Source organism: Micromonospora sp. AMSO12t (genome assembly GCF_008806585.1).
Classification (GTDB): domain Bacteria; phylum Actinomycetota; class Actinomycetes; order Mycobacteriales; family Micromonosporaceae; genus Micromonospora; species Micromonospora reichwaldensis.
In genome coordinates this window covers 1-44761 of record NZ_WAAS01000026.1, presented here as the reverse complement: position 1 = coordinate 44761, position 44761 = coordinate 1, and the positions used below count along the sequence as shown (strand labels likewise).

Sequence of the window (44761 nt, the reverse complement as noted above, 5' to 3'; positions counted from 1 at the left end):
CGCGGAGGTACCCGTGCCCAAACGCCTCACCACCCTGCTCGCCTCGGCCGCGCTCACGATGCTCTTCGTCTTCGGGGTCTCCTCCCCCGCCGCCGCCGTCACGACCTCGCAGAAGCTGTCCGTCCTCTCCAGTTGGACGCAGACGAGCGCCTCCAGCTACAACTCCTGGAACTCCGGCCGGCTCAACCAGGGCGCCTGGGCGGCGTACGGATTCAACTGGTCGACCGACTACTGCTCGTCGAGCCCGGACAACCCGCTCGGCTTCACGTTCAACCTCTCCTGCTACCGGCACGACTTCGGCTACCGCAACTACAAGGCGATGGGCCGGTTCTCCGCGAACAAGGCCCGCCTCGACGACGCCTTCTACGCCGACCTGAAGCGGGTCTGCGCCACGTACAACGCCGCCGTCCGGCCCGCCTGCACCAGCCTCGCCTGGACGTACTACCAGGCCGTCAAGGCCTTCGGCTCGCTCGCCGCCGTGCAGCAGGCCGACATCGACCGCGCCGCCCGGATGAAGGCCGACGCCGAGAGCCGCGCCGCCCTGCGCTGACCGCGCCCGTACGCCCAGGGGTTCGCGTCCCCGGCCAGCCCGATGACGCGGACCCCGACCGGCGGGTCCCACCCGCCGTCAGGCGTGGCCGGTGTGGTGGCGGCGACGGTCCGGGGCGACGGACTGCCGGGGAGCCACACGGGCGTGACCGGCGCCGAACCTCGCCGAGCCGACCGCCAGGTCCGGATGCTCGACGGCGAGGGCCAACGCCGCCGCCTCCTCCAGCCCCAGCTCGGTCCCCTCGCCGTACGCGCCGTCGAAGGTCGCGTCGCCCAACTCCCGGCGCAGCTCCCCCTGCCGCTGCGCCCAGTACCCGCCGTAGATGCCCGGGGCGCAGCGCATGCTCGCCCGGGTCGCCCCCGCCGCACCGAACAGGCGGGCCGCCGTCAGCCCGTCACCGCCTGCCGCGCAGCGCACGGCCATCGCGTTCAGCGTGTCGCAGGCCCGACCGTGGAAGCCGTGGCTCATCCGCGAGCGCAGCGCCACCTGGAGATGCTCGTGCGCGGCGACCAGGTCCCCGCGCGCCAGGGCGACCATCCCGAGCAGCATGTCGACCGAGCGCCGCCCCCGCTCTACCGGGCGGGCCGCCTCCACCGGGCGGGCCGCGCCCAGCAGCTCGGCCGCCTCGTCCAGGGCGCCCCGCCGCCAGAGCAGCTCGGCCAGGCTGAACACCCCGAAGAGCGCGTCGCCGAGCACCTCCTGGCCGGACGCCCAGTCGATCACCTCGCGGCAGATCCGCTCCGCCTCCGCGAACTGTCCCATGTCGACCAACGGGGCCGCCCGCCCGGCGAGCACCCGGGCGAGCAGGCCGGCGTCGCCCGCCTGCCGGGCCGCCGCCTCCGCCCGCTGGGAGTAGCGCAGCTCCTCGGCGAACTCGCCGTCCGCGCCGGCGTGCAGCGAGTGCATGTGGTACGCCGCCGCCAGCTCGGCGTCCGGGATCCGCTCCCCCGTCTCGGCGATCCGCCCGTACAGCCGGAACAGCCAGAGCCGCCCCTCCCGGGCCAGGCCCCGCTCCCGCCACCACTGGTCGAGGCCCCCGGCCAGCCGCAGGCCGGCCCGGGCACTGCCGCCGGTGGCGCACCAGCGCAGCGCGGCGCGCAGCTCGCCGGCGAGCGGGTCGAGGACGTAGAGCGACAGGGTCACCGGCCGCCCGTCCGGGCCCAGGTGGGCGCGCTCCAGCGCGTGCGTCGACCACGCCACGTGCCGGTTGCGGGCCGACCTCTCCTCCCCCGCCTCCGCCAGCCGCCGCGCCGCGTACGCCCGGATCGGGTCGAGCATCCGGTAGGTGCTGCCCGAGGCATGCGGCTCCGCCAGCACCATCGACTTGTCGACCAGCACCGAGAGCGGATCGAGCGGGTCGTCGCCGAGCAGCCACTCCACCGTCGCCAGGTCGACCGGGCCGGCGAAGACCGCCAGCCAGCGCAGCAACCGGGCGGCGCGCGGCCCCAGCGTGCGGTACGACCAGGTGACCGTGGCCTGCATCGTCAGGTGCCGCTCGGTGGCGGAACGCTGCACCGCCCGGACGGCCGGGCTGGGCGGCACCATCCCCACGGCCGCCGCCACCAGGTCCACCGTGTCCGGCCGACCGCCCGGCCGGTCCGGCTCCACCGGCGGGTCAGGGTCCTCCCGGCCCGCGTCGAGGGTGCCCAGCACGTCGTCGAGGCGCTCGGCGAGCTGCCCGACGGAGAGCACCCGCAGCCGGGCGGCGGCCAGCTCAATGGCGAGCGGCAGCCCGTCCAACCGACGCACCACCCGCCGCAGGTCGGCCGACTCGCCCGGATCCGGCGGCCGGCCGCCCCGGGCCGCCGCCGTCCGGTCCAGCAGCAGCGCGACCGCGTCGCTCTCCGCCCTGTCCACCGGCGGGTCGACCGACAGCGACGGGATCCGCCAGACCACCTCGCCCGGCAGGCCGAACGACTCCCGGCTGGTGGCGAGCACCCGGACGCCCACCCCGCCGGCGAGCAGCCGGGAGATCACGTCGGCCGAGGCGGCCGGCTGGGCGTCGCAGGTGTCCAGCAGGACGAGCATCCGGCGCGCGGCCGCGTACTCCACGAGCGTGTCGACCATCGGGCGGCCCGGCTCGGGACGCAGACCGAGCACGGCGGCGACCTCGAACGCCACCAGACCCGGGTCGGTGACCGCGGCGATGTCGACGAACCAGACACCGTCCGGATGGGACTCCACCAGGTCGACGGCGAGCTCCACGGCCAACCGCGTCTTGCCCGCACCCCCCGCGCCGAGGACGGTGACCAGCCGGTGCGCCTCCACCAGCTGCTTCAGCTCGGTCCGCTCGGCGTGCCGGCCGACGAACGAGGTGACCGGGGTCGGCAGGTTGTGCGCGGACGCGTCGGCGGTGCGGGGCCGCGGGAACTGCCGCTCCAGGCCGGGCGCGACCAGTTGGAAGAGCCGCTCCCGGTCGTCGAAGCCGCGCAGCCGGTGCAGGCCCAGGTCGTGCAGGGACACGTCGGGCGGCAGCGGCTCCGCGTGCCGCGCCGTCGACGCCGAACAGAGCACCTGGCCGCCGTGGGCGGCCGCGGCGATCCGGGCCGCGCGGTGCACCTCCGGGCTGACGTACTCGCCGTCGCGCGGCTCCGCCCAGCCGGTGTGCAGCCCCATCCGGACCCGGGGCATGGCCTCGGCGGTGGGCCACTCGTGGCTGGCCAGCGCCCGCTGCGCGGTCAGGCAGGCGGTCAGCGCGGCCGTCGCGTCGGGGAAGGCGAGGAAGAACGAGTCCCCCTCGGTCAGCAGCTCCGCGCCCTCGGTCGCGGCGATCGTGCGGCGCAGCAGGCGGCGGTGCTCCCGCAGCACCGGGCGGTAGTCCGGGCCGAGCAGCTGGGCCAGCCGGGTGGAGCCCTCGATGTCGGTGAAGACGAAGGTCACCAACCCGCTCGGAAGGTGGATCCGTGGCGACATGGTGGAACCTCCGCCCGTGACGTCGGACTCATGCTGCCTGATACCGGACCATCACGCATCGTGAGAACGGTCGGCCGGAGCCGACTGCGGGCCCGCAGGTCAGCAGCCGCAGCCACCGCCGCAACAACCCCCACCGGCCGGCGCCGGCGCGCCACCGGCCGCGCCGCCGCCCCGGCCGGTGACCGCGACGGTGGAGAGGAGCTTGACCGTGTCGGTGTGCCCCTGCGGGCAGGACGCTGGCTCAGCGGCCTGCGACATCGGGCGGTTGACCTCGTAGGTGTCGCCGCAGGCGCGGCAACGGAACTCGTACCGGGGCATGGCACCAGGGTACGACCGGTCCTGACGTACGGGGGGACATGGGTGATACTCAACTTGTGGTGGACGGCGAGGACAGGACGACCCTTCGGCCCCTGCGGCCGGCGGCACCGATCGACGGGCCGCTCGCCGGTTCCGGCGCCGCGCCCGAACCCGCGACGCGGTTGCCGCGTCCCCGCCGCCCCTGGCTGAGATCCACCGCCGCCGGCGACACGAAGCCGGCCACGGAAACCAGGCCGGCGACCGAGCCCACCGCCGAGACGAAGCCCGCGACCGAGGCCAAGCCGGCGACCGAGGCCACCGCCGAGAAGGCGAAGCCGGTCGACGAGGCGAAGCCGGCCACCGGCACCAGGCCGGTCACCGAGCCCACCGCCGAAGCGAAGGCGGCGGAAGAGGCGAGGCCGGCGGAAGAGGCGCAGTCGGCGGAAGAGGCGAAGTCGGGCGACGGGCCGGCCGCCGACGCGAAGCCGGCCACGACCGGGAAGCCGGACGACAGCGCCGGCACGACCGGGAAGCCGGGCGACAGCGCCGCCACGGCCGCGAAGCCGGACGACGGAACCGCAGCCGGCCCTGACACGAAGGCCGGCGGCGCGGCCGGGGCCTCCACGACCGGGCCCGGGGCGAAGACCGGTGACGACGCCGGCGCCGCGTCGGCCACGGGCGCGGGCGACCTCGCGAAGACGAAGGTCGACGTGCCCGCCACGAAACCGGCCACCGGGCCCCGGCGCCGCCGGGTGCAGTTCGCGCACGCCGTACGCCGGCCGCCGCACCGCGTCGCGATGGGCGCCGCCCGCGCGACCCGGGACTGGTCGCGGCGGCCCAGCGGGCGACTCACCCTGCCCGGGGTGTTCCTGCTCGCCCTGGTCGCGGCGACGGCTGCGGCGGGTGCGCTGCTGGTGCCCGCGACGGCCCGGGGACCCCGTCCGGTCGCGGTCGACGCCACCTCCACCGCGCCGACCACCGTTCCGCAGGCGCCGCTGCCCGGCGGGACCCCACTGCCTGGCGGCACGGTGCTGCCCGGTCAGACGCCACTGCCCGGCGGCACGGTGCTGCCCGGCGGGACGGTGCCGCCCGGTCCACTCCCCGGCGGGGTCACCGGCCGGCCGTCGGACGCGCTGGCCGGCTGGGCCGCCCAGGTCGGGCCGAAGGTCGGCATCTCGCCGGTGGCCGTGCAGGCGTACGGCTACGCGGAGGTGGTGCTCGCCCAGACCAACCGCAGCTGCGGGCTGAGCTGGACCACCCTGGCGGCCATCGGGTTCGTCGAGTCGGGGCACGGCCAGGCCAACAACGCGACGCTCCGCCAGGACGGCAAGGCGCTACCCGAGATCATCGGTCTGCCGCTCGACGGGCAGGGCGGCCGGATGCGGATCCCCGACACGGACCGCGGCGTGATGGACAAGGACCCGATCCTCGACCGGGCGGTCGGGCCGATGCAGTTCATCCCGACGACCTGGCAGGAGATCGGCGCCGACGCCGACAACGACGGCGTCAAGGACCCGCACGACCTGGACGACGCCGCCCTCGCCGCCGGCAACTACCTCTGCAAGGGCGGCCGGAACCTGACCATCCCCGCCGACTGGTGGAACGCGATCCTGTCCTACAACGACGTCCGCCGGTACGCCCAGGATGTCTACGACACCGCCAACCGGTACGGACAGGCGAGCCGCACGTGAAGTGATCGTCTGCATACATTGGAGAACTGGACACTTCCCCCGGGCAGCGGTTAGCGGCAAGCTAGACGGGTGATGGTGCGCGAGTGGGACCCCAGGACCGCGTCGTCCGTCGAGATCGCGTCGCTGCTGGACACGCTGAACGCGGTCCTGGCGGCCGATCTGCCGCAGGACCCGCCGTGGCGGGAGAGTTCCATGCGGGAATACCTCGCCGAGGTGATGCCCGGTGAGCGGCGGATCTCCTGGGTCGCCCAGGCGGAGCCGGCGGCCGACGGCAGCCCGGGGGCGATCCTGGGCCACGTGCACGTGCTGCTGCTCGGTGACATCGGGGTGCTGGAGGTGCTGGTGCACCCGGCGGAGCGGCGCACGGGCCTCGGGCGGGACCTCGTCCTGACCGCCGCCCGGCGGGTCTACCAGGAGGGCTTCCAGTCGATCGGGGTCGAGGTGGTCGGCGACACGCCGGCCGTCGCCTTCTACGAGTCGCTCGGCTTCTCGAAGGAGTACGTCGAGACCCGCAGCGTGCTGGACTTGTCCGGGGTGGACTGGGCCGAGCTGTCCGAGATGGCCACCGGCATCGGCGCGGGCTACCACCTGGAGTTCCACCCCGGCGGCCCGCCGGACGAGCTGATCGAGACGTACGCGCGGGCCAAGGCGGAGGTGCGCGACGTCGAGGACGGCGAGCTGCGCCCCAGCTCCTACGACCCGCAGCGGCTGCGCGACAGCCTGGACTGCCTGCACCGGCGGGGCATGAAGCCCTACATCGTGCTCGCTCTGCACGAGCAGACCGGTGAGGTCGCGGGGCTGACCGAGGTGGTCGTGCCGGTCCAGCATCCCACCCGCGCCGACCAGTACGACACCATCGTCGTGCAGGACCACCGGGGCTACGGCATCGACCGGGCGATCAAGGCGCGGATGCTGATGGAGCTGCGCTCGGCGGAGGCGGAGCTGACCGAGGTGCAGACGTGGAACGCGCAGGCCAACGAGGCCATGCTCAAGGTCAACGCCGAGTTGGGCTACCGCCCGGACCGCGAGTGGTGCGAATACAGCATCGACGTGGCCGAGCTGGTGCACCGCCTCGACGCCGGACGCTGACCGGAACGTTCACGAAACTGTCCGGTGGGGGATGGACGGCGGTCAGCACCGACCCTTAACGTGCGTTAGTTCCCCGCCCACCCATCGTGGAGGCCTCATGCGCCCGCGCCGCACTCTTGCCGCGCTCGCGACCGCCACCGCCGCCGTGACCGTCGCGGCTGTCGGCGTCGCACCCACCGCGGCCAGCGCCGCGCCCACCGACCTCTTCATCTCCGAGTACGTCGAAGGCTCGTCGAACAACAAGGCGATCGAGCTGTTCAACGGCACCGGCGCCGCCGTCGACCTGGCCGCCGGCGGCTACCAGCTCCAGTTGCACTTCAACGGCTCCACCACGCCGACGAACCTGGCCCTCACCGGCACCGTCGCGGCCGGCGACGCCTTCGTCCTCGCCGCCGCCTCGGCCGCGCCGGGCATCCTGGACCGGGCCGACCAGACCACCAGTGCCAGCCTGTTCAACGGCGACGACGCGATCGTGCTGCGTCGGGGCGGCACCGTGCTCGACTCGATCGGCCAGGTCGGCGTCGACCCGGGCACCGAGTGGGGCACCGGCGTCACCAGCACCGCCGACAACACGCTGCGCCGGTCGGCCGCCGTGACCTCGGGCGACACCGACCCTTCCGACGCGTTCGACCCGGCCGCGCAGTGGGCCGGCTTCCCCGTGGACACGTTCGACGGCCTCGGCGCGCACGTCGTCGACGGCGGCGGACCGGTCGACGCGCCCGCCACGCTCACCTGCGGCCCGGCGCTGGTGACCTCGGTCGGCACGGCGGCCACCCGGGAGGTCACCGCCACCGACCCAGACGACCGCATCGTCGACCTGGCGGTCACCTCCGTCGACCCGACCCCGGCCGCCGGCTCCGTCAGCCGCTCGGCGGTCACCCCGGCCGACGCGGTCGGCGGCACCGCCCGCGCCACGGTCGCCACGAGCCCCGACCTGGCCGCCGGGGCGTACACCGTGGTGCTGACCGCCACCGACGCGGACGGCGGCACCGCCACCTGCACCCTGGCCGTGCAGGTGACCCGGGAGCTGACCGTCGGCGAGGTGCAGGGCCCGACCAACGACGCAGAGTCCGGCCCCGCCGACCGGTCGCCGCTCGCGCCGGGGACCGGCAACGGGACCAGCAGCACGCTGTACGACGTACGTGGCGTGATCACCCAGCGGACCCTCGCGCGCGACTCGTCAGGCCGCGACCAGCACGGGTTCTTCCTGCAGAGCCGTAGGGACGCCACCGACGGCGACCCGACCAGCTCGGACGGCATCTTCGTCTTCATGGGCTCGTTCACCTCTTTGATCGGCGGCTACGTGCCGGCGGTCGGCGACGAGGTGGTGCTGCGCGCCCGGGTCTCCGAGTACTTCAACTTCACCCAGCTCTCCGGCGCGTCGCTGGTGCGCCGGATCGCCTCCGGCGTGGACGTGAACGCCGAGGTCCAGGTGACCGACGCGGTGCCGCCGGTCGAGGTGGCGGCGGCGCAGCGCTTCTTCGAGCGGCACGAGGGCGCCCGGCTGCGCGTACGGGCCGGCAGCGGCGCGGTGAGCGGGCGCAACGTCTTCGCCTCCACCGCCGACGCCGAGATCTTCGTGATCGACCGGGACGACCCGCTGCTCGACCGCGCCGACCCGTACGCCCGCCGGGTGTTCCGGGACGCGCACCCGCTCGACAACGACCCGGGCCGCCGCTTCGACGACGGCAACGGGCAGCGCGTCCTGCTCGGCAGCATGGGCGTGAAGGGCACCACGGGCGACAGCGCCACGCTGCTCCCGCCCGCGCGCACCTTCGACACGCTGACCGTCGACGCGGTCGGCGGGCTGTACTACTCGTTCGAAAAGTACGGCGTGCAGGTCGAGGCGGCGGCGTTCACGGGCGGGGCCGACCCGTCGACGAACAACCCGCCGAAGCCGGCCAACCGGTCGGAGGAGGTCGCGGTCGCGACCTACAACGTCGAGAACCTGTACGACTACCGTGACGACCCGTTCGACGGCTGCGACTTCGCCGGCAACGCCGGCTGCACCGGGGTGCGTCCGCCGTTCGACTACGTCCCGGGCAGCGAGCAGGAGTACCGCGAGCAGCTCGCCGCGCTGGCCGACCAGATCACCACCGACCTGCACTCCCCGGACCTGATCCTGGTGCAGGAGGCCGAGGACCAGGACATCTGCTCGGTCTCCGGCACCGAGCTGGTCTGCGGCAGCACGGACAACGCCGACGGCGCGCCGGACAGCCTCCAGGACCTGGCGCTGGCCATCACGGCCGCCGGTGGCCCGGCCTACCAGGCCGCGTACGACCGCACCGGCGCGGACGCCCGGGGCATCACCGCGGCGTTCCTGTTCCGCACCGACCGGGTCTCGCTGGCGGCGCCCACCGCCGGCGACCCGCTGCTGGGCTCGGCGCCGACCGTCGAGTACCGGGGGGCGGCGCTGCCGGGCAACGCGGACGTGCAGAACCCGAAGGCGCTCAACGCGGTGCTTCCGGACGACGTGGACACGTCCACCGGCAAGGACGGGAACAACGTCTTCACCCGCGCGCCGCAGCTCGGCAAGTTCACGGTCGCCGCCGCGCCCGGCTCCGCCGAGCGGTACACGCTCTGGGCCGCGAGCAACCACTACTCGTCCGGGCCGGACAGCCGGGTCGGGCAGCGCCGGGAGCAGGCCGCGTACGGGGCCGCGATCGTCACCGCGATCGAGGCGTCGGACCCGCACGCGCGGGTGGTCTACGGCGGGGATCTGAACGTCTTCCCCCGCCCCGACGATCCCATCGCGACGGCGGCGGATCCCACCCCGTCGGACCAGCTCGGGCCGCTGTACGAGGCGGGCATGCGCAACCTGTGGGACGACCTGCTCGCCGACGCGCCGTCGTCCGCCTACTCGTACAGCTTCGAGGGGCAGGCGCAGACGCTGGACCACCTGTTCGTGAACGGCGCGCTGCACCGGGACCTGGTGCAGATGCGGGCCGCGCACGTCAACGCCGACTGGCCGGCCGACCACGCGGCCGACGGCAGCCGGGGTTCCAGCGACCACGACCCGCAGGTGGCCCGCTTCCGCTCCCGCGCGTCGCTGAGCGTCGGCGACGCGTCGGTGGTCGAGGGCGACCGGGGCACCCGGCCGCTGACCTACACGGTCACGGTGTCGCGCCCGCTGTCCCAGCCGGTGCTGCTCTGCGCCGCTACCTACGGCACCACGGCCCAGGCCGGCGCCGACTACGACCCGTACGTCGGCTGCAAGGTCCTGGCCGCCGGGCAGACGTCGCTGGCCTTCCCGGTGACCGTACGCGGCGACCGGAAGCGGGAGGCCGACGAGAAGGTGAACCTGGTCGTGGCCGGGGTGCCCGGCCTGCGGCTGGCCGACCCGCTCGCCGTGGGCACCATCACCGACGACGACTGACGTCACACCGGAGCCCGCCCCGACGGCCCGCCGCCCAGGAACGTCCTGGCCGGCGGGCCGTCCGCTCACCACGGGAAGCCCGGGCCGGGCAGCCGCGACGGCGGGGGCACGCGCGGTGGTGGAGGCACCCGCGGCGGCGGGGGCACGCTGCGGTACTTCGCCACCCGCACCTCCCACTGGCTGCGCCGCCGCATGGCGTCGCGGACCCGGCGGTCGCGGTAGAACGTCTCCGGCGGGCGGGCCAGCCCGTAGATGTCCGCCCACCACTCGCCCGGCTCGGGGTCGAGAATGGTGTCCAGGTGCGAGGGGTAGCGACGCCCCGCCCCGTCGCGGGTGTCCTGCCAGTCCCGCATCGGCTTCAACACCCGCCCGAACTCGTCGACGACGGCCAGCCGGAACCCGGCGACCCCGATGATGCGGCGCAGAAGCAGGATGCTCGGCACCATCCGGCCGGCCTCGATCCGCCCGACGGTGGAATGGTTCACCCCGGCCCACCGGGCCAGCTCCCGCTGGCTGAGGCTGGCATGCCGCCGGACCGCCCGGACGATGCCCGCAGCCGGCCACGGGGTGTCGAACGGCTCGGTCAGCAGCACGGGCGGCTCGCGCGATCCCGCCCCCTGATCGGTACCCACCGCCTGATCGCCGCCCGACGCCCCGACGGCACCCGACGGCCCAGCGCCGCCCGACGGCCCGACGGCACCCGACGGCCCCGCGGCACCGGACAACTGGTCGGAACCAGCCGGTCGGTCGGGATCCCGGTCAGTTTCCGGTTGGGCGGGAAGCTCGGTCATCCCGTCACGCTCCCGGCTGCGATGCCTCTCCCGCAATCCCGCCCGCTGCGCCTGTGGATAACTCAGCCACCTGTGGAAAACCGACGACCGGTCCTTCCCCCACACCCCTGGGCGCATTCAGCTAGGCAGTAACGCGCTGTAACAGGAGCGGTCTTTCCGCAGCTGCCTACGCTAAGTGATGGAGAATCCGGCCCTGAACGACCCTCGATCACATCGCTGACGGCCACAACGCCATGACCAGCGACTTCCGTGTGGGCCCTCCTCAGGAGCGACGAACCTCTGCACGCCCTTTGCTCTGCATCCCCATACGCAACAGGCACTATGGGTTACTGGCGCATATGGGAATGCAGAGCAAAGCGTCCGGAGGGCGGTGGGATCCGGGGCGCAGGTCGAGTACTCAGCGTTACTGTCAGGAATTCTGACATGCGGAGCAGGCGTCTACTCGAAGCCGGCCCGCTCCGCTGCCCCGACCGGGTCGGAGACCGAAGGGGTCGGACCGGATCAGGGCGCGCCCGAACGGGCCGCGCCGGGCAGGACCAGCCCGCGCCGGGTCGCGCCGCACTGGGCCAAGCCGCGCCGCGCCGGGGCGGGTCGCGCTGGGGCGGGTTGGGTCAGTAGCGCTGGCGGAGGAGTCCGGCGGCCTCGACCGCCCAGTAGGTGAGGATGATCTGCGCGCCGGCCCGGCGGATCGAGGTGAGCGTCTCCAGCATCACCCGCTCCCGGTCGATCCAGCCGTTGGCGGCAGCCGCCTCGACCATCGCGTACTCGCCGGAGACCTGGTAGGCGGCGACCGGGACGTCCACCGCCGCACGGACCGCCGACACCACGTCGAGGTACGGCAGGGCCGGCTTGACCATCACCATGTCGGCGCCCTCGGCGACGTCCAGCTCGACCTCGCGCAGCGACTCCCGCAGGTTGGCGGGGTCCTGCTGGTAGGTGCGGCGGTCGCCCTCCAGGGCCGACTCCACCGCGTCCCGGAACGGGCCGTAGAAGGCCGAGGCGTACTTGGCGGCGTACGCCAGCACGGCGACGTCCTGGTGGCCCGCGGCGTCGAGCGCTCGGCGTACCACGGCGATCTGGCCGTCCATCATGCCGGACGGCCCGACCACACCGACCCCGGCGGCGGCCTGGGCGACCGCCATCTCGGCGTACGCCTCCAGCGTCGCGTCGTTGTCGACGCCACCGTCGGGGGTGAGCAGGCCGCAGTGCCCGTGCGAGGTGAACTCGTCCAGGCAGAGGTCGCTCATCACCACCGTGGCGTCGCCCACCTCGGCGACGACGTCGCGGATCGCGACGTTGAGGATGCCGTCCGGGTCGATCCCGCCGGAGCCGGTGGCGTCCCGCCGCTCCGGCACGCCGAAGAGCATGATGCCGCCGACGCCCGCCTGGACCGCCTCGGCCGCGGCCTTGCGGAGCGAGTCCCGGGAGTGCTGGAGCACCCCCGGGAGCGACGCGATCGCCCGCGGTTCCGTCAACCCCTCCCTGACGAACATCGGCACGACCAGCTCGGCCGGGTCGACGCGGGTCTCGGAGACCAGTCGCCGGATGGCCGCGTTGCGGCGCAGCCGGCGGGGCCGGATCTCGGGGTACGGCATCACGGACCTCCTGCTACGACTACCGGAACCTCAGGGCGGTCGGCCCCTGCACCTTCGAGCCACGGCGCTGCTTCGCCGGCATGGCGGCGAGCTTCTCGCGCAGCTCGACGGCGTAGGCGGCGAGCGCCTCCACCAGATCGGGGACCGAGGCGTGCGGCGGCTGGACGTCGACCCGCAGGCCGAACTCCGTCGCGGTCTCCGCCGTCTTGGGCCCGATCACTGCAACGACGGTACGGGCGTGCGGCTTCCCCGCGATACCCACCAGATTGCGCACCGTCGAGCTGGACGTGAAGAGCACCGCGTCGAAGCCACCCGACTTGATCGCGTCCCGGATCTCGGCGGGCGGCGGGGCGGCCCGTACCGTCCGGTAGGCGGTCACGTCGTCGACCTCCCAGCCGCGCTCGGTGAGCCCGGCGGCGAGGGTCTCGGTGGCGATGTCGGCGCGCGGCAGCAGCACCCGACCGACCGGGTCGAGGATCTCGTCGTGCGGCGAGAACTCGGCGAGCAGCCCCTCGGAGGACTGCTCCCCCGACGGGATCAGCTCGGGCTGGATGCCGAACGCGCGGACGGCGTCGGCGGTCGCCTCACCGATACAGGCGATCTTGACGCCGCCGAAGTGCCGGGCGTCGAGGCCGTGCTCGGCGAACTTCTCCCAGACCGCGCGGACCGCGTTCACCGAGGTGAAGATCACCCAGGCGTACCGGCCGTCGACCAGGCCCTTGACCGCCCGCTCCATCTGGGCCGGGGTGCGCGGCGGCTCGACCGCGATCGTCGGCACCTCGCAGGGGATGGCCCCGTACGCGCGCAGCCGGGCGCTCATCACGCCGGCCTGCTCCTTGGTGCGGGGCACGAGGACCTTCCAGCCGTACAGCGGCCGGTTCTCCCACCAGCTCAGCTTGTCCCGCTGGCCCACGCCCTCGCCGACGGTGAGGACCACCCGGCCGGTGAAGCCGAGCGCCGCCGCGACGAACGAGTCGACGGTCGACGTGGTGGTGTACTGCGTCTCGCCGGTGCCGTCGCCGGTCACCCCGACGCCGGTGGTGCCCTCCACCCCGGCCGCGAGCAGCCCGTCGCGGATCGCGGCGAGGTCGCCGGCGTCCACGGCCAGGGCCAGCGAGCCCCGGCCGACGGCTGCGGCCAGCGCGTCGAAGTCCAGCGTGCTGACGTCCTCGACGTCGGCCGCCGTCCGTACGCCCGGCAGCGGCACGCCCGCGTAGGTCGCCACCCCCTCGGCCTGGCCGACCCCGGGAACCACCTCGAAGTGTGCGGCGGTCCGCGCGACCGCCTGCACCTCCTTGACGACCGAATCGTGGCCGAACGGGTCGCCGGCGACCAGGTGCACCGCGTTCAGCCCGGAACGGGCCGCCGAGATCAGCACCTTCGCCACGTCACCCGGCGCGCCCTCCGCCGGAGTGAACTGGGCGTCTTCCCTGGCCTGGGCGCGGACGGCGTCGAGCAGCGACTCGGGGACTCCCCGGTCGTACACCACCTGGTCGGCGTCGACCAGAGCGTCGTGCGCCCGGCGGGTCAGCAGGCCCGGGTCGCCGGGACCGGCCCCGACGAAGGCGATGCGGCCTACGGGCTTACGGGTGCGGGTCATTCTGTGCTCCCAAATTGCTGGGTCCCCGGGCCGGCGTGTCCATCGTGGCCGAGGATCGAGTCGGCGCCGAGGTCGAGGAGTTCGGCGGCGAGTGCCTTGCCGATCTCCGCCGCGTCGGCGAGCGTTCCGGTGCGGGACAGCCGGAGGTCTCTCGTACCGTCCGGACTGATCACCGCCCCGCGCAGATAGATCTCCTGGACGAAGTCACCCTCGACGCCCGAGCCGGTTGGCTCGCCTTCGGCGACGACGGCGTAGGCGGCGACCGGGGCGGAGCATCCGGCCTCCAGGGTGGCCAGCAGCGCCCGTTCCGCGGTGACCGCGGCGTGGGACGGTGCGTGGTCGAGCACGGTGAGCAGCTCGACCAGGTCCGTGTCGTCGGCCCGGCACTCCACCGCCAGCGCGCCCTGGGCGGGCGCGGGCAGCATCAGCATCGGGTCGAGCGTCTCGGTGATCACGTCGGTACGCCCGAGCCGGGCCAGCCCGGCCCGGGCCAGGACGACCGCGTCGAGGTCGGCCTCCGGGCCGAGCACCCGCGCGAGGCGGCTGTCGACGTTGCCGCGGATCGGGGTGACCTCCAGCGGCATCCCGAGAGCGTGCAGCTGGGCGATGCGGCGCAGCGCTCCGGTGCCCACGGTCGCGCCGGAGGGCAGCTCGGCGAGCGTCCGGCCGTCCCGGGCGACAAGCGCGTCCCGCGGGTCCTGCCGCATCGGCACCGCCGCGATGTGCAGCCCGGCCGCCGCCGCGGTGGGCAGGTCCTTGTAGGAGTGCACCGCGAAGTCGATGGTGCCGGCGGTCAGGGCGTCCCGCAGGGCGGAGACGAAGACGCCGACGCCGAGCCGGTGCACCGGCGCGGAGGAGCGGTCGCCGGCGGTGACCACCTCGACCAGCTCGACGGGCCGGCCGGTGGCGGCGGTCAGGGCCTCCGCGACGTGGCCGGACTGGGCCATCGCCAGTTTGCTGCCCCGGGTACCGAGGCGCAGGGGCGTGCTCATCGCTCACCTCCGAGGGGCGGGACGTCGGCGGAACCCGTCGACGGCAGATTGTCGGCGTGACCGACGGGCGGCGGGACGTCGGCGAGGCCGAACGGCGGCGGAAGGTCGGCGAGGCCGAACGGCGGCGCGGCGTCGCCGGCCACGATGTCGGGGACGCTGTCGACCGGGGACGTCTGCGGCACCTTGAGGTCGAACAGCTCGCGCAGCAGGGCCGCGTACTGGTCGCCGCCGGGTTCGGCCGCCAACTGGCGCACCCGAACGGTCGGCTGGTGCAGCAGCCGCTGCACCACCCGGTGCACCGTCCGGGCCACCTCGGCGCGCTGGTCGTCGGTGAGGTCCGGGCGGCGCTGGGCGAGCCGGCGCAGCTCGGCGCCGACCACGTCGTCGGCGCGGCCACGCAGGGCAGCCACCGTGGGCGCCACGTCGGCGCCGCGCAGCCAGGTGAGGAAGGCGTCGACCTCGCCGGCCACGATCCGCTCGACGGCGGCGGCGTCGGCGGCGGCGGGCCCGTCGGCGAGCAGCGTCGCCATCCGGTCGATGTCGATGACCTCGACGCCGGGCAGCTCGGCGACGCCGGCCTCCACGTCGCGCGGCACGGCCAGGTCGAGCAGGACCAGCGGCCCCCGGCCGGGGTCGCGCCCGGCGAGCGCCCGGGTCACCACGTCACGGGTGAGGACCGCTTCGGTGGCCGCGGTGGCGGCCACTACGATGTCCACTGTGGAGAGCACGGTGGTCAGCTCCGCCATCGGCGTCGCGCTGGCCCCGTACGCCTCGGCCAGCCGGACGGCCCGGTCGGCGCCCCGGTTGGTGACCGTGAGCGGCCCCGCGCCCAGCCGGGACAGCGTGGCGACGCTCAGCGACCCCATCGCGCCCGCGCCGACCACGAGCGCGGGACGGCCGGCGAGGTCGCCGTCGAGGTGCCCGGCGGCCAGCTCCAGCGCGGCGGTCACCACGCTCTGGCCGGCCCGGTCGATCCCGGTCTCCGCGTGCGCCCGCTTGCCGACCCGCAGCGCCTGCTGCATCAGCTCGTGCAGCAGCCGCCCGGCGGTGTCGGCCCCGGTCGCGGAATGGTAGGCGTCCCGGAGCTGGCCGAGGATCTGCGCCTCGCCGACGACCATCGAGTCGAGCCCGGCGGCGACCCGGAAGACGTGGTCCACGGCGGCGGCGTCGAAGTGCACGTAGAGGTGGTTGGCGAGCGCGGCGGGCTGGCAGCCTGCCTGGTCGGCCAGCACCGCGCAGATGTCGCCGAGGCCGCCGTGGAAGCCGGACACGGCGGCGTAGACCTCCACCCGGTTGCAGGTGGAGACGATCACGGCCTCGGTCACGTACGGCTGGGCGACCAGGCGGTCCAGGGTGCGGGTGAGGTCCGCGGGGCCGACCGCGAGCTGCTCCAGCGTGGCGACGGGAGCGGTGCGGTAGGACGCGCCGACGACGAGCAGTTTCACGTGCCGATCGCCTCCTGCGGGTCGGTGACGGCGAGCCCCCCGGGCAGGGCGGTCAGGGCGGACCCACCGGTGGCGGGCAGCGCGGTCAGCGATGCCTTGCGGTGCTCGTGGAAGGACAGGATCTGCAGCTCGATCGCGAGGTCGACCTTGCGCACGTCGACCCCCTCCGGAACCGAGAGTACGCACGGGGCGAAGTTCAGGATGCTCGTCACACCGACCGCCACGAGCTGGTCCGCCACCGCCTGGGCGGCCGGGGCCGGGGTGGCGATCACGCCGATGGCGATGGCCTCCTCGACGGCGACCCGGGGCAGCTCGTCGATGTGCCGGACGACCAGCCCGCTGATCTCCTCGCCGACCCGGGCGGGGTCGGCGTCGAAGAGGGCGGCGATCCGGAAGCCGCGGCTGGCGAAGCCGTCGTAGCCGGCGAGGGCGTGACCGAGATTACCCACGCCGACCAGGGCGACGGCCCGCCGCTGGGTGAGCCCGAGCACGTACTCGATCTGGTCGACCAGCAGCGCCACGTCGTAGCCGACGCCACGGGTCCCGTACGAGCCGAGGTGCGAGAGGTCCTTGCGGAGCTTCGCGGAGTTCACGCCGGCGGCGCTGGCCAGCCCCTCGCTGGACACGGTCTCGTGGCCGGTTTCGGCGAGGTTGTGCAGGGCACGGAGGTATTCCGGGAGCCGCGCGACGGTCGCCTCCGGCAGATCCGGGAGCGCCGGTACGGCACCGGCTCGGCCGGGCGCGCCAGGGTGACGGTGCTGACTCATGAGACTCCGTGCGGTGCGATCCTCGGCCAACTCGGGCGGCCGGCCGTTTCGGGATCCCCGCTGGCGACCGAGATTGCCGGCTGTGCTAGCAGGGCGCGTCGGAACTACAGAGTAGGCGCTTGTGAACGCGTGCACAAATCGCGATCTTGATAGCTCGCGACGCGGCTTCACCAGCCCCTCCATTCCGCAAGATCGATCCAGTGGCCGCCGCCGGCCACCGCCCGGCCTCCGGGCGGTGGCGATGGTGCCGGTAGCGCCGATTATTGCTCAATTACGACTTCTCTGACCAATCGCGCGGCCCACGGCTCGCCCACGATCCGGTCACGGTAGGGCCAGCCCTACGCCGCAGAGGCGGGCCGACGGGATGGGTCGGCGGCCCCGCGCTGCCTAGCCTCTTGACATGACCGCCGTACCCGTCGCCGCCGATCAGCCCGTGCCGGCGCCGACCATCTCCCGACAGCTCCTGCTGGACTCCGGCTACGTGCTGCTGGGCCTCCCGCTGGCCCTGGCCAGCTTCGTCGTCCTGCTGGTCGGCCTGGCCGCCGGGCTGGGGCTGGTCGTGACGGTGATCGGCCTGCCGATCCTCAGCGGCACCCTCTACGCCGCCCGGGGCCTCGCCGACATCGAGCGCCTCCGCCTGCCCACCGTGCTCCACCAGGCCCGGATCCGCCCCCAGTACCGGCTCCCGGAGCCCGGCGCGAGCGCCTGGCGGCGGATCTTCGTGCCGATGGGGGACGCGCAGTCCTGGCTCGACCTGGCGCACGGCATCCTCAAGCTGATCGTGGCCATCGTCACCTTCGTGGTCACGCTGGTCTGGTGGGCCGGCGCCGTCGCCGGCACCCTCTACTGGGCGTACGACTGGACGCTGCCGCACGGCGACCCGGAGGACGTCGGCCTCCCCCAGCTCCTCGGCCTCGGCGACTCGACCGTCGTCCGGATCGGGCTGCACACCGCGATCGGGCTGTTCTTCCTGATCACCCTGCCGATCGTGGCCCGGGGCTGCGCGCTGCTGCAGGCCGGCTTCGGTCGGGCCCTGCTCACCGGCGTGGCCGAGATGCGCAACCGGATCACCGTGCTGGAGGAGCAGAAGCGGGCCGCCGTCTCCGCCGAGGCGAGCGCGCTGCGCCGACTGGAGCGGGACATCCACGACGGCCCGCAGCAGCGCCTCGTCCGGCTCGCGATGGACCTCAGCCGGGCCCGCCAGCAACTCGCCACCGACCCGGGGGCCGCCGGGCGCACCCTGGACGAGGCGGTCACCCAGACCCGGGAGACGCTCGCCGAGCTGCGCGCCCTGTCCCGGGGCATCGCGCCGCCGATCCTGGTCGACCGGGGACTGCCCAGCGCCCTGGCGGCACTGGCCGGGCGCGGCCTGATCCCGATCGAGCTGCGGGTGGACCCGGAACTGGCCAACCCGGCCGGCCGGCTCGACCCGGCGGTCGAGAGCACCGCCTACTTCGTGGTGTCCGAGGCGCTGACCAACGTCGCCAAGCACAGCCGGGCGACCGAGTGCCAGGTCACCGTGGCCCGGCACGACGGGCGGCTGGAGGTCGACGTCGACGACGACGGGCAGGGCGGCGCCCACCTGGCCAAGGGGCACGGGCTGGTCGGCATCGCCGACCGGATCCGCTCCGCCGGGGGCCGGCTCTCCGTGGTCAGTCCGGCCGGCGGGCCCACCAAGATCCGCGCGGAACTCCCGCTGTGAGCCGTACGTGGTAGACAACAGGACATGCGGATCGTGATCGCGGACGACGCGGTGCTGCTCCGGGAGGGGCTGGTACGGCTGCTCACCGAGCGCGGGCACGAGGTGGTGGCCGCCGTGGCCGACGGCGACGCGCTGGTGGTGGCGGTGGTGGCGCACCGGCCGGACGTGTCGATCGTCGACGTCCGGATGCCGCCGTCGCACACCGACGAGGGGCTGCGCGCGGCGGTGGAGGCCCGCCGCCTGGTGCCCCGCACCCCGATCCTGGTCCTCTCCCAGTACGTCGAGGTGTCGTACGCCGACGACCTGCTCGCCACCACCGGCGGCGGCGGAGGCGGGATCGGCTACCTGCTCAAGGACCGGGTGGCCGCGATCGACGAGTTCCTCGACGCGCTGGACCGGGTGGCCGCCGGCGGGACGGTGCTCGACCCCGAGGTGGTCGGCCAGCTCTTCGCCCGGCGTCGGCGCGACGACCCGCTGCGCGAGCTCACCCCGCGCGAACGCGAGGTGCTCGCGCTGATGGCCGAGGGCCGCTCCAACACGGCGATCGCGAAGACCCTGGTGGTCACCGACGGCGCCGTCGAGAAGCACGTCCGGAACATCTTCACCAAGCTCCAGCTCCCGCCCGACACGGAGCAGCACCGCCGGGTCCTGGCCGTGCTGGCCTACCTGCGCAACTGACCCGCCGCCCGGCCCTGCCACCAGCGCACGGACCGGCCGCCGGCCTGCCGTCCGGGCGCGGACGGAGGCCGGTCTGCCGCGAGCGCGCGGACGGCCACCGGCCCGGTCAGGGCAGCGTGGCCGCCAGGCTGACCGCCTCGCTGAGGGTTTCGGCGACCGGGTGGCCGGAGGCGCGCAACCGTGCCGCGTCGGTGAACCCGCCGGTGTAGAGGACGGCGCGGCCCCCCACCGACACGGCGGCGTCGGCGTCGTCGACGGAGTCCCCGATCAGCACCGCGTCCCGGCCGTCCACGCCCAGCTCCGTCAGGTGCCGCCGGAGCGACTCGGCCTTGCGGTCCCCGCCGACGGTCGCCCGCAGCCCGTCCACCCGGACGAAGTGCCCGGTGAGCCCGTACGTGTGCACGGTCGGCACCAGTTCCTCGTGGAACCACATCGACAGCAGGGACTGGCTGCCCGGCCAGGCGGCCATCGCAACCGTGGCGTCGTGCGCCAGCTCGCAGGTCGTCAGCCCGGTGCGGTACGCGTCGTGGAAGATCCGGTCCAGCCGGCCGAACGCGTCGTCGTCGACCGCCCGGCCGAGCACCTCGGCGTAGTAGTCGGCGATCGGCCGGCGGAACCGTACCCGGTGCTCGTCGGCGGTCACGGCGGGCCCGCCGACGCTGGCGAAGGCGGCGTTGGTGCAGGCGACCACCAGGCTCAGGTCGTTGAGCAGGGTGCCGTTCCAGTCCCACACCAGGTGGTTGCGCGCCGGGGTCATCGGAGCACCCTAACGCCTGGCGTCACAGCTGCGGCGTGGTCAGGTCCCGCAGCAGCCGCTCCTCCTCCACCCGCCAGTAGCCGTGCTCCTTGCCGTCGAGCAGCACCACGGGCAGCCGGTCGCCGTACTCGCGTTCCAGCTCGATGTCGTCGGTGACGTCCTTCTCGGTCCACCGGTCCCCGGTGACCGCCACCACCCGGTCCAGCGCCAGTTTCGCCTCGTCGCAGAGGTGGCAGCCGGGGCGGGTGATCAGGGTGAGTCGGGGCTCACGCATCGGTCTCCTCCGTCGTGCTGGCGCCGGCCGGGGCCGACGGGCGGGTCTCCGGCGACGCCGCCGGGGACGGCACCGGGGACGCCGGGGACGACGCCGTCCGGAGCAGGGTCTTGCGCACCTTGCCGATCACCGAGTGCGGCAACTCGTCGACGAACTCGACGGCGGTCGGGCACTTGAACCGGGCCAGGTTGCGGGCGCAGTGGGCGAGCAGCTCCTCACCGGTCACCGGACGCCCCGGCGCCGGCACCACGTACGCCCGGACAGTCTCGCCGGTCCGCGGGTGCGGCACACCCAGTACCGCCGACTCGGCCACCCCCGGGTGCGCGGAGAGCACCAGCTCGACCTCGTGCGGGTACACGTTGAACCCGTTGACCAGGATCAGCTCGCCGATCCGGTCGACCAGGAAGAGGTCGCCGTCGGAGTCGGCGTACGCAACGTCGCCGGTGGGCCACCAGCCGTCGGCGTCCGGGCCGTCCCGGCCGTCCGGCCAGTAGCCGGCGAAGACGTTCGCCCCGCGCACCACGACCTGGCCCGGGTCGGTGCCGGGTGTGACGTCGGAGAGGTCCAGCTCGTCGGCGTCGTCCTCCGGCTCGGCCACGCCGTCGCGCCACAGGTCGGCCCCATCGGTCCCGACCAGCCGCAACTCGACGCCGGGCAGCGGCCGGCCGATGGAGCCGGGCTTCGGCTCCCCGCCGACCAGGGTGGAGGTGAGCACCGGCGCGGTCTCGGTGAGGCCGTACCCGACGTGCACCGGGCGGCCGGCGACCTCGGCGAAGCGCGCCGCGACGGCCGGCTCCAGCGGCGCCGCGCCGCAGACCACGGCCCGGACCGACGGCATCGCCGCGGCGAGGGCGGCGGCGTCCGCCGTGGACCAGGCGGCCACCATCGACGGTACGCCGACCAGCACGGTGACCCGGTGCCGGGCGATCACGGCCAGTCCCGCGTCGGAGCCGAGGTCGTCGACGAGCACCCCCGTCGCACCATGGTGGACGACCGCGCCCAGCCCCGCATTCAGCCCGTACGCGTGGAACAGCGGCAGCGCCAGCAGCACGGTGTCGTCCGGGCCGACGACGGGCGGGTCGATGCGGCCGACCTGCTCGTGGTTGGCCGCCAGCGCCCGGTGCGTCAGCATCGCGCCCTTCGGCCGCCCCTCGGTGCCGGAGGTGTAGAGCAGCAGCGCCAGGTCGTCGCCGCCCCGGTCGGGGAACGGCTGACCGGCGTCGGCCACCGGCGGCGCGGTGTGCACGGCGACGAGCGCGGGCAGGTCCCCGGCGGCGTCGGCGACCAGTTCGCGTACCCGTTCGGTGCCGATCAGCACCGAGGCGCCGGAGTCGGCCAGCACGTGCCGCAGCTCGGGGGCGGTGAGGCCGGGGTTGACCGGCACCGCGACCAGCCCGGCGCGCAGCGCGGCCAGGCAGCTCACCACGAAGTCCGGCGAGTTGCCGAGCGCGACGGCGATCCGGGGCGGGTGCGGGTCGGCGGCTCCCGGCGTCGGGTCGGACCCGGCGGGTCGCGCCCAGGTCAGGGCCGCCAGGGCGTGGGCGGTGGCCGTCACCGAGGCGTCCAGTTCGGACCATGTGACGGTCCGATCGCGCCAGTGCAGCGCGGGTCGGTCGCCGTGGGCGGCGGCCGCCCGGTGGAGCCGCTCGACGAGGGTCGAGGCGGAGCTGTCGGTTGCGTCCTGCACGGTGGCTGAGTCTGGCACAGCGCGGGGCCTGTGGGCCATGCCCGCCGGAGGCCGGAGGGGACACCACGGTCGGCGGGAACGGCGGCCCGGACGAGTCCCACCGACGGGACGACCGGTGGGCACGGGCGGGACGCGACCGGTCCCGTCCACAAGACACGCCGGGACGCGTCGGGCGCATCGGACGGTCCTGGGTCGACATCCGCGCCGCTGACCCGCCCGATCCCGCGACACGCGCGCTGACCTGGAATTTCTTTCGCAACCACGCGGCAATCCGAAAGTCAACCGCACACGACGGACAACCGGTCCGCCAGGTGTGCGGCGCGGAGGGAAATACTTCCGCCCTGTGTAACGGACTTGCCACGCGTGGGTGACGTTGGCCCTATCATCACTCGGGTCGGCTCACCCCATTTGCCGTGAGTCGACACCCCTCAGCCCGAGGAGGCCCCCGTGCCTGTGAGCGCATTGGACCAGCACCTCAAGGGGATCTGCCGCCCGTCGGCACACCCCGAGCCAGCCCTGCCCGGCCCATCGGGCCGGGCCACGACGGCGACGCGCCGACCGGCGTGGTCGGCCGGCGGGACGGAGGCGGCGCGGTGACCACCTTCGGATACGCGGAACGGCCGGCCGGCCTGACCAACCCGGTGATCCGCGGCCAGCTCAACGAACGGCCCGCCGCCCGGGGTCCGCTGGACGACACGGGCAGCCTCGCCGTCCGGGGGGAGGGCACGTCGAGCCGGACGCGCAGCCGGCCACACCAGAACGAACCGCCGCCCCGCTCCGCGACACCGGGCGGCAACGCCAAGTCGGCCGGCGGCCGGGTCGCCGTCCCCGCCCGGCCCACCATGCCGGCGCAGGGCCGCCGCACCACGGAACCGGCCAAGGCGCCCGACGAGTCGGGCGCGGAGACGGCCGTGCTCCCGGCGGTGCCGGCCGCCGCCGCGCCGGTCAACACCTCGACGGGCTTCCCCAGCCGGCCCGACCCGTCCGACCCCGCGACCGAGGTCTGGGGGCTGGTCGAGCGGGCCCAGGCCGGCGAGTCCGAGGCGTTCGGGCTGATCTACGACCGGTACGTCGACACGGTGTTCCGGTTCGTCTACTTCCGGGTGGGCAACCGGCAACTCGCCGAGGACCTCACCTCCGACACCTTCCTGCGCGCCCTCAAGCGGATCGGCAGCTTCACCTGGCAGGGCCGCGACCTGGGCGCCTGGCTGGTCACCATCGCCCGGAACCTGGTGGCGGACCACTTCAAGTCCGGCCGCTACCGGCTGGAGGTCACCACCGGGGACGTGCTGGACGCCGACCGCGAGGACCGGGGCCCGGAGGGCAGCCCGGAGGCGGCGGTCGTCGAGCACATCACCAACGTGGCCCTGCTCAGCGCCGTCAAGCAGCTCAACCCGGAGCAGCAGGAGTGCATCGTGCTCCGCTTCCTGCAGGGCTTCTCCGTGGCCGAGACGGCCCGCACGATGGGCAAGAACGAGGGCGCGATCAAGGCCCTCCAGTACCGCGCGGTACGAGCGCTGGCCCGACTGTTGCCGGACGGCTTCCAACCGTAGTCCCGGGCAGGAAGAACGCCGTACATCGATGCGATGTACGCGCAGGTCCGTGGCGTCGCGACCCCGTGACAGCGATCACTTTCCGTGATTTCGCCTCCGCCGGCCCCGTAACCCATGTCCGGTGCGGACCGTTTCTCCGGGTGCGACCGGTGGTAGCCCCGGCATCCCCCGGGCCCCCGAGGTCCGGCAGCGCGGCCGGCCACGACCTTCGTCCGTGGTGTCCCGCCGTCACCGGTCGCTGTCGAAGACAGCGGCCGACCGGCCGCGACCAGCGAGAGGAGGTGCCCGCGGTGGACAGCAACCTCTTCTCCCGTCGGCGCGCGGAGCGCTTCGCGCAGCTTCTCGACGAGGCCAACGGGGGCCGGCGACACCACGTCCGTTCCCGGGCCGACGACCAGTTGGCCACGCTCGTCGCGGTGGGTCAGCGGCTGCCCGCCGCCCCGCCCGCCGTGGAGATGGACCCGGAGTTCCGCACCGGGCTGCGGGCCATGCTCCTGGCCACCGCCGAACGCGAGGGCATCGGTGCCCCGGCCGCCGTCACCACCGAGCCGTCGTCCCGGCGCTCCGCCGCCGACGCCGGCCGCAACCGGCTGCTGCCGGCGGTGACCGCCCGCCGGGCCCGCGCCCGGGGCGCCATCCTGGTCGGCGTCGCGGCCGGCGCCGTCGCCCTCTCGGGCATCTCGGCCGCCAGCGAGAACGCCGTCCCCGGCGACGCGCTGTACGGCATGAAGCGCTCCACCGAACGCGCCCAGCTCGCGCTGGCCAGTTCCGACGTCAGCCGGGGCCAACTGTTCCTGGACTTCGCCCGTACCCGGCTCGCCGAGGCGGCCGCGCTGCGCGGCAACGAGGACGGCTTCAGCGCGGTGCTGGACGACATGGACGCCGACACCCGCCAGGGCGTACGCCTGCTGACCACCGCCGCGACGCAGCGCTCGGACCCGGCGGCGCTGGACGCGGTCAACTCCTTCCTCACCGGCCAGCGCCGGGCGGTCGGCGGGCTCCTGGACGGCGCCAGCCGGGCCGAACGCGACCGGACCCGCCGCTCGCTCGCCCTGCTCGACGCGGCCCGCAAGCGCTCCGACGCGCTGCGCGCGGCTATCGCCTGCGGCGGGCCCGCACCCGTCGGCAGCGACGCCCTCGGCCCGGCCCCCGCCACCTGCCCCGGCGACCGCTGACCCGGCCTCGGCCGGACCGGCCGAGACGTCCGCGCCACAGTTCTCCCCATGGACGGCCGGCCGCCACGCGCGCCCGGCTACCCTCGCGGAAGCACACGTCGCGCCGGTCGAGCGGAGGGAGGTCGCGTGGTCCGCAGCCGCAAGGTGACCGTCAGCACCGACGCCCACGGTCACACCGCCGGCTGGGCGGAGACCGACTTCGCGCCCCTCGCTCCCCCGGAACCCGATCCGACCGCGGCGGCCTTCTTCGACGTCGACAACACGATGATGCGGGGCGCGTCGATCTACTGGTTCGCCCGGGGCCTCGCCGCGCGCGACTACTTCACCACCGCGGACCTGGCCCGGTTCGCCTGGCAGCAGCTGCGGTTCCGGCTGCTCGCCACCGAGCACGCCGGCGACATGTCGCAGGCCAAGGAGGCCGCCCTCGCCTTCGTCGAGGGCTGGCGGGTGGACGACGTGGAGCGCCTCGCGGAGGAGATCTTCGACGAGCTGATGGCGCCCCGGATCTGGGCCGGCACCCGCCAGCTCGCCCAGCGCCATCTGGACGCCGGCGAGCGGGTCTGGCTGGTCAGCGCCGCGCCCGTGGAGATCGGCCGGGTGATCGCCGCGCGGCTGGGCCTGACCGGTGCGGTCGGCACGGTCGCCGAGATCGTCGACGGCGCGTACACCGGCCGGCTGGTCGGCGACCTGATGCACGGCCCGGCCAAGGCGGAGGCGGTCACCCAGCTCGCCGCAGTCGAAGGGCTGGACCTGCGCCGCTGCACCGCCTACAGCGACTCGTGCAACGACCTGCCGATGCTCTCCATGGTGGGCCGGGGCGTGGCGGTGAACCCGGACGCGGCCCTGTTCAAGGAGGCCCGGCAGCGCGGCTGGGACGTCCGCGACTTCCGCACCGGCCGCCGCGCCGTCAAGATCGCCGTACCGTCCACCGCCGCGGCCGGCCTGGTCGCCGGGGCGGTCGGCGCCGGGTTGGCGCTGCACCGGCGCCGCCGCGACGGCTGACGGCTCGGGCCGCCCGCGCCGTCAGCGGCACCGACCGCCCGCGCCCTCAGCGACGCGGGCCGCCCGCATCGGTCAGGGGCCGAACGGGTCCGGGCGACGCTCCAGCAACTGGTGCAGGGTCTGCTGGATGGTCTCCCGCACCTGGTCCGCGAGGTTGAACACGACCAGCGGATCATCGGCGGAGTCGGTCAGGTGCGCGGTGGGGATCGGCGGGCAGAACTCGATCAGCCACTTGCTCGGCAGCGGCACCACGCCGAGCGGCCCCAGCAGGGGGAACGTGGGCGTGACCGGGAAGTAGGGCAGCTTGAGCAGCCGCGCCAGGGGCTTGATGTCGGCGAGCATCGGATAGGTCTCCTCGCCGCCGACGATGGCGACCGGCACGATCGGGGTGCCCGTGCGCAGCGCCGCCGAGACGAACCCGCCCCGGCCGAAGCGTTGCAGCTTGTAGCGCTCGGAGTAGAGCTTGCCGATGCCCTTGAAGCCCTCGGGGAAGACGCCGACCAGCTCGCCGTTGCCGAGCAGCCGCTCGGCGTCCGGGTTGCAGGCGACCGTCCCGCCGGTCTTGCGGGCCAGCTCGGAGACCACCGGCATCCGGAAGACCAGGTCGGCGCCGAGCAGCCGCAGGTAGCGGCGGGCCGGGTGCTGGTCGTGCAGCGCGGCCGAGAGGATCAGCGCGTCCAGCGCCACGGTGCCCGAGTGGTTGCCGACCACCAGGCCGGCGCCCTCGGTGGGCACGTGCTCCAGGCCGGTGACCTCGGTGCGGAACCAGTCGCGGTAGAGCATCCGCAGCAGCGGGTGGAAGACCGCGTCGGTGATCTCGGGATCGAAGCCGAACTCGTCGACCTCGTAGTCGCCGGAGAGCCGACGACGCAGGAACGCCAGGCCCTTGGCGACCTTGCGGTCCCAGTGGTCGCCGGGCCGGTCCTCCACCGCCGGCCCGGCGGGGGCCGGCGCGGCCCCGTTCGGTCCCGTGCCGCCCGGCGCCGGGTCCGCCACGGCGGCGGCCGGCTCGTCGGTAGCCGCCGGGTCGGGCTCGTCGGCGGGGGCCGGCGCGTCGTGCGCGACCGTCTCGTCGGTGGCGGAGGTGTCGGGCTCGTCGGGGGTGCCGAGATGGTGTCCGTTCGCCCGCGCGGGCTCCGCGTCCGGCGCGGGCACGGTCAGCGGTACGTCGTAGCGGCCGTCGCGCCGCTCCTCCGGCCCGTTCACGAGCCCTCCCGTACGGCCGCCCGGACCTGCCGGATCCCGTCCAGCACGAGCTGCTCCGCGACGGCCAACTGGTCCCGGTTCACGACGACACCGCCGTAATGGGCGCGGATGAAGTCGTCGAAGGCAGCGGCGGTGGAACGGGGCGTGAAGCCGTACTCCCGCTCCAGCCGGCTGGTGTCGACGACCCGGCCGTGCACGAAGAGGTCGACCTGGTCCAGGCCGTAGCGGCCGAAGCCGAGGTTGCGGGCGATCGCGGCGGCGCTGGAGAGGCCGGGCTCCAGCACCGGCACGGCCACCCGACCGGCCCGCCGGATCGCCTGCGACAGGGAGAGCACGCCCGGCCCGGCCACGTTGTACGTCCCCGGATGGTCCTCGACGATCGACCGGTGCAGCACCTCCAGCGCGTCGTCGAAGTGCAGGAACTGCAACCGGGGGTCCCGCCCGAACACGGTGGGCACCACCGGCCGGGAGAAGTAGCGGGTGAGGGTGGTGTCGGCGGTCGAGCCGATGAACGGCGCGAAGCGCAGCACGGTCGCGGTGACGTCGGGCCGGCGGCGGCGGAAGCCGCGGACGTACCCCTCGATGTCCAGGATGTCGCGGCCGAACCCGCCGCGCGGCACCTCGCGCGGCTCGGTCTCCTCGGTGAAGACGGCCGGGTCGCGGAACGACGCCCCGTAGGCGGCCGTCGAGGAGCGGACCACGAGCTTGCGCAGCCGGGGCGCGCGCTGGCAGGCGGCGAGGAGCTGCATCGTGCCGATGACGTTCTGTTCCTTCATCGCCGAGCGACCGCCGTGCTGCGGATCCGGCGAAGTGACCAGGGCCAGGTGGACCACCGCGTCGACGTCGAGGTCGGCGAGGAGGCCGCCGAGCGAGCCGGCGTCGACGCGGACGCGCTCGACCCGGTCGAGCAGGTCGGAGAACTCGGCGCCGGGCTCGGGCTGGTCCACGCCGATGACCCGCTCGATGCGGGGGTCGGCCGCGAGCCGGGCCGCGACGTGCGCGCCGAGGTACCGGCTGACCCCGGTGACGACGACGACCCCCGGGGCACCTGTGGTGCCACCGGGGGTCATGTCGCGCACCTTCCCCGGCAGGAGGGATCGAACCGGGAAATCCGCGGCGTGATCACCTGAGCCTCCGGGGGTCGACAGTTGGCAAGTGACGACGGGAGCCGGGCCGGGACCCGGCCCCGGTCACTTGCCGAGACGGCGACGCTGGACGCGGGTCTTGCGCAGCAGCTTGCGGTGCTTCTTCTTAGCCATGCGCTTGCGGCGCTTCTTGACCACCGAGCCCATACGAAAGCCTTTCGATGCAACGTGCGGGGCGACCGGATGACGCCACGGTGTGGCGTCGGCGACCGCTTGCGGACAACGGACCGGACCAGCGGGGTAAGCGGCAGGGCGCACCTGCGGTCACGGTCGGGGTCCAGGGTAGCCGGAGAGCGTCAGCAGGACCAACGCGCCCCCGTCGATGCCCGTTACGTCGTGCTTGAACGACGGCCCGCGGGAGGGTCAGGCGGTTTCCTGAAAGGCGCCCCGCAGGTATTCGTGCACCGCGTGTTCGGGCACCCGGAACGACCGGCCGACCCGGACAGCGGTGAGCTCACCGCTGTGCACCAGGCGGTAGACCGTCATCTTCGACACCCGCATCACCGTCGCCACCTCGGCGACGGTGAGGAACTTGACCTCCGACAGCCGTCCGTCGGACTGCGACCCGGCCATGGCTCACCGACCAATCCCATGCCCGGCGCGTGCCACCGGACGGGTTCGTCCCGCCCGGACCGGCGACGCGCGTGTTACCAGTACGGTAGCGGGACGGCTGTGACCGGCGCGATCCCTTCGTACAACTGATCATGATTCTCGCCGGTGTCCACCCGACCGGTCGGTTCGTTGTCGAACCTGTTGCGCCCGGCGTCCGATCGGTCCCCGCCCGGGACACGCCGCCCGGTCCGGGACGGTCGGGACGCTGCCCGACGCACGTGGCCGCCCCGACGGTCGGAAGCGGGCCGCCGCGCGGAAGGCGTCCGGTGGCTCCGGCGGCGCCACCGGAGCCACCGGACGGGTGCCCCGGGCCGCTTCCGGACGCGGACCGGGGCTCCGCGCTGGGAGCGGGCACCAGTGTGTCAGGTCGCCCGGCGCGGCCCGACAGCGGTCGATCATGAATGTCGGGGGCCGCCCGGACCGGCGCCAGCGGGGGCCACGGCGCCGCCCGGCCCGTCAGCCGACCACGGCCCGGGCGTACCCGACGCACTCGTCGTGCAGGGCGGACCAGGGTTCGCCGAGGACCCGCTCGGCCGCCTGGTCCACCGGCGTGCGCTCGTGCACCACGGCCGCGAAGAAGGCGAGCAGCCGCTCCGGGCCGAACCGGTCGACCAGGTGCCGGACCGCCAGGTAGGAGACGCCGTAGCTGCCGCTGACCCGGTCGGCGGGGGCGTCGTCGGCCGGGCTGAGGCTGTCGAGCCGGCCGTCCCAGCCGCCGCCGAGCAGGCGCCGCACCTCGTCCAGTCCCGCGTACCGGTCGATCGGCTCGCCGTCGGCGCCCGCGTACTCGGCCAGCCCCTCCACCAGCCACCAGGTGCCCTTGCCCGGGTAGCCCCGCTCGGGCAGGGACGCGGCGTGGGTCAACTCGTGCCGGAGCAGGTCGTCCACCCCGCCGGCGACGAGCCCGTCGGCGTTGAGCACCACCTCGTGGTGGCCGCCGCCGACCGTGACCGCGTACCCACCCGTCCACTTCGGCCGGCCGCCGCCGTACCAGCGCTGCCACTCGCCCCGGCCCGCGTAGAAGATCCGGTACCGGTCCGGCGTGCGGCCACCCACGGCGTACGTGTCGGCGACCCGGGCGGCGGCCTCCGCCTGGGCCAGCAGGTCGGGCAGTTCCTTGCGCAGGGCGGGAGTGGTGGCCACGATCGTACGCCGACCGACGGCCACGGCCAGTGCGCTGACCTCCCAGGGCCGGGTGCCGGTCTCGGCGGACCGGGACGGCTCCACGGCGAGCAGCCGGGGCCGCTCCCCCTCCCGCCACCGGGTGCCGGTCAGCACGCGGCTGGTGCGGCAGTCCGGCGTGACGAAGCAGTAGCGGAACTCGACAAGCAACCGCCACTCGCCGGGCCGGCCCTCGACCGGGGTGGGCAGGCCGTTGGCGCCGGCCTGCCAGGCGGTCACCCGCAGCGCGCGCAGCGCGGCGTACCGGCGGCGCAGGTCCGGATGCGCGACCGGCTCCGCAACCGCCAGGAACCCGGTGCGGTCCCCGCCGAGCAGGGCGGCGGACTGCCGGGCCAGTTCCGCCGTCATCCGCTCGCCGAGCCGGCGGGCGGCCGCGGTGGCGGGGTCGTCGGCCGACGCGGCGGACGCCCCCGGCCCCGGCGGGTCACCGGCACGCACCAGGCCGGCCACCAGCGCCGCGGGCAGGCCGCAGGCCAGCAGCAGTACGACCACCGCCAGCGCCACCCCGAGCGGCCGGATCCGCCGCGACGACCGCTCGCTGCCCACCGCCGGAAGGGCCGGCGCGGCGGGCGCGGCCGTCCCGGCCGAGTCAGCGGGCTCGGCCCTCTCAGCGGGCGCGGCCCCCTCTACAGGCGCGGCCCTCTCGGCGGGCTCGGCGGGGCCAGCCGGCTCGGCCCTCTCGGCGGGCTCGGCCTCAATCTCGGCCTCGGCCTCGACAATGGACTCGGCACCGTCAGCCGGCCCGGCCTCGACAGCGGGCCCGGCGCCGTCAGTGGGATCGGCCTCGACCGTGGGCCCGCCGCCGTCAGCGGACTCGGCGCCGTCAGCGGGCCCGGCCCCATCAGCGGGCTCGGGGCCGTCAGCCGGGTCGGCCTCTTCTGTCGCGGCGGCCGGCGTGCCGTCCGTCACCGGTCGGCCGTCCGTTCCGGGCTGCCCGTCAGTCACCCGCCGAAGGGTACGACCATCGGGCCGGCCGGGCGACCACGGCCCGGCGAGCCACGCCGCCTGGCAGCCCGGAGCGCGGCAGCAGACGGCGGCACGGCGACGGCGGCCGCCCACCTCGGCCGGGCGTCGCCGCGTCCAGGGTCAGCCCCACCGGCCGCCGACGGCCGGCTCCAGCGGGAAGAGCGGCAGCGGACCCAGGGCCGTCAGCGGCGGTCCACGCGGGGCCAGGACCGGAACGCGCCGTCCAGCGCGGCGACCAGGTTGTCGAACGTGGCATCGACAGCGCGGGGCATGCCGAAGCCGCCGGCCGCCTCCAGCGAGACGAACCCGTGCAGGGTGCTACGCAGCATCCGGGTCGCGTCGACGGCGTCGTCGCCGTCGAGCCCGTAGCCCCGCAGGGTGGCCCGGATCGCCCCGACGGCCCGCTCGCCGGCGGCGACGTGTTCCGGGTCGGCCGGGTCCGGGACCCGCTGGGTGGCCGGGTAGCGACCGGGGTGCCGGTGCGCGTACGCCCGGTAGGCGGTGGCGACGGCCCGCAGCGCGTCCCCGCCGGCCCGGCCCGCGGCGGCGGCGGTCAGTTCGTCGGCGAGTTCGGCGGTGGCCAACGCGGAGAGCTTCTGGGCGAGCGCGTCGGCCCCTCGCACGTGCTTGTAGAGGCTCGGCAGCGCGACGCCGAGCCGGTTGGCCAGCGCGGCGAGGGTGAGCTGGTCGGCGCCGACCTCGTCGGCGAGGCGGGCCGCCTCGCGCACCACGCTCGCCTGGGTCAGCCCGGCCCTAGGCACCGGTGACCGCCAGGAACTCGGCGAGTTGGGCGGCGGTGCGCGCCGGCTGGTCTGCGTGCGGGTAGTGGCCGGAGTCGTCGATCATCCGTGCCTCGGCGGTGGCGAAGAGCCGGCGGGCCGCCCGCGCCCCGGCACCAGGGTCGCGGAAGTCCGGGTCCTTCGTGCCCATCAGCACCAGCACCGGCTGCCGGACCTCGCGCGCCCGCGCGGTCCAGTGCGGGTCGGCCGGCGCGATCACGCCGCGCATCGCCGCCATCCGGCCGGGCTCGCGCAGGGTGGCGACCATGGCCTTGCGGTACGCGGCGTCGTCGGCGGGCCGCTCGCACGGGAAGAGCGTGCGGTGGAAGAGCCCGAACAGCCGGGGGCTGCGCAGCACGGCGGCCAGGGCCACCCGCATGAACGGGTTGAGCTTCGGCTCCTCGGCGAACGGGGCGAGCTGGACGACGCCGTTGACGAGCGCGGGATCGTCGGCGGCGGCGAAGACCACGGCCGCCGCGCTGGACGAGCTGCCGACGAGGGTGGCCGGTCCATCGCCGAGGTCGCGGACCACCGCGAGCAGGTCGGCGCCGACCTCCGCCGGGGCGTACGTCGGCCAGCCGGCGCTGGACGCGCCGTGCCCCCGGACGTCCACCGCCGCCACCCGGTGCCCGGCCGCGACGAGCAGCGGGACCAGGTGGCGGAAGGAGCCGCGGTTCTCCCCCATGCCGTGCGAGAGGACGACGAGCGGCCCCTGCCCGTGCACCTCGTAGGCGATCCGCCCGCCGTCCCGCTCCACATAGCTAACTGTCATAACCGATAAGCTAATGTAGTTAGCCAACGCCGTCAAGGGCTTGACCTCACGTCGGCTTCAGGTCGCACGATCGGGTCATGTCGCTCGCCCCCACGCACCTGCGCATCGCCCGACCGAGCCGCGACCTGGCAGCCGCCGAACGCTTCTGGGCCGGCGGACTCGGCCTCGACGTGCTCTGGCGCTCCGCCGCCGAGGCGCCGGGCGAGCACGACCTGCTCATGGTCGGCCGGCCGGGCGACCACTGGCACCTCGAACTCGTCGGCGGGGAGCAACTCGCCGTCGCGCCGACGCCGACCGTCGAGGACCTGCTGGTGCTCTACCTCGACGGCCCCGTCGACGACGGGCTGGTCCGGGAACTGGAACGGGCCGGCGGGACGAGGGTCTCCGCCGGCCCGTACTGGGACCGCTGGGGGGTGACGGTGGCCGATCCGGACGGCTACCGCCTGGTGCTGAGCACCCGGGGCTGGTCGAACGGCTGACCTACTTCTTCGACAGCACGGCCCGGCCGAAGAACATCAGGTTGGCCGGGCGCTCGGCGAGCCGGCGCATCAGGTAGCCGTACCAGTCCTCGCCGTAGGGCAGGTAGGTGCGCACGGTGTAGCCCTCGCCGGCCAGCCGGGCCTGCTCCTCCGGGCGGATGCCGTAGAGCATCTGGAACTCGAAGCGCTCGGGGCCGCGGTCGAACCAGCGGGCCCGGTCCTCCCCGATGGCGATCAGGCGGGGGTCGTGGGTGGCCAGCATCGGGTAGCCGTCGCCGGACATGAGGATGTTCATGCACCGCACGTAGGACTTGTCCACCTCGCGCGCGGACTGGTAGGCCACCGACTCCGGCTCCTTGTACGCGCCCTTGCACAGCCGGACCCGGGAACCGGCCGTGGCCAGCTCGCGGCAGTCCGACTCCGTCCGCCGCAGGTACGCCTGGAGCACGGCGCCGGTCGACGGGTGGTCCTTGCGCAGCTTGGCGAGGATGTCCAGCGTCGAGTCGGTGGTGGTGTGGTCCTCCATGTCCAGGGTGACCGTGGTGCCCGCCTCCTCGGCGGCGGCGCAGATCGCCCGCGCGTTGTCGTAGGCGAGCTGCTCGTCGAACATCTGGCCCAGCGCCGACAGCTTGACGCTCACCTCGGCGGCCGGGGTGAGCCCCGCCTCGGCGAGCCGCCGGAGCAGCCCGACGTACTCGTCGCGGGTGGCGGTGGCCTGCTCGGGGGTGACGGTGTCCTCGCCGAGGTTGTCGAGGGTGACCGCGAGACCGTCGTCGACGAGTTCGCGGGTCGCGCGCAACGCGTCGTCGGTCTTGGCGCCGGCGACGAACCGGCGGACGAGGTCCCGGCTGAACGGGGCCGTCGCGACGAGCCGCTCGACCTGGGGTGACCGGGAGGCGGCGAGGATGACGGTACGGAGCATGGACCGAGCGTAACGCCCGCCGGTGGCCCCGCGCGGGGCAGCGGGCGCAGCCTCGGTCGCCAGGTCCCAACACCGTCACAGGCACCGACCGGGGGCGGACGGCGGTGGCCCCCATCGGTTACAACGATGACGTGGAACAACGCCCCCGCCGCCGGCTCCGGTCGGCCTCCGTGCAGCTCGGCGCGCTCACCGTCCTCGCGCTCACCCTCTCCGGCTGCAACATGTCCTCGGACGACGACGATGACGACTGCGCCCTCGGCCCCGTGGGCGGCGGCGAGACGGTGGCCCTGGCGCTGCGGGCGCCCACGGTGACCGCCGGGCGCACAGCGCCGGAGCCGGCCGCCGCGGCGGTGCCCGACCGGGGCGGCTTCGGCACCCACCTCGCCTCCTGCGGCGGCTGAGGTGCGCCGGGAGTCGGTCACCCCCCGCCCGGACTGGGACGCCACGATCCGCTCCCAGGGCCTGGTGTACGTCGACACCGAGCTGCCCGACGGCGGCATCATGTCCTACTGGGACGAGACCGCCGCGTACGCGTTCGAGCTGGACGAGGTGCTGCGGCTGGAGGAGGCGACCGAGGAGCTGCACCGGATGTCGGTCGCCGCCGCCGAGCACGTCGTCGCGCGCAACCGCTACGCCGAGTTCGGCATCCCCGCCTGGGCGGCCGAGGCCGTGGCCCGGTCGCTGCGCGAGGCGCCGCCCACCCTCTACGGGCGCTTCGACCTCGCCTACGACGGCAGCTGGCCGCCGAAGATGCTGGAGTACAACGCCGACACCCCCACCGCGCTGGTCGAGGCGAGCATCATCCAGTGGTACTGGCTGGAGCACACCCGGCCGGAGCTGGACCAGTGGAACAGCCTGCACGAGCGCCTCGTCGAGGCCTGGGCGAAGATCGGCGCGGGGCTGCACGACCGCCGGGTGCACGTGGTCTGGTCCAACGAGGAGGAGTCCGGCGAGGACCACATGACCGCCGGCTACCTCGCCGAGACCGCCCGCCAGGCCGGGCTGGAGGTCACGCTCCAGCCGATCCAGCGGCTCGGCTGGGACGGCCGCCGCTTCGTCGACGCGGCCGACCAGCCGGTCACCACCTGCTTCAAGCTCTACCCCTGGGAGTGGATGCTCGCCGAGCCGTACGGGCCGCTGGCGCTGGAGCCGGGCACCCCGACGACCTGGATCGAGCCGGCGTGGAAGCTGCTGCTGTCGAACAAGGCGCTGCTCGCCGTGCTCTGGGAGCTGTACCCCGGCCACGAGCTGCTGCTGCCCGCGTACCTCGACTCGCCGCGCGGCATGACCGAGTACGTGGCCAAGCCGCTGCTCGGCCGCGAGGGCGGCTCGGTGCGGATCGTCACGGGCGACACCGAGATCACCAACCCGGGGATCTACGGCGACGAGGGCTGGTGCTACCAGGAGTTCCGGGCGCTGCCGGAGTTCGCCGGCAACCGGATGGTGCTGGGCAGCTGGATCGTCGACGGCGAGTCGGCCGGGGTGGGGGTGCGGGAGAGCGCGAGCCTCATCACCGACGGCTACGCGCGGTTCCTGCCGCACTACATCGACGCGCCACGGGTCCCCTGAGTCGTCTACGGTTGTGGGCGTGAACTTCGACGCGTACGCCCGGACCGGCGTTGACCTCGTCAACGCCCGCCTGGACGACCTCGACGACCTCCGGGCCCTCTTCCCCGACGACAACGCGTGGATGCGCGACGAGGTGGCGGAACGGGACCTCGCGACATTCCGGCGGGCGCAGAAGCGCTTGCGCGACGTCTTCGAGTACGGCACATCCGGGCGGGACGCCCAGGCGGTGACCGAGCTCAACGCGCTGCTGGAGGCGTTCCCGGTGCAGCCCCGCATCTCCGGGCACGACTCCAGCGACTGGCACATGCACGTGACCAGCCGGGGCGCCTCGGTGAGTGCCGAATACCTGGCCGGCGCCGCCTGGGGGCTGTCGGTCTGGCTCTGCGAGTACGGCAGCGCCCGGTTCGGGGTGTGTGCCGACGACCGCTGCGGCAACGTCTACCTGGACACCTCGTCCAACTGCTGCCGGCGGTTCTGCTCGGAACGCTGCGCCACCCGCTCGCACGTGGCCGCCCACCGCGCCCGCAAGCGCGCGGCCATCGGCGAGCAGGCCGGCGTGAACAGCAAGGAATCGCTCAGCACGACCGTCTGACACCGTGCCCGGCCGGCCCTCCGGTGCCGGCCGGGCACGCGCGGCGGCCCTCCGGGCGGCCACCGGGCACGGGGCGGCGGCCCTCCGGGCGGCCACCGGGCACGGGGCGGCGGTCAGGCGTCGACCGGGGACGGGGTGCCGAGGTGCTGGCGGGCGAACGCCAGCGACTCCCGCAGGTCGGCCTCCCGCACGGCGCGGCTCTTCGCGCCCCGGGTGGTCACCTCCACGGCGACCGAGCCGGTGAAGCCGCGCCCGGCCAGCGAGGAGAGCAGCTCGCCGCAGGGCTGGGTGCCGCGCCCCGGCACCAGGTGCTCGTCGCGGCCCTCACCCGTGCCGTCACCGAGGTGCACATGGGCCAGGTTGGCCCCCATCCGGTCGGCCATCGCCAGCGAGTCGGTGTGCGAGGCGGCGCAGTGCGACAGGTCGAGCGTGTAGGAGTCATACCCCGTCTCGGTCGGGTCCCAGCCCGGGACGTACGGCACGAACTGCCGCCCCGCCATCCGGACCGGGTACATGTTCTCGACCGGGAAGCGCAGGTCGGGGTAGTCGGCGGCGATCGTGGCGAGCCCGTCGGCGAAGTTGCGCGCGTAGTCCCGCTGCCAGGTGAACGGCGGGTGCACCACCACGGTGGGCGCCCCGAGCGTCGCCGCCAGCTCCGCGGAGCGACGCAGCCGCTCCCACGGGTCGGGGCTCCACACCCGCTGCGTGACCAGCAGGCAGGGCGCGTGGACGGAGAGCACCGGGACGCCGTAGTGCTCGGCGAGCCCGCGCAGCGCGCCGGCGTCCTGGCTGACGGCGTCGGTCCAGACCATCACCTCGACGCCGTCGTAGCCGAGCGCGGCGGCCAACTGGAACGCCGCCGCGGTCCGCTCAGGAAAGACCGAGGACGTGGACAGGAGCACGGGGACGCGGGAAGTCACACCATCGAGGGTAGCCGGGGTCGATCGACACCTCGTGACGAGAGACCGCAAACCGCCCAGATCACACCGGACCGTCTACCGTTCGCGGCTCACACCGGACCGAGCTGGTCGAGGTGGCGCAGGATCACGCCCTCGCGCAGCGCCCAGGGGCAGATGTCCAGCGCGTCCACGTCCAGCTGACGCAGCACGGCCTCGGCGACGACCGCCCCCGCGAGCAGCTGGTGGGCCCGGCCGGCGCTGACCCCCTCCAGCTCGACGAGCTGGGCCGGCGGGATGTGCCGGATGAACCCGAGCACCTGGCGCAGCCCGGCGCGGGTGAGCCTGCGGGGCGCCCACAGTCCGGCGCCGGAGGGCGCCGCGCCGGCCAGCCGGGCCAGCGTCCGGAACGTCTTCGAGGTGGCCACCGGCCGCTCCCAGCCCACCGCGGTCAGCTGCGCGACGGCCGGTTCCAGCAGCCCGTCGACGTACGCCCGCAGCTCGTCGACCGCCTCGGCCGGCGGCGGCGCCGCGCTGTCGGGGGCCACCCGGAGCCGGTCCCGGGTGAGCCGGCCGGCGCCGAGCGGCAGGGAGACCGCCACGGCCGGATCCTCGTCGATGCCGGCCGCGAGCTCCAGCGAGCCGCCGCCGATGTCCAGCACCAGCAGCCGACCCGCCGACCAGCCGAACCAGCGTCGCACCGCGAGGAAGGTCAGCCGCGCCTCGTCCGCACCCGGCAGCACCTCCAGGCGTACGTCGGTCTCGTCGCGCACCCGCGCCAGCACCTCGGCGGCGTTGGTGGCGTCGCGGACGGCGGAGGTGGCGAACGCGATCAGGTCCTCGGCGCCCAGCCCCACGGCCGCCGCCCTGGCCATGCCGACCGCCTTGACCAGGCCGTCCGCGCCGGCCTCGGTCAGCGCGCCGTCCGGGCCGATCTGCTCGGCCAGCCGCAGCACGACCTTCTCCGAGTGCGCCGGCCAGGGGTGCGCCCCGTGATGGGCGTCGACCACCAGCAGGTGCACCGTGTTGGAACCGACGTCGAGGACACCCAGTCGCATGCTGAAGACACTAGGGCCAACCGGATTGCGCGGCTCGGCGGACCGGTGGGGGCACCGGGCGTACGCTGGGCCGGGTGACAGGCCAGATCGAACTCCGTGTGCTGGTGGACGACCCGGACGACCCCCGCAGCCGCGAGGTGCCCCTGGACTTTCCCCGGGAGTGGATCGAGTTCGCCGACCCGGCGGACGACAACCACCTCATCCGGGCCGACCTGACGTGGCTGCTCTCCCGCTGGACGTGCATCTTCGGCCGGGGCTGCCACGGCATCGTCGCCGGCCGGGCCGCCGACGGCTGCTGCTCGCACGGCGCGTTCTTCACCGACTCCGAGGACGAGCAGCGGGTCCGGGCCGCGGTCAAGCGGCTGACCCCGGCGACGTGGCAGCACTTCCGGCGCGGGTTCAAGAACTGGACCGAGAACGACACGATCGACGGCAAGAGCTCCGCCCGCCGCACCGCCACCCAGGAGGCGGACGGGCCGTGCGTCTTCCTCAACGACGCCGGATTCCCGGGCGGCGCCGGCTGCGCCCTGCACGCGCAGGCGCTGCGCGACGAGGTGCACCCGCTGGAATACAAGCCCGACGTCTGCTGGCAGCTGCCGATCCGCCGCGACCAGGAGTGGGTCAAGCGTCCGGACAACACGAAGGTGCTGGTCTCCACGCTCTCCGAGTTCGACCGGCGGGGCTGGGGTGCCGGCGGGCACGACCTGGACTGGTGGTGCACGTCCTCCACCGACGCGCACGTCGGCAGCGAGCCGATGTACGTCTCGTACGGCCCGGAGCTGACCGCGCTCGTGGGCGCCCCCGCGTACGCGAAGCTGGCCGAGGTGTGCGGGGCGCGCAGGCGGCAGGGCATGGTCGCCCCGCACCCCGCCGACGGCGCCTGACCGACCGACGACGACGGGGCCCGCGCGCGGCGCGGGCCCCGTCGTGCGTACGCCGGTCAGGGCTCGAACTTGTAGCCCAGACCCCGCACGGTGACGATGAAGCGCGGCGCGGACGGCTCCGGCTCGACCTTGGAGCGCAGCCGCTTGACGTGCACGTCGAGGGTCTTGGTGTCGCCGACGTAGTCGGCCCCCCAGACCCGGTCGATGAGCTGGCCCCGGGTGAGCACCCGGCCCGCGTTGCGCAGCAGCAGCTCCAGCAGCTCGAACTCCTTGAGCGGTAGCTGGACCGCGGCGCCGTCGACGGTCACCACGTGCCGTTCGATGTCCATCCGGACCGGGCCGGCGGCCAGCGTCGGCCCGCCCGACTCGGCGGCCTCGGCGCTCTGCCGCCGCAGCACCGCCCGGATCCGGGCGACCAGCTCCCGGGGCGAGTACGGCTTGGTCACGTAGTCGTCGGCGCCGATCTCCAGGCCGACCACCTTGTCGATCTCACTGTCCCGGGCGGTGACCATGATGATCGGCACGTGCGAACGCTGCCGGAGCTGCCGGCACACCTCGGTGCCGGACATCTCGGGCAGCATCAGGTCGAGCAGCACGATGTCGGCGCCGGTCCGGTCGAACTCGGTGAGGGCGGCGGTCCCCGTCGCGGCGACGGACACCTCGAAACCCTCCTTGCGGAGCATGTACGACAGGGCGTCGGAGAACGACTCCTCGTCCTCGACCACCAGTACGCGGCTCAACGGGACTTCCTTTCCATGTGCTGTCAGGCCTGCCGGAGCTCGGCCGGACCGGCCTCGATCCCAGCGGGCGGCGGTGTCGCCAGGCCCTCGTCGGGGGGACGGGTGGGCAGCCGGAGGGTGAACGTCGATCCACCACCAAGAGTGCTCGACACCTCCACCCTTCCGCCATGGTTGCCGGCGATGTGTTTCACGATGGCCAGCCCGAGGCCGGTGCCGCCGGTCGACCGGGACCGGGCCTGGTCGGCCCGGTAGAACCGCTCGAAGATCCGGTCGACGTCGGTCGGGGCGATCCCGATGCCCTGGTCGGCGACGGAGATCTCCACGTGTTCGTCGGCGGCGCGGGCGGTGATCCGGACGGTGGTGTCCTCGCCCGAGTAGTTGACGGCGTTCTCCACCAGGTTCGACACGGCCGTGGCGAGCTGCGCGTCGCTGCCGTGGACGGTCAGGCCCCGTTCGGCGTCGACGGCCACCTCGATCCGGCGGGCGGCGGCGGAGGTGCGGGTCCGGTCGATCACCTCGGCGATCACCCAGTCGATCGCGACCGGCTCCGGGGGCGGCTGCGGCTCGGCGCCCTGGAGGCGGGTCAGCTCCAGCAGCTCCTGCACCAGGCGGCCCAGCCGGGTCGACTCGTGCTGGATGCGCTCGGCGAACCGACGCGCGGCGACCAGGTCCTCGGAGAGGTCGGGTGCGCCCGCCCCGGCGGGCTCGGTGGCGTCCAGCAGCGCCTCGGCGAGGAGTTGCAGCGCCCCGATGGGGGTCTTGAGCTCGTGGCTGACGTTGGCGACGAAGTCGCGGCGGACCCGGGCCAGCCGGTGCGACTCGGTCACGTCCGAGGCCTCGACGGCGATGAAGCCCGCCCCGATCCCCATCGCCCGCAGGTGCACCCCGAGCGGGTTCACCCCGGCGTTGTCGCGGCCCCGCGGCAGGTCCAGCTCGATCTCGCGCCGCACGCCGGTGCGGCGCACCTGCCCGGCGAGCGTACGGATCAGTGGGTGGGCGGCGATCGAGCCCTGGGTGGGGCCGGTGCGGAGCAGCCCCATCGCCCGGGCGGCCGGGTTGACCAGGACGGGCAGGTCGTCGGGGTCGAGCACGACCACGCCGGCCCGTAGGGAGTCGATGGTCCGGCGGCCGATGCCGGACTGCGGATCCTCGGCTATCGGGAGCCTCCCGGAGGTGTGGGGGTAGCCGGACCGGCTCCCCGCCCGCGTGGCGCGTTCGCCCAGCGCCGGAACGAGCCGGGGCAGCAGCACCCCGGCGACCAGTCCGACCGCCAGCCCCACGGCCACCGCGACCGTCACCGCCCATTCCACCCGGCGATCGTAGGGTCATTGTTAACCTGGCAACCACCACAAATAGGATGAATCACCTTCGCTTCCGGCAAAGTTCACTCCCGCGTCCGGCGTCGTTCACCGAGGTTCACCTCGGGTCTCCCCGCCCGACCTACCGTGGGCGGCGTACCTGCCCCCGCCGGCCGGGGCCGGCGACCAGCGACCCTCGCCCGCGCCACGGAGCCGGCGACCGTTGCGCCGGCCCCCCGGCCGGGCGACCGACAACCAGCGACCACAGGACGTGACAATGCGCGACGAGTTCCGGGCTGACCTCCAGATCGTCAGCCAACTGCTGGTGGACATGGCGGAAGGGGTCCGGGCCGCGATGCGGCAGGCCACCCACGCCCTGCTCACCGCGGACCGCCGGGCGGCCGAGACGGTGATCGAGCGGGACGCCGAGATCGACGAGCTCTACCGGCACGTCGAGGAGCGGGTCTGCGACCTGCTCGCCCGGCAGGCCCCCGTCGCCTCCGACCTGCGCGCGATGATCACCGCGCTGCACGTCGCGGCCGACCTGGAGCGGATGGGCGACCTGGCCGACCACGTCGCCAAGACCGCCCTGCGCCGGCACCCCTCGCCGGCCGTCCCGGCGGAGCTGCGGCCGACCTTCACCGACATGGCCGCCATCGCCGACCGGATGGCCATCAAGATCGGCTCGGTGCTCGCCAAGCCCGACGCCGACCTCGCCGCCGAACTCGACGGCGACGACGACGCCATGGACGACCTGCACCGCAGCCTGTTCGGGCTGCTGCTCGGCGAGGACTGGCCGTACGGGGTGGAGACCGCCATCGACGCCACCCTGCTCGGCCGCTTCTACGAGCGCTTCGCCGACCACGCCGTCAACGCCGGCGAACACGTGGTCTACCTGATCACCGGACAGACCACCCCCACGGCGGGCTGAGCGCGCGCAAAGGGCCCCTTCCCACGCGCGTCGCGCCGGGAAGGGGCCCTTTCCGTGGCTACGTCAGCGGCCCTGGTTGGCCACCGCGGCGGCGGCCGCCTTGGCGGCGGTCGGGTCCAGGTACGTGCCGCCCAGGGTGAGCGGGCGCAGCTGCGGGTCCAGGTCGTAGCGCAGCGGGATGCCGGTGGGGATGTTGAGCTTGGCGATCGCCTCGTCGGAGATCTGGTCCAGGTGCTTCACCAGGGCGCGCAACGAGTTGCCGTGCGCGGCCACCAGCACCGTACGGCCAGCCAGGATGTCCGGCACGATCGAGTCGTACCAGTAGGGCAGCATCCGCTCGACGACGTCCTTGAGACATTCGGTGCGGGGCATCAGCTCGCCCGGCAGCAGCGCGTAACGCGGGTCGCCGACCTGCGAGAACTCGTCGTCGTCCGCGATCGGCGGCGGCGGGGTGTCGTACGAACGGCGCCAGAGCATGAACTGCTCCTCGCCGTACTCCTCCAGGGTCTGCTTCTTGTTCTTGCCCTGGAGGGCGCCGTAGTGCCGCTCGTTGAGCCGCCACGACCGGCGCACGGCGATCCAGTGCCGGTCGGCGGCGTTGAGCGCCAGCTCGGCGGTGCGGATCGCGCGGCGCATCACGCTGGTGTGCACCACGTCCGGCAGCAGGTCGTGCTCGCGCAGCAGCTCGCCGCCGCGGCGCGCCTCGGTCTCGCCCTTCTCGGTCAGGTCGACGTCGACCCAGCCGGTGAAGAGGTTCTTGGCGTTCCAGTCGCTCTCGCCGTGCCGCAGCAGGACCAGCGTCCCGACGGTGGGCCCCTCGCTAGCAGTCATGCCGATCATCCTGCCGCACGTCGTCGGGCGACGCGCGGGCGGTGGTCGTGACGACCACCACGTGGAAAATGCGCTGCCCGGAGATCCGGCCTGGCACTAGGTTGTAAGGCGCAACAATCAAGACGGTCATTACGGGGGCGCTGGCGTGCGGACGATGCGGGGTTGGTTCCGGGACACCACCGGCGGCCTACCGGTCAGCTTCTGGTACCTGTGGGCCGGCACCCTGATCAACCGGCTCGGCTCGTTCGTCCTGGTCTTCCTGGCCATCTACCTGACGCAGGAGCGCGGCTTCTCCGCGTCGCAGGCGGGGCTGGTGCTCGGCCTCTGGGGCGTCGGCGGGGCGCTCGGCACCACCGCCGGCGGCACGCTGAGCGACCGCTGGGGCCGCCGGCCCACCCTGCTCACCGCGCATCTCGGCGCGGCCACCATGATGCTCGCCCTCGGCTTCGCCCGGGAACTGTGGGCCGTGGCGCTCGGCGCCCTGCTGCTCGGCATGTTCGCCGAGGCGGCCCGGCCCGCGTTCGGCGCGATGGTGATCGACGTGGTGCCGGAGAAGGACCGGCTGCGCGCCTTCTCGCTGAACTACTGGGCGATCAACCTCGGCTTCGCCAGCGCGGCGATCCTCGCCGGCCTCGCCGCCGAGGCCGGCTTCCTGCTGCTCTTCGTGGTCGACGCGACCACCACCGTGATCACCGCACTGGTCATCTTCCTCAAGGTCGGCGAGACCCGGCGGGTCCCCGCCGGCGGGGGCGGCCAGCGGGGCGCCGGCGCCCCCGTCGGGGCGCTGCGCACCATCCTGCGCGACCGGGTCTTCCTCGGCTTCGTGACGCTCAACCTGTTCGCCGCGCTGGTCTTCCTCCAGCACATCTCGATGCTGCCGATCGCCATGGGCGACTCCGGGCTCAGCCCCACCACCTACGGCTCGGTCATCGCGCTCAACGGGGTGCTGATCGTGGTCGGCCAACTCTTCGTTCCCCGGCTGATCAGGGGCCGGAGCCGATCGCACGTGCTCGCCCTGGCGTCGGTGGTGATGGGCGTCGGGTTCGGGCTCACCGCCTTCGCCGACACCGCCTGGTTCTACGGCCTGACCGTGCTGGTCTGGACGGTCGGCGAGATGCTCAACTCGCCGTCCAACGCCACCCTGATCGCCGAACTCTCCCCCGCCGAGCTGCGCGGCCGCTACCAGGGCGTCTTCTCGCTCTCCTGGCAGGGAGCCGCCGCGGTCGCGCCCGTCCTCGGCGGCCTGGTCCGGGAGCAGGCCGGCAACGCCCAGCTCTGGTTCGGCTGCGCCGCCATCGGCGGGCTGATGGCGCTCGCCCACCTGATCTCCGGCCCGGCCCGGGAGCGGCGGGCCACGCTGCTGCGGGCGGCCACCGGTCCCGTCGTGCCGGTGGTGGCGATCCGCCCGCCCGCCCCGCAGGCCGCCGAGGCGGCGGCGACGGCCCCCGCCGAGCCGGTCGGCCCGGCAGGGGACGACGGCCTGCCGGACAGGGGCCCGGGGCGGCCGGTCGGCCCGGCAGGGAGCGACGGCCTGCCGGACAGGGACCCGGGGCGGCCGATCGGCCCAGCAGGGGACGACGGCCTGCCGGACAAGGGCCCGGCAGGGCCGGTCGGTCCGGCCGGGAGCGACGGCCTGCCGGACAGAGGCCCGGGGCGGGCGCCGGAGCCGACGGGAGCGCGGTGACCAGCGACACGCTGGCGCGGCAGCCCTCGGCTTCCTACGGTCGAGGACGCTTCGGCCGAGGACGCCTCGGTTAGGAAACAGAACTGTCGGGAGGACGGGTGCGGGCCCTGCGCCGCTGGCTGGACGACACCGCGGGCGGGCTCCCCGCCACCTTCTGGTACCTCTGGGCCGGACTGCTGATCAACCGGGCCGGCGCCTTCGCGATGCTCTTCCTGTCGCTCTACCTGACCGAGGCGCGGGGAGCGAGCGAGGCGCTCACCGGCACGGTCGTCGGGGCGTAC

At 74.3% G+C, this 44761-nt stretch carries 39 protein-coding genes and 3 pseudogenes; 17 read left to right on the top strand and 25 right to left on the bottom strand.

Translation table 11 applies throughout. From position 1 onward, the window contains the following. Nucleotides 1-13: 13 nt before the first annotated feature. The gene (locus F6X68_RS06635; protein ID WP_151453406.1) at nucleotides 14-550 is read left to right on the top strand and encodes a phospholipase; all 537 of its coding nucleotides are present in this window, start codon (nucleotides 14-16) and stop codon (nucleotides 548-550) included. 78 nt (nucleotides 551-628) lie between these two features. On the opposite strand, the gene F6X68_RS06630 is transcribed toward F6X68_RS06635, so the two are convergent. After that, entirely contained in the window at nucleotides 629-3463 is a 2835-nt protein-coding gene (locus F6X68_RS06630) for an adenylate/guanylate cyclase domain-containing protein (protein ID WP_151453405.1), read from the bottom strand. Between the two features lie 99 nt (nucleotides 3464-3562). After that, on the bottom strand, nucleotides 3563-3781 hold the full coding sequence (locus F6X68_RS06625) for a zinc ribbon domain-containing protein (protein WP_151453404.1): 219 nt from the start codon (nucleotides 3779-3781) through the stop codon (nucleotides 3563-3565). Between the two features lie 38 nt (nucleotides 3782-3819). Between F6X68_RS06625 and F6X68_RS06620 the strand changes: the two genes are divergently transcribed. The 3 genes from F6X68_RS06620 to F6X68_RS06610 all read left to right on the top strand — a co-directional run bounded on the left by F6X68_RS06620 (nucleotide 3820) and on the right by F6X68_RS06610 (nucleotide 9916). Beyond that, nucleotides 3820-5451 carry a lytic transglycosylase domain-containing protein gene (locus F6X68_RS06620; RefSeq protein ID WP_151453403.1) on the top strand — a complete coding sequence of 544 codons (1632 nt, stop codon included), beginning with the start codon at nucleotides 3820-3822 and terminating at the stop codon, nucleotides 5449-5451. Nucleotides 5452-5523: 72 nt separating this feature from the next. Beyond that, nucleotides 5524-6540, top strand: coding sequence for a GNAT family N-acetyltransferase (locus tag F6X68_RS06615; protein WP_151453410.1), 1017 nt, complete (start codon nucleotides 5524-5526; stop codon nucleotides 6538-6540). A gap of 97 nt (nucleotides 6541-6637) precedes the next feature. Continuing rightward, the gene (locus tag F6X68_RS06610) at nucleotides 6638-9916 is read left to right on the top strand and encodes a lamin tail domain-containing protein (protein WP_151453402.1); all 3279 of its coding nucleotides are present in this window, start codon (nucleotides 6638-6640) and stop codon (nucleotides 9914-9916) included. Nucleotides 9917-9981: 65 nt separating this feature from the next. On the opposite strand, the gene F6X68_RS06605 is transcribed toward F6X68_RS06610, so the two are convergent. The 6 genes from F6X68_RS06605 to F6X68_RS06580 all read right to left on the bottom strand — a co-directional run bounded on the left by F6X68_RS06605 (nucleotide 9982) and on the right by F6X68_RS06580 (nucleotide 17106). Continuing rightward, nucleotides 9982-10548, bottom strand: a complete 567-nt coding sequence (locus F6X68_RS06605; RefSeq protein ID WP_192581302.1) for a helix-turn-helix transcriptional regulator — start codon at nucleotides 10546-10548, stop codon at nucleotides 9982-9984. A gap of 770 nt (nucleotides 10549-11318) precedes the next feature. Beyond that, nucleotides 11319-12302 (bottom strand): porphobilinogen synthase, encoded by a 984-nt coding sequence (gene hemB, locus F6X68_RS06600; RefSeq protein WP_151453401.1) that lies wholly within the window; start codon nucleotides 12300-12302, stop codon nucleotides 11319-11321. Between the two features lie 19 nt (nucleotides 12303-12321). Continuing rightward, complete coding sequence (locus F6X68_RS06595) at nucleotides 12322-13902, bottom strand: uroporphyrinogen-III synthase (protein WP_151453400.1); 1581 nt, start codon at nucleotides 13900-13902, stop codon at nucleotides 12322-12324. After that, nucleotides 13899-14894 (bottom strand): hydroxymethylbilane synthase, encoded by a 996-nt coding sequence (hemC, locus tag F6X68_RS06590; RefSeq protein WP_151453399.1) that lies wholly within the window; start codon nucleotides 14892-14894, stop codon nucleotides 13899-13901. Before hemC ends, F6X68_RS06595 begins: the two co-directional genes overlap by 4 nt. Then, nucleotides 14891-16339 carry a glutamyl-tRNA reductase gene (locus F6X68_RS06585; protein WP_151453398.1) on the bottom strand — a complete coding sequence of 483 codons (1449 nt, stop codon included), beginning with the start codon at nucleotides 16337-16339 and terminating at the stop codon, nucleotides 14891-14893. The genes hemC and F6X68_RS06585 overlap by 4 nt, the downstream gene beginning before the upstream one ends. Next, nucleotides 16336-17106 carry a redox-sensing transcriptional repressor Rex gene (locus F6X68_RS06580; RefSeq protein ID WP_151453397.1) on the bottom strand — a complete coding sequence of 257 codons (771 nt, stop codon included), beginning with the start codon at nucleotides 17104-17106 and terminating at the stop codon, nucleotides 16336-16338. Before F6X68_RS06580 ends, F6X68_RS06585 begins: the two co-directional genes overlap by 4 nt. 400 nt (nucleotides 17107-17506) lie before the next feature. On the opposite strand from F6X68_RS06580, the gene F6X68_RS06575 reads away from it, so the two are divergent. Next, nucleotides 17507-18808 carry a sensor histidine kinase gene (locus tag F6X68_RS06575; RefSeq protein ID WP_151453396.1) on the top strand — a complete coding sequence of 434 codons (1302 nt, stop codon included), beginning with the start codon at nucleotides 17507-17509 and terminating at the stop codon, nucleotides 18806-18808. A 24-nt stretch (nucleotides 18809-18832) separates the two neighbouring features. Continuing rightward, complete coding sequence (locus tag F6X68_RS06570) at nucleotides 18833-19486, top strand: response regulator transcription factor (protein WP_151453395.1); 654 nt, start codon at nucleotides 18833-18835, stop codon at nucleotides 19484-19486. Between the two features lie 106 nt (nucleotides 19487-19592). On the opposite strand, the gene F6X68_RS06565 is transcribed toward F6X68_RS06570, so the two are convergent. The 3 genes from F6X68_RS06565 to F6X68_RS06555 are packed head-to-tail and all read right to left on the bottom strand — an operon-like array spanning nucleotide 19593 to nucleotide 22243. Then, on the bottom strand, nucleotides 19593-20243 hold the full coding sequence (locus tag F6X68_RS06565; protein WP_151453394.1) for an HAD family hydrolase: 651 nt from the start codon (nucleotides 20241-20243) through the stop codon (nucleotides 19593-19595). A 22-nt stretch (nucleotides 20244-20265) separates the two neighbouring features. Beyond that, complete coding sequence (locus F6X68_RS06560) at nucleotides 20266-20517, bottom strand: glutaredoxin family protein (protein ID WP_121399981.1); 252 nt, start codon at nucleotides 20515-20517, stop codon at nucleotides 20266-20268. Next, a complete protein-coding gene (locus F6X68_RS06555; RefSeq protein WP_151453393.1) occupies nucleotides 20510-22243 on the bottom strand; it encodes an AMP-binding protein in 1734 nt (577 codons plus the stop codon). Before F6X68_RS06555 ends, F6X68_RS06560 begins: the two co-directional genes overlap by 8 nt. A 554-nt stretch (nucleotides 22244-22797) precedes the next feature. Between F6X68_RS06555 and F6X68_RS06550 the strand changes: the two genes are divergently transcribed. From F6X68_RS06550 to F6X68_RS06540, 3 genes are all read left to right on the top strand, one after another. Beyond that, nucleotides 22798-23757 carry an ECF subfamily RNA polymerase sigma factor, BldN family gene (locus F6X68_RS06550; RefSeq protein WP_151453392.1) on the top strand — a complete coding sequence of 320 codons (960 nt, stop codon included), beginning with the start codon at nucleotides 22798-22800 and terminating at the stop codon, nucleotides 23755-23757. A gap of 290 nt (nucleotides 23758-24047) precedes the next feature. Next, entirely contained in the window at nucleotides 24048-24932 is an 885-nt protein-coding gene (locus F6X68_RS06545) for a DUF5667 domain-containing protein (protein WP_151453391.1), read from the top strand. A 126-nt stretch (nucleotides 24933-25058) separates the two neighbouring features. Beyond that, on the top strand, nucleotides 25059-25934 hold the full coding sequence (locus F6X68_RS06540; protein WP_225852020.1) for an HAD family phosphatase: 876 nt from the start codon (nucleotides 25059-25061) through the stop codon (nucleotides 25932-25934). A gap of 72 nt (nucleotides 25935-26006) precedes the next feature. On the opposite strand, the gene F6X68_RS06535 is transcribed toward F6X68_RS06540, so the two are convergent. The 8 genes and pseudogenes from F6X68_RS06535 to F6X68_RS06500 form a co-directional block, all read right to left on the bottom strand. Next, on the bottom strand, nucleotides 26007-26864 hold the full coding sequence (locus tag F6X68_RS06535) for a lysophospholipid acyltransferase family protein (protein ID WP_151453408.1): 858 nt from the start codon (nucleotides 26862-26864) through the stop codon (nucleotides 26007-26009). A gap of 272 nt (nucleotides 26865-27136) precedes the next feature. Beyond that, nucleotides 27137-28210, bottom strand: coding sequence for an NAD-dependent epimerase/dehydratase family protein (locus F6X68_RS06530; protein WP_151453389.1), 1074 nt, complete (start codon nucleotides 28208-28210; stop codon nucleotides 27137-27139). Nucleotides 28211-28330: 120 nt separating this feature from the next. Beyond that, on the bottom strand, nucleotides 28331-28432 hold the full coding sequence (locus F6X68_RS06525; protein ID WP_007465623.1) for a 30S ribosomal protein bS22: 102 nt from the start codon (nucleotides 28430-28432) through the stop codon (nucleotides 28331-28333). 216 nt (nucleotides 28433-28648) lie between these two features. Continuing rightward, on the bottom strand, nucleotides 28649-28858 hold the full coding sequence (locus F6X68_RS06520; protein ID WP_007465625.1) for a helix-turn-helix domain-containing protein: 210 nt from the start codon (nucleotides 28856-28858) through the stop codon (nucleotides 28649-28651). A 274-nt stretch (nucleotides 28859-29132) separates the two neighbouring features. Beyond that, a pseudogene (locus F6X68_RS34060) lies at nucleotides 29133-29297 on the bottom strand (ABC transporter ATP-binding protein); the annotation flags it as partial. Between the two features lie 56 nt (nucleotides 29298-29353). After that, nucleotides 29354-30625 (bottom strand): hypothetical protein, encoded by a 1272-nt coding sequence (locus F6X68_RS06510; protein WP_151453388.1) that lies wholly within the window; start codon nucleotides 30623-30625, stop codon nucleotides 29354-29356. A gap of 602 nt (nucleotides 30626-31227) precedes the next feature. Beyond that, on the bottom strand, nucleotides 31228-31806 hold the full coding sequence (locus F6X68_RS06505; protein WP_151453387.1) for a TetR/AcrR family transcriptional regulator: 579 nt from the start codon (nucleotides 31804-31806) through the stop codon (nucleotides 31228-31230). Continuing rightward, a complete protein-coding gene (locus F6X68_RS06500; RefSeq protein WP_151453386.1) occupies nucleotides 31799-32596 on the bottom strand; it encodes an alpha/beta fold hydrolase in 798 nt (265 codons plus the stop codon). The genes F6X68_RS06505 and F6X68_RS06500 overlap by 8 nt, the downstream gene beginning before the upstream one ends. A gap of 77 nt (nucleotides 32597-32673) precedes the next feature. Here F6X68_RS06500 and F6X68_RS06495 point away from each other — a divergent pair, with 77 nt between their 5' ends. Continuing rightward, nucleotides 32674-33075, top strand: a complete 402-nt coding sequence (locus tag F6X68_RS06495) for a VOC family protein (RefSeq protein WP_151453385.1) — start codon at nucleotides 32674-32676, stop codon at nucleotides 33073-33075. 1 nt (nucleotide 33076) lies between these two features. Here the strand turns inward: F6X68_RS06495 and F6X68_RS06490 are convergent, their stop codons facing one another. Beyond that, nucleotides 33077-33997 (bottom strand): proline dehydrogenase family protein, encoded by a 921-nt coding sequence (locus F6X68_RS06490; protein WP_151453384.1) that lies wholly within the window; start codon nucleotides 33995-33997, stop codon nucleotides 33077-33079. Nucleotides 33998-34128: 131 nt separating this feature from the next. On the opposite strand from F6X68_RS06490, the gene F6X68_RS06485 reads away from it, so the two are divergent. From F6X68_RS06485 to F6X68_RS06475, 3 genes are read left to right on the top strand one after another with little or no spacing between them, the layout of a single operon-like run. Beyond that, nucleotides 34129-34398: a hypothetical protein gene (locus F6X68_RS06485; protein WP_225852019.1), complete on the top strand. Its 270-nt coding sequence runs from the start codon at nucleotides 34129-34131 to the stop codon at nucleotides 34396-34398. A 1-nt stretch (nucleotide 34399) separates the two neighbouring features. Then, nucleotides 34400-35566 carry a glutathionylspermidine synthase family protein gene (locus F6X68_RS06480; RefSeq protein ID WP_151453383.1) on the top strand — a complete coding sequence of 389 codons (1167 nt, stop codon included), beginning with the start codon at nucleotides 34400-34402 and terminating at the stop codon, nucleotides 35564-35566. A gap of 19 nt (nucleotides 35567-35585) precedes the next feature. Beyond that, a complete protein-coding gene (locus tag F6X68_RS06475) occupies nucleotides 35586-36158 on the top strand; it encodes a CGNR zinc finger domain-containing protein (protein WP_151453382.1) in 573 nt (190 codons plus the stop codon). A 113-nt stretch (nucleotides 36159-36271) separates the two neighbouring features. Here the strand turns inward: F6X68_RS06475 and F6X68_RS06470 are convergent, their stop codons facing one another. Then, nucleotides 36272-37078, bottom strand: a complete 807-nt coding sequence (locus F6X68_RS06470) for a sugar phosphate isomerase/epimerase (RefSeq protein ID WP_192581301.1) — start codon at nucleotides 37076-37078, stop codon at nucleotides 36272-36274. Nucleotides 37079-37167: 89 nt separating this feature from the next. Continuing rightward, nucleotides 37168-38112: a Ppx/GppA phosphatase family protein gene (locus tag F6X68_RS06465; RefSeq protein WP_151453381.1), complete on the bottom strand. Its 945-nt coding sequence runs from the start codon at nucleotides 38110-38112 to the stop codon at nucleotides 37168-37170. 74 nt (nucleotides 38113-38186) lie between these two features. Here F6X68_RS06465 and F6X68_RS06460 point away from each other — a divergent pair, with 74 nt between their 5' ends. Beyond that, complete coding sequence (locus F6X68_RS06460) at nucleotides 38187-38996, top strand: hypothetical protein (protein ID WP_151453380.1); 810 nt, start codon at nucleotides 38187-38189, stop codon at nucleotides 38994-38996. Nucleotides 38997-39052: 56 nt separating this feature from the next. Here F6X68_RS06460 and F6X68_RS06455 read toward each other — a convergent pair whose 3' ends face one another. Both F6X68_RS06455 and F6X68_RS06450 read right to left on the bottom strand, forming a co-directional pair. Beyond that, on the bottom strand, nucleotides 39053-39736 hold the full coding sequence (locus F6X68_RS06455) for a response regulator transcription factor (protein WP_151453379.1): 684 nt from the start codon (nucleotides 39734-39736) through the stop codon (nucleotides 39053-39055). Between the two features lie 23 nt (nucleotides 39737-39759). Further along, the gene (locus tag F6X68_RS06450) at nucleotides 39760-41046 is read right to left on the bottom strand and encodes a cell wall metabolism sensor histidine kinase WalK (protein ID WP_151453378.1); all 1287 of its coding nucleotides are present in this window, start codon (nucleotides 41044-41046) and stop codon (nucleotides 39760-39762) included. 265 nt (nucleotides 41047-41311) lie between these two features. Between F6X68_RS06450 and phoU the strand changes: the two genes are divergently transcribed. Then, nucleotides 41312-41965, top strand: coding sequence for a phosphate signaling complex protein PhoU (phoU, locus tag F6X68_RS06445; protein WP_132230787.1), 654 nt, complete (start codon nucleotides 41312-41314; stop codon nucleotides 41963-41965). Nucleotides 41966-42028: 63 nt separating this feature from the next. On the opposite strand, the gene F6X68_RS06440 is transcribed toward phoU, so the two are convergent. Beyond that, entirely contained in the window at nucleotides 42029-42796 is a 768-nt protein-coding gene (locus F6X68_RS06440) for a phosphoglyceromutase (protein WP_151453377.1), read from the bottom strand. A gap of 145 nt (nucleotides 42797-42941) precedes the next feature. Here F6X68_RS06440 and F6X68_RS06435 point away from each other — a divergent pair. Further along, nucleotides 42942-44264 (top strand): annotated as a pseudogene (locus F6X68_RS06435) (MDR family MFS transporter); the annotation flags it as partial. 314 nt (nucleotides 44265-44578) lie between these two features. Next, a pseudogene (locus F6X68_RS06430) lies at nucleotides 44579-44761 on the top strand (MFS transporter); the annotation flags it as partial.

Excerpts from the sequence above, each read along its gene's own strand:
- F6X68_RS06595 (WP_151453400.1), bottom strand. The coding sequence starts at position 13,902 with ATGACCCGCACCCGTAAGCCCGTAGGCCGCATCGCCTTCGTCGGGGCC.
- F6X68_RS06440 (WP_151453377.1), bottom strand. The coding sequence starts at position 42,796 with ATGACTGCTAGCGAGGGGCCCACCGTCGGGACGCTGGTCCTGCTGCGG.
- F6X68_RS06495 (WP_151453385.1), top strand. The coding sequence starts at position 32,674 with ATGTCGCTCGCCCCCACGCACCTGCGCATCGCCCGACCGAGCCGCGAC.
- hemB (WP_151453401.1), bottom strand. The coding sequence starts at position 12,302 with ATGCCGTACCCCGAGATCCGGCCCCGCCGGCTGCGCCGCAACGCGGCC.
- F6X68_RS06500 (WP_151453386.1), bottom strand. The coding sequence starts at position 32,596 with ATGACAGTTAGCTATGTGGAGCGGGACGGCGGGCGGATCGCCTACGAG.
- F6X68_RS06465 (WP_151453381.1), bottom strand. The coding sequence starts at position 38,112 with ATGCGACTGGGTGTCCTCGACGTCGGTTCCAACACGGTGCACCTGCTG.
- F6X68_RS06620 (WP_151453403.1), top strand. The coding sequence starts at position 3,820 with ATGGGTGATACTCAACTTGTGGTGGACGGCGAGGACAGGACGACCCTT.
- F6X68_RS06575 (WP_151453396.1), top strand. The coding sequence starts at position 17,507 with ATGACCGCCGTACCCGTCGCCGCCGATCAGCCCGTGCCGGCGCCGACC.
- hemC (WP_151453399.1), bottom strand. The coding sequence starts at position 14,894 with ATGAGCACGCCCCTGCGCCTCGGTACCCGGGGCAGCAAACTGGCGATG.
- F6X68_RS06520 (WP_007465625.1), bottom strand. The coding sequence starts at position 28,858 with ATGGCCGGGTCGCAGTCCGACGGACGGCTGTCGGAGGTCAAGTTCCTC.
- F6X68_RS06625 (WP_151453404.1), bottom strand. The coding sequence starts at position 3,781 with ATGCCCCGGTACGAGTTCCGTTGCCGCGCCTGCGGCGACACCTACGAG.
- F6X68_RS06525 (WP_007465623.1), bottom strand. The coding sequence starts at position 28,432 with ATGGGCTCGGTGGTCAAGAAGCGCCGCAAGCGCATGGCTAAGAAGAAG.
- F6X68_RS06615 (WP_151453410.1), top strand. The coding sequence starts at position 5,524 with ATGGTGCGCGAGTGGGACCCCAGGACCGCGTCGTCCGTCGAGATCGCG.
- F6X68_RS06490 (WP_151453384.1), bottom strand. The coding sequence starts at position 33,997 with ATGCTCCGTACCGTCATCCTCGCCGCCTCCCGGTCACCCCAGGTCGAG.
- F6X68_RS06560 (WP_121399981.1), bottom strand. The coding sequence starts at position 20,517 with ATGCGTGAGCCCCGACTCACCCTGATCACCCGCCCCGGCTGCCACCTC.
- phoU (WP_132230787.1), top strand. The coding sequence starts at position 41,312 with ATGCGCGACGAGTTCCGGGCTGACCTCCAGATCGTCAGCCAACTGCTG.
- F6X68_RS06555 (WP_151453393.1), bottom strand. The coding sequence starts at position 22,243 with ATGGCCCACAGGCCCCGCGCTGTGCCAGACTCAGCCACCGTGCAGGAC.
- F6X68_RS06570 (WP_151453395.1), top strand. The coding sequence starts at position 18,833 with ATGCGGATCGTGATCGCGGACGACGCGGTGCTGCTCCGGGAGGGGCTG.
- F6X68_RS06630 (WP_151453405.1), bottom strand. The coding sequence starts at position 3,463 with ATGTCGCCACGGATCCACCTTCCGAGCGGGTTGGTGACCTTCGTCTTC.
- F6X68_RS06610 (WP_151453402.1), top strand. The coding sequence starts at position 6,638 with ATGCGCCCGCGCCGCACTCTTGCCGCGCTCGCGACCGCCACCGCCGCC.
- F6X68_RS06530 (WP_151453389.1), bottom strand. The coding sequence starts at position 28,210 with ATGACCCCCGGTGGCACCACAGGTGCCCCGGGGGTCGTCGTCGTCACC.
- F6X68_RS06580 (WP_151453397.1), bottom strand. The coding sequence starts at position 17,106 with ATGAGTCAGCACCGTCACCCTGGCGCGCCCGGCCGAGCCGGTGCCGTA.
- F6X68_RS06565 (WP_151453394.1), bottom strand. The coding sequence starts at position 20,243 with ATGACCCCGGCGCGCAACCACCTGGTGTGGGACTGGAACGGCACCCTG.